This window comes from Pseudomonas sp. NBRC 100443, from assembly GCF_030268185.1.
Classification (GTDB): Bacteria; Pseudomonadota; Gammaproteobacteria; order Pseudomonadales; family Pseudomonadaceae; genus Pseudomonas; species Pseudomonas citronellolis.
Map to the genome: position 1 here is coordinate 112,753 of NZ_BSQE01000003.1, position 54,741 is coordinate 167,493.

Here is a 54,741-nt window from a genome sequence, read left to right on the forward strand (position 1 = left end):
GCCGCCGGCGCCATCCTCATCGGCAAGAGCAACACCCCGGAATTCGGCCTCGGCTCGCAGAGCTACAACCCGCTGTTCGGCGCCACCGGCTGCGCCTACGACCCCAGCCGCACCGCCGGCGGCAGCAGCGGCGGCGCCGCGGCGGCCCTGGCCCTGCAACTGGTGCCGGTGGCCGACGGCAGCGACATGATGGGCTCGCTGCGCAACCCGGCGGCGTTCAACAACATCGTCGGCTTCCGCCCGTCCCAGGGCCGCGTGCCCTTCGACGACGCCGCCGACCTGTTCTTCGACCAGCTCGGCTACGAAGGCCCCATGGGCCGCAGCGTGCGCGACGTGGCCCTGCTGCTGTCGGTGCAGGCCGGCGCCGACGCCCGCGCGCCGCTGTCCATCGCCGAATCCGGCAAGGCCTTCGCCGGCCCGCTGGAGCGCGACTTCAAGGGCGCGCGCCTGGGCTGGCTGGGCGACCTCGGCGGCCACCTGGCCATGGAGCGCGGCGTGCTGGAGCTGTGCCAGCGTTCGTTCGCCGACTTCCAGGCCATCGGCTGCGAGGTCGAATCCTGCGAGCTGGGCTTCTCCGCCGAACGCCTGTGGGACTGCTGGCGCACCCTGCGCCACTGGTTCGTCGCCGGCTCCCTCGGTGCCGCCTACGCCGACCCGGCCAAGCGCGAACTGCTCAAGCCGGAAGCGCACTGGGAAGTGGAGAACGGCCTGCGCCTGTCGGCCATGGACGTGTACCAGGCCACGGTGGCGCGCAGCGACTGGTACCGCGCCATCCAGCGCCTGTTCGAGCGCTACGACTACCTGCTGCTGCCCAGCGCCCAGGTGTTCCCCTTCGACAAGAACCTGCACTGGCCGAAGGAAGTCGCCGGCCGCGCCATGGATACCTACCACCGCTGGATGGAAGTGGTGATCCCCGCCACCCTGTCCGGCTGCCCTGTCGCCAACGTGCCGGTAGGCTTCAATGAACAGGGCCTGCCCATGGGCCTGCAGATCATCGGCCGGCACCAGGCCGACATGGCCGTGCTGCAACTGGCCCATGCCTACGAGCAGGCCACCCAATGGTACCGGCGCTGCCCGCCGCCGCTGCTGGCGCAGTGAGGCGCGCCGCAGAAGGAGGTTCGATGAACGTCAGCTTCTTCCAGGAACTGCTGCAGAGCATCAGCGAACGCGGCCGCCAGCTGCTGGAATCCCGCGAGCCGGCGCCGATCAGCGCCGCCTCGCTGGTGGAGGCCAGCCGCCGGCTGCTCTCCGGCCACGGCGAGGCTTCCGGCGTGGCCCTGGCGCGCCAGGTGCTGTGCGCCTACCGCGACTGCCCGGCGGAGCAGCAGAAAGCCTTCTTCGACAACCTGCTGGACGACTTCGCGCCGCCCCGCGAAGCCCTGGCCGAAGCCTGCCGGCGCTACCTGGAGAACCCCGGCGCCGAGCAGGTCACCGCGCTGTTCGAAGCCTGCGAGCCGCCGCGCCAGGAGCTGTTCCGCCGCCTCAACCAGGCCCCCGGCGGCACCGCCGAGCTGATCGCCATGCGCCGCCGGCTGCTGCAGGAGCTCAAGGAGCGGCCGCAACTGGCCGCGGTGGACCATGACCTGCAGCACCTGCTGGCCTCCTGGTTCAACCGCGGCTTCCTGGTGCTGCGGCGCATCGACTGGTCGACGCCGGCGGCGATCCTGGAAAAGATCATCCGCTACGAGGCGGTGCACGCCATCAAGGACTGGGACGACCTGCGCAGCCGCCTGCAACCGGCCGACCGCCGCTGCTTCGCGTTCTTCCACCCGGCCTTGCCGGAGGAGCCGCTGATCTTCGTCGAGGTGGCGCTGACCCGCCAGATGCCCGCCGCCATCGCGGAAATCCTCGAAGCCCACGGCGAGACCGCCGAAGCCCCGGACACCGCGGTGTTCTACTCCATCAGCAACTGCCAGGAGGGCCTGCGCGGCATCTCCTTCGGCAACTTCCTGATCAAGCAGGTGGTGGAGGAACTGGCCCGCGAAGTGCCGGGCCTCAAGCAGTACGTCACCCTCTCGCCGGTGCCTGGCTTGCGCCGCTGGCTCGACAGCCAGGCCGAGCGCCCCGAGGTCGCCGAATGCCTGAAGGCGCTCAAGCCCGACGCGCCGCCACCGCCGCGCCTGGAGCAGCCGCTGCTGGCGCTGGCCGCCGAATACTTCCTGCAGGCGAAGAACGCCCAGGGTCAGCCGCTGGACCCGGTGGCGCGCTTCCACCTGGGCAACGGCGCCCGCCTGGAACGCCTGAACTGGCGCGGCGACCTCTCCGCCGGCGGCCTGCGCCAGGCCGCCGGGCTGATGGTCAACTACCGCTACGAATTGCGTCAGATCGAGAAAAACCACGAAGCCTACGCCAACCAGGGCACGGTGATCGCCGCCAACGAGGTCAAGCGACATCTCGCCCCACCGGCCAAGCCACGCCGCTAGGAACCGCCATGAACCAGAGCCTTTTCGCCGCCGTCGGCGAGCACCTGCCCGAAGACCTGAACAAACCCTTCCTCCGCACCCCGGACGGTGGCGGCTACAGCTACGCCGGAATGCTGCGCAGCAGCGCGCAGTTCGCCCACGCCCTGGTGGAGCTCGGCGTGCAGCCGGGCGACCGCGTCGCCGTGCAGGTGGACAAGAGCCCCGAGGCGGTCATGCTCTACCTCGGCACCCTGCGCGCCGGCGCGGTCTACCTGCCGCTGAACAGCGGCTACACCAGCGACGAACTGAGCTATTTCCTCGGCGACGCCGAGCCGTCGCTGTTCGTCTGCACCCCGGCCTTCGAGGAGCAGGCCGGGGCGCTGGCGCAGCAATGCGGCGTGGCCCGCGTGGCGAGCCTCGGCCAGCGCTGCGAAGGCAGCCTGATGCCCCATGTGGAAGGCAAGCCGGGGCGCTTCGCGGACGTCGAACGCAGCGCCGACGACCTCGCCGCCATCCTCTACACCTCCGGCACCACCGGGCGTTCCAAGGGAGCCATGATCAGCCACGGCAACCTGGTCTCCAACGCCCGCGCGCTGGTCGAAGCCTGGGCCATCACCGGCGAGGACTGGCTGCTGCACGCGCTGCCGATCTTCCACATCCACGGCCTGTTCGTGGCCATCAACAGCCTGCTGATGGCCGGTGGCTCGCTGCTGTACGTGGACAAGTTCGACGCCGCCGAAGTGCTGCGCCTGCTGCCCCGGGTGAACCTGCTGATGGGGGTGCCGACCTTCTACACTCGCCTGCTCGACCAGCCGGGGCTGACCCGCGAAGCGGTGGCGCACATGCGCCTGTTCGTCTCCGGCTCGGCGCCGCTCACCGCCGAGACGCACAAGGCCTTCCGCGAACGCACCGGGGTGGCGATCCTGGAACGCTACGGCATGACCGAGACCGGCATGAACACCTCCAACCCGCTGAATGGCGAACGCATCGCCGGCACCGTCGGCTTCCCGCTGCCGGGCGTGGAACTGCGCATCACCGATCCGGGCGAGAAAGAGGCGAAGCTGCTGCCGCAGGGCGAGCCGGGGATGATCGAAGTGCGTGGCCCCAACGTGTTCCGCGGCTACTGGCGCATGCCCGAGAAGACTGCCGAGGAACTGCGCGCGGACGGCTTCTTCATGACCGGCGACATCGGCTTCATCGACGACAAGGGCTACGTGCAGATCGTCGGCCGCAGCAAGGACATGATCATCAGCGGCGGCTACAACGTGTACCCGAAGGAGCTGGAACAACTCATCGACACCCTGCCGGGCGTGGCTGAATCGGCGGTGATCGGCGTGCCGCACCGCGACTTCGGCGAAGGCGTGACGGCGGTGGTGGTGGCCAAACCGGGCGAGGCGCCGAGCGAGGCGGACATCCTGGCCGGCCTGGATGGCCACCTGGCGCGCTACAAACAGCCCAAGCGGGTGGTGTTCGTGGACGCGCTGCCGCGCAACGTGATGGGCAAGGTGCAGAAGAACCAGCTGCGCGAGCGCTTCAAGCAGTTGTACGCCTGAACGTAGGGCGGATAACCGTTCGCGGTTATCCGCCGATGATCCCGGCGCGATAACGGCTTTTCGTAGGAGCGAGGGGGACGCCTAGTTCTTGCTCGCGAACAGTGCTCGCCGGTGAGCTCGGTGTATTGGATGGACTCCGCAACCCTCTCCCCAGCCCTCTCCCTGAAGGGAGAGGGGGCTAGTCCGTGCCGAGAGACGTGATGGTTTCAGCCGGAACCTGCCGGGCTAACCGGCTAACTCCAAAACACCCGCCTCTGCCCAACGGTCCCCTCTCCCTTCAGGGAGAGGGGGCTATCCGTGCCGTCGATGGTTTTCGTGCCATCCAGCAACACCGGCGTGGCCGGCGAGCGCCGATATCACACTTCACACCGAACGGTCCCCTCTCCCTTCAGGGAGAGGGTTAGGGAGAGGGAGCGGACTCTCCCCCAAACACCATCACATCAGGCGCGCACCTGCACCACCACCTTCCCAACAGCCCGCCGCTGCCCCAGGTGATCGATCGCTTCCCCAGCCTTCTCCAACGGATAGGTCTGCGAAACCAGCGGCTTCAACTTGCCCTCGGCAAACCACTGGAACAACTGCTGGAAGTTCGCCGCATTGTCCTGCGGCTGGCGCTGGGCGAAGGCGCCCCAGAACACGCCCACCAGCGAGGCGCCCTTGAGCAGCGGCAGGTTGGCCGGCAGCGACGGGATGGTGCCGCTGGCGAAGCCCACCACCAGCAGGCGGCCGTTCCAGGCGATGCTGCGGAAGGCTTCCTCGAACAGCTCGCCGCCCACCGGGTCGTAGATCACGTCCACGCCCTGGCCGCCGGTGATTTCCTTGAGCTTGTCCTTCAGGCTGCCTTCGCTGTAGTTGAGCAGCACGTCGGCGCCGGCGGCCTTGGCCACTTCCAGCTTGGCGTCGCTGCTGGCCGCGGCTATCACTTTAGCGCCCATGGCCTTGCCGATTTCCACCGCCGCCAGGCCGACGCCGCCGGAGGCGCCGAGCACCAGCAGGGTTTCGCCCGGCTGCAGGTTGCCGCGCTGCTTCAGCGCGTGCATCGAGGTTCCGTAGGTCATGCCGAAGGCGGCGGCGGTGGTGAAGTCCATGCCCGCCGGGATCGGCAGCACGTTGTAGGCGCCCACCGCCACCTGCTCGGCGAAGCTGCCCCAGCCGGTCAGGGCGATGACGCGGTCGCCGGGCTTCACGTGGGAAACCTTCTCGCCCACCGCCGCGACCACGCCGGCGGCCTCGCCGCCCGGGGCGAAGGGGAAGGGCGGCTTGAACTGGTACTTGCCCTCGATGATCAGGGTGTCGGGGAAGTTCACTCCGGCGGCGTGGACGTCCAGCAGCACTTCGTTCTTCGCAGGCGTGGGGCTGGCGACTTCTTCCAGCACCAGGGTTTCGGCGGGGCCGAAGGCTTTGCACAGCAAGGCTTTCATCGGAGGTACTCCTTTCGTGTAATGCCCGGCAGTGTAGGAGTGGCGGGGCGGGGGGCAAATCAGTATGGTCCCGGCTTATGCCCGTGCATAACCGCCGGGCTTGGGCCGCGCGCCCGGTATGGCTATGCTTGCCGGCATCGTGCATGGAGAAGTCGCCTTGAAAGCCCTGATCGCCCTGTCGCTGGCCCTGTTCCTCAGCCCCCTGATGGCTTCCGAGGAGGCCAAGCCGGAAGACGCCAACAAACCGCTGTTCGTCGACCTCACCCCGGCCCTGGTGGGCAACTACGGCAGCGGCCCGAAACTGAAGTACTACAAGGCCGACATCGCCCTGAAGGTCACCGGCAAGGAGGCCGAGGAGAAGGTCGAGCACCACGAGCCGCTGATCCGCAACCAGCTGATCATGCTGTTCGCCCAGCAGACCGACGAGAGCCTCGGCAGCGTCGAGGCCAAGGAGAAACTGCGCCAGGAGGCGCTCAAGCAGGTACAGACGGTCCTCAAAGAAGAGGAAGGGAAGCCGCTGGTGGACGATCTGCTGTTCAACAACCTGATCGTGCAGCCCTGACAAGGCACAGGTTTCGCGCGTTTTCGCCCGCTATCCAGGTCTTTTCGGGCGGCTCTGACCTGTATCAAGGCCTTTTCCCCTCCCTTCGCTGAAGATCCCTACAAGATCGCTCTGATGAGCGTTGACCAGGGGGTACGATGAAGGGAAATTCGAAACGCTGGCTGTTCCGCGGCGGCGTGCTCGCGGCCTGCGCCGTGGTCGCCGCGCTGGCCTGGCAGACGCTCAAGCCCAACGGCCTGGGCGAAGGCTTCGCCAGCGGCAACGGGCGCATCGAGGCCACCGAGGTGGACGTGGCCACCAAGCTGCCCGGCCGCGTGGCCGAGATCAAGGTGGACGAGGGCGACTTCGTCAAGACCGGCGAAGTGGTCGCGCGCATGGACACCCAGGTGCTGGAAGCGCAGCTGGCCCAGGCCCAGGCCGAGGTGCGCCGGGCGCAGAACGCCAAGCTCACCGCCGAATCCGTGGTGACCCAGCGCAACAGCGAGAAGAGCACCGCCGAGGCAGTGGTGGCCCAGCGCCAGGCCGAACTCACCGCCGCGCAGAAGCGCTTCACCCGCACCGAACAACTGGTCAGGCGCAACGCCCTGCCGCAACAGCAATTGGACGACGACCGCGCCGTGCTGCAGAGCGCCCAGGCCGCGCTGTCCGCCGCGCGTTCCCAGGTGATCTCGGCCCAGGCCGCCATCGAGGCCGGGCGTTCCCAGGTGATCGAGGCGCAATCGGCCATCGAGGCGGCCACCGCCAGCGTCGCCCGGCTGCAGGCCGACATCGACGACAGCCTGCTGCGCGCCCCCCGCGATGGCCGCGTGCAGTACCGCGTGGCGCAGCCCGGCGAGGTGCTGGCCGCCGGCGGCAAGCTGCTCAACATGGTCGACCTGACCGACGTCTACATGACCTTCTTCCTGCCCTCGGCCCAGGCCGGCCGCGTGGAGCTTGGCCAGGAAGTGCACCTGGTGATAGACGCGGTGCCGCAGTACGTGATCCCGGCCAAGGTCTCCTACGTCGCCAGCGTCGCCCAGTTCACGCCCAAGACCGTGGAAACCGCCAACGAGCGCGAGAAGCTGATGTTCCGCGTCAAGGCGCGCCTGGACCCGGCGCTGCTGGAGAAATACATCACCTACGTGAAGACCGGCGTGCCCGGCATGGCCTACCTGCGCCTGGACCCTGAGGCGCAATGGCCGGACAACCTGCAGATCAAGGTTCCGCAATGAGCGCCCCGCACACCGCGGTGGCCAGCCTGGCCGGCGTGTCGCTGCGCTACGGGCAGACCCGCGCGGTGGACGACGTGACGCTGGACATCCCGGCCAACCGTATGGTCGGCCTGATCGGCCCGGACGGCGTCGGCAAATCCAGCCTGCTGGCGCTGATCGCCGGCGCGCGCAAGCTGCAGGACGGCCAGGTGCACGTGCTCGGCGGCGACATGCGCGACGCCCGCCACCGCCGCGCGGTGTGCCCGCGCATCGCCTACATGCCCCAGGGCCTGGGCAAGAACCTCTACCCGACGCTCTCGGTGTTCGAGAACGTCGACTTCTTCGGCCGCCTGTTCGGCCACGACAAGGCCGAGCGCGAGCGGCGCATCGCCGACCTGCTGCACAGCACCGGCCTTGCGCCCTTCGCCGAGCGCCCGGCGGGCAAGCTCTCCGGCGGAATGAAGCAGAAGCTCGGGCTGTGCTGCGCGCTGATCCACGACCCCGACCTGCTGATCCTCGACGAGCCCACCACCGGCGTCGACCCGCTGTCGCGCAACCAGTTCTGGGAACTGATCGGGCGCATCCGCGCCGGCCGCCAGGGCATGAGCGTGCTGGTGGCCACCGCCTACATGGAGGAGGCCGAGCGCTTCGACACCCTGGTGGCGATGGACGAGGGCAAGGTGCTGGCCACCGGCACCCCGGCCGAGCTGCGCGAGCACACCGGCACGCAAAGCCTGGAAGCGGCCTTCGTCGCGCTGTTGCCCGAGCGCAAGCGCGCCGGCCACCATGAACTGGTGATCCCGCCGCGCCAGCACAGCGAGGGCGCGCCGCAGATCGCCATCGAGGCCGAGGGGCTGACCTGCCGCTTCGGCGACTTCGTCGCGGTGGACCACGTCAGCTTCCGCATCGAGCGCGGGGAAATCTTCGGCTTCCTCGGCTCCAACGGCTGCGGCAAGTCCACCACCATGAAGATGCTCACCGGCCTGCTGCCGGCCAGCGAGGGCAGTTGCGCGCTGTTCGGCCAGCCAGTGAACGCCAAGGACATGGCCACCCGCCGCCGGGTGGGCTACATGTCCCAGGCCTTCTCGCTGTATGCCGAGCTGACGGTGCTGCAGAACCTGGAACTGCACGCCAAGCTGTTCCACCTGCCGAGCGAGCAGATAGGCCCGCGGGTGGAGGAGATGCTCGCGCGCTTCGACCTCGGCAAGGTCCGCGACGAGTTGCCCGACAGCCTGCCGCTGGGCATCCGCCAGCGCCTGTCGCTGGCCGTGGCGGTGATCCACAAGCCGGAAATCCTCATCCTCGACGAGCCCACCTCGGGCGTCGACCCGGTGGCCCGCGACGGCTTCTGGCAGCTGATGGTCGAGCTGTCGCGGCGCGACGGGGTGACCATCTTCATCTCCACCCACTTCATGAACGAGGCCCAGCGCTGCGACCGCATCTCGCTGATGCACGCCGGCAAGGTGCTGGACAGCGACACCCCGCAGGGCCTGATCGACAAGCGCGGCCTGCCGACCCTGGAGGCGACCTTCATCGCCTACCTGGAGGAGGCCGCCGGCAGCGCCGCGCCGCCGCCCGAGCCGCAGGCGCCGGCCAGCACCGTCGACGAACAGGCGCCGCACAAGCCGCAGCGCCAGCGCTTCAGCCCGCTGCGCCTGTTCAGCTATGCGCGGCGCGAATCCATGGAACTGCGCCGCGACCCCATCCGCCTGACCCTGGCGCTGTTGGGCACGGCGCTGCTGATGTTCATCATCGGCTACGGCATCAACATGGACGTCGAGGACCTGTCCTACGCCGTGCTCGACCGCGACCAGACCACCACCAGCCAGGCCTACGCGCTGAACATCGCCGGCTCGCGCTACTTCGTCGAGCACCCGGCGATCCGCGACCCCGACGACCTCGACCGGCGCCTGCGCAGCGGCGAGCTGAGCCTGGCGCTGGAGATCCCGCCGCACTTCGGCCGCGACCTCAAGCGCGGCGACGACCCGGCTATCGGCGTGTGGATCGACGGCGCCATGCCCACCCGCGCCAACACCGTGCAGGGCTACGTGCAGGGCCTGCACGGCAGCTACCTGGCCGAGCTGGCCCGGCAGAGCGGCAACGCCGAGGCCAGCGCGGCGGCCAGCACCGAGGTGCGCTACCGCTACAACCCCGACGTGGAGAGCCTCAAGGCCATGGTCCCGGCGGTGATCCCGCTGCTGCTGATCATGATTCCGGCGATGCTCACCGCCCTGGGCGTGGTGCGCGAGAAGGAACTGGGTTCGATCACCAACCTCTACGTCACTCCGGTGACGCGCTTGGAATTCCTGCTCGGCAAGCAGCTGCCCTACATCGGCATGGGCATGGTCAACTTCGTGCTGATGCTGGCCATGGCGGTGCTGCTGTTCCAGGTGCCGCTCAAGGGCAGCCTGCTGGCGCTGAGCCTAGGCGCGCTGCTGTACGTGATCACCAGCACCGGCCTCGGCCTGCTGCTGTCGACCTTCATGAAGAGCCAGATCGCCGCGGTGTTCGGCACCGCCATCGCCACCATGATCCCGGCCATCCAGTTCGCCGGGCTGATCCACCCGGTGTCTTCGCTTGAGGGCGCGGCGGCGCTGATCGGCAAGCTCTACCCGACCTCGCACTTCCTGATCATCAGCCGCGGCACCTTCTCCAAGGCCCTGGGCCTGAGCGACCTGTGGCTCTACTACCTGCCGCTGCTGGCGGCCATCGGCGTGCTGACGCTGCTCAGCGTGCTCCTGTTGAAGAAGCAGGAGGATTGAGCGATGAAGAAACTGGCGAACATCTTCAACCTGGGCATCAAGGAGTTCCGCAGCCTCGGCCGCGACTACGCGATGCTGATCCTGATCGCCTGGGCCTTCACCCTGGGCGTCTACAGCTCCGCCACCGGCGTGCCGGAAACCCTGCACCACGCGCCCATCGCGGTGGTCGACGAGGACCAGTCGCAGCTCTCCTCGCGCATCGTCAACGCCTTCCAGGCACCGTACTTCCGCACCCCGGAAATGATCGGCCACGCGCAGATGGACCGCGGCATGGACACCGGCCTGTACACCTTCACCCTGGACATCCCGCCGGACTTCCAGCGCGACGTGCTGGCCGGCCGCCAGCCGGCGGTGCAGGTCAACGTCGACGCCACCCAGACCGCCCAGGCCTTCTCCGGCGCCGGCTACATCCAGAACATCGTCGCCACCGAGGTGCGCGAGTTCGTCAGCCGCTACCGCAGCGAGCCGGGCATGCCGGCGGAGCTGGCGGTACGCATGGAGTTCAACCCGAACCTGACCCAGGCCTGGTTCGGCGCGGTGATGGAGGTGATCAACCAGATCACCATGCTGTCGATCATCCTCACCGGCGCGGCGCTGATCCGTGAGCGCGAGCACGGCACCGTCGAGCACCTGCTGGTGATGCCGCTGACCGCCTTCGAGATCATGCTGGCCAAGGTCTGGTCGATGGGCGTGGTGGTGCTGGCGGCGGCCGCGCTGTCGCTGCAGCTGGTGGTGCGCGGCTGGCTGGACGTGCCGATCAGCGGCTCGCTGGCGCTGTTCCTGCTGGGCGCGGCGCTGCACCTGTTCGCCACCACTTCGATGGGCATCTTCCTCGGCACGGTGGCGCGCTCGATGCCGCAGCTGGGGCTGCTGGTGATCCTCACCCTGATGCCGCTGCAGATCCTCTCCGGCGGCACCACGCCGCGCGAGAGCATGCCGGAGCTGGTGCAGAACATCATGCTGTTCGCCCCGACCACGCACTTCGTCAGCCTGGCCCAGGCCATCCTGTTCCGCGGCGCCGGGCTGGCCATCGTCTGGCCGCAACTGCTGGCGATCATTGGTATCGGCGCGGCGTTTTTCTGCGGGGCGTTGTGGCGGTTCCGCAGGACTATTTCGCAGATGGCTTGATGTGGGGGGCTTGCTCGTGAATTGGGGGGCTCGGTGTGTTGGATGGACTCCGCAACCCTCTCCCCAGCCCTCTCCCTGAAGGGAGAGGGGGCTAGTTCGTGCCAAGAAAGGTGATGGTGTCAGCCGGAAACCGCTGGTGCTGCCGGCTGACTCAGGAATACCCAAGCGCTCCGAACGGTCCCCTCTCCCTTCAGGGAGAGGGTTAGGGAGAGGGCGCTCTTCGGGATGAACACCAAGCGGTCACCGGCAAACACCGTTCGCGAGCAAGCTCGCTCCTACGAAAAGCATCTCTGCCCAATTGGGCGCCCACCCGACGACCGGCCTGCGTCCTAGCGTCGCGCCAACCCAAGAATGATCTTCCACTGCTCCTCGCTCACCGGCATAACCGACAAACGGCTGCCGCGCTGCACCAGGGCCAGCTCCTCCAGCCCGGCGGCGGCGCGGATGGTGGCCAGCGGCAGCACTTCCCTGAACGCCTCCACGAAGCTCACGTCCCGCGCGCTCCAGGGGTTCTTCTCGGCGCTGGCCTTGGCGTCGTGGTAGGGGCTCTGCGGGTCCAGCGCCGTGGGATCGGGGTAGGCCTCGCCATCGATGCGGGCGATGCCGGCCACGCCTGGCTGCGGGCAGCTGGAGTGGTAGAAGAAGAACAGGTCGCCGGGCTGCATGCTGCGCACGAAGTTGCGCGCCTGGTAGTTGCGCACGCCGTCCCAGCGCGCCTTGCCCAGGCGCTGCAGGTCATGGATCGACAGTTCGTCGGGTTCGGATTTCATCAGCCAGTGCGGCATGATCCTTGCTCCAGTTTCGCCGTTTTTGTGGGAAGCGACTGACTCCGACGACTGGACCAGGCATGGAATTGCGAGACGCTTTCCATTGTCGGAGAATGCCGCCGTTTTCAGCTTGGCACGCGCCGGACGGACCAAAAACCACCGCCGGCCATCGTTGACAGTTTGCCTGGAAGGGGGAGGCAATCGATGAAGCGTAAGCCCGATCTGTTGTGGGTGCTGGTGATTCTTTTCGGCCTGGGCGTTGTCACCACCGGTTACACCCAGAGCCTGTGGGATCGCCAGGGCGAGGTCCCGGTCCAGGTGACCAAACAGCCCTGATCCACCCCGCCGGGCGCCGCAGGGAACGCGGCGCCTAGGCGAGCGCGCCGTACCAGCCGGCGTCGCTGACGATGCCCTGCAGCGGCACATCCCAGCTGGCCAGGTCCAGCCTGTCCACCTTCTGGCATTCGTGCGCCAGGCCCAAAAGTGTCGGTTTGCGCCAGATTTTGCGCCTGCCCAGGTACGCCAGGGTGCGGTCGTAGAAACCCTTGCCCATCCCCAGGCGCCCACCCCGTTCGTCGAAACCCACCAGCGGCAGCAGCACCAGGTCCAGCGCCCAGGGCTCGCGCTGGCGGCCGCGGTCCGGCAGCGGCTCGGCGATGCCGTAGCGGTTTTTCCGCCAGCGCTCGCCGTTGCCGACGCGCTGGAAGGTCATGTGGGTGTGCGGCCAGCGGCTGAGCACCGGCAGGTAGGTGGCCTTGCCGCGTTTCTGCGCGGCCTCGAGCAGCGGGCGCGGGTCGATCTCGCCGTCGGCGGGCAGGTACAGGGCGATGTGGCGGGCGCGGCGGAACAGCGGGTGTTGCGCCATGCGGCGCTGCAGGTCGCGGGCAGCCTGGCGTTGCTGTTGCGCGCTGAGCTTGCGGCGGGCCTGGCGCAGCAGACGGCGCAGGGCGGCGCGGGAAAGGTCTTGGGCGTGGATCATGGTAGGAGGAAAGCTCCCCGGACATGCCGCTGTCGGGTTAGCCCTTGAACCCGAAAGTTCAAGGTGGCGGTTGCAGTAGGCTTTAAGGCTTTCCGTCGTGCGGACATGCACACCAGCCCAACTGGCAACCTCCGTTGTTGCGATTATCGGCTCAGGGACATCACCGACTGGCCAACACACCAGGGAGCGTGGCCAGTATACCCCAGGGTTTTCTCCGGGGTCAGTCTTCCCGCCCGGGCTGATCGGTGGTAAGAGCGCGGTCCACGCGCTCGAGCAGTTCGCGCACGCGTTCGCGGGTGCTGCTGTGCTCGTTGTCCATGCGCTCCTGCTTGTGCAGCAGGTCGTGGGTGATGTTCAGCGCGGCCATCACGGCGACGCGGTCGGCGCCGATGACCTTCCCGCTCGAGCGGATCTCGCGCATCTTGCTGTCCAGGTAGCGCGCGGCGCTTTCCAGGTTGACGCGCTCCTCGGCGGGGCAGGTGATGCAGTATTCCTTGTCGAGAATCTGCACGTTCAGGGTGTTCGTCTGGCTCATGAGTCCTGCTCCAGGGCTTTCAGGCGCAAAATCATCGCTTCGACCTTGTGGCGCGCCAATTCGTTCTTCTCGATCAGATGAGCGCGCTCTTCGCGCCAACTTTTCTCGTTGGCCCGCAGCAGCCGGTTCTCCGCCTTGAGCTGTTCCAGGCGCTGGAGCAGGAGGTCGAATTTGGCGATCAGCGTTTGCAGGTCGGCGTCTTCCATGGGCTCTCGCTTGGGCAAGGGGATGACCGGAAACTATACAAGGTACGGCACCGCACGGGGTTGCCCGACATGCCGTCGCATGGTCTGAGCGCGCCCGGCGGTGCTAGGATAGCCACTCTCATTCTATGCATAGCGCCTGGTGGCGCCTAGCGTCGATATTCAGGTCCCGCGCATGTCCACAGTAAATTCCGCCTACACCGCTTTCGCCAACCTGCTCGCCGAGGCGGCCCTGCCGATCTCCCCGGCGGAACTGCACGGCCACCTGCTCGGGCGCGTCTGCGCCGGCGCCGGCTTCGATCAGGGCGAGTGGCTGCAGGCCGCCTCCGAACTGCTCGGCGGCGAACTCAGCGAGCGCCTGCAGGCGGCCCTGGGCGGCCTGCTGGGCATGGTCCAGCAGGACCTGAGCGCCGGCGAGATGGCCGTGGTGCTGATGCTGCCCAACGACGACGCCCCGCTGGCCGAGCGCGCCCAGGCCCTGGGCCAGTGGTGCCAGGGTTTCCTCGCCGGTTTCGGCCTGGCGCTGCGCCAGGCCGGCCTGTCCGACGAGGCCGACGAAGTGCTCCAGGACATCGCCGCCATCGCCCAGGTCCAGGGCCAGCTGGAAGAGTCCGAGGACGGCGAGACGGACTACATGGAAGTCCAGGAATACCTGCGGGTCGCCCCGCTGCTGCTGTTCTCCGAATTCGGCAAGGTGCCGGCGCCGGCCGACAAACCCTCCCTGCACTGAGGTAGCTGCATGATCCGTATCGCCAAACCGGAATACGCCCGTCGGCGCAAGGCGCTGATGGCGCAGATGGAGCCCAACAGCATCGCCATCCTGCCCGCGGCGCCGATGTACATCCGCAACCGCGACGTCGAGCACGTCTACCGCCAGGACAGCGACTTCCAGTACCTCACCGGCTTCCCCGAGCCGGAAGCGGTGATGGCGCTGATCCCCGGCCGCGAGCACGGTGAGTACGTACTGTTCTGCCGCGAACGCGACCCCGAGCGTGAGCTGTGGGACGGCCTGCGCGCCGGCCAGGACGGCGCGATCAAGGACTTCGGCGCCGACGACGCCTTCCCCATCGGCGACATCGACGACATCCTCCCAGGCCTGATCGAGGGCCGCGACCGCGTCTACTACGCGCTGGGCGCCAACCCCGAGTTCGACCGCCGGCTGATGGACTGGATCAACGTGATCCGCTCCAAGGCCCGCCAGGGCGCGCAGCCGCCGAACGAGTTCGTCGCCCTCGACCACCTGCTGCACGACCTGCGCCTGTACAAGAGCGCCGGCGAAGTGAAGGTGATGCGCTACGCCGCCGAGGTTTCCTGCGGCGCCCATATCCGCGCCATGCAGGCCTGCCGGCCGGGGCTGTACGAATACCACCTGGAGGCGGAGCTGGAATACGCCTTCCGCCTGGGCGGGGCGAAGATGCCGGCCTACGGCTCGATCGTCGCCACCGGGCGCAACGCCTGCATCCTGCACTACCGGGAGAACGACGCGCAGATCAAGGACGGCGACCTGATCCTGATCGACGCCGGCTGCGAGATCGACTGCTACGCCAGCGACATCACCCGCACCTTCCCGGCCAACGGCGTGTTCAGCCCCGAGCAGAAGGCCATCTACGAGCTGGTGCTGGAAGCCAACATGGCCGCCTTCGACTACATCGCCCCCGGCCGCCACTGGAACGAAGCCCACGAGGCCACCGTGCGCGTCATCACCGCCGGCCTGGTGAAGCTCGGCCTGCTCAAGGGCGACGTCGACGAACTGATCGCCAGCGAAGCCTACAAGGCCTTCTACATGCACCGCGCCGGCCACTGGCTGGGCATGGACGTGCACGATGTCGGCGAATACCGCGTCGGCGGCGAATGGCGCGTGCTCGAGCCGGGCATGTCGATGACCGTCGAGCCGGGCATCTACATCGCCCCGGACAACACCGACGTGCCGAAGAAGTGGCGCGGCATCGGCGTGCGCATCGAGGACGACGTGGTGGTGACCAGGAGCGGCTGCGAAGTGCTGACCAACGGCGTGCCCAAGACCGTCGCCGCGATCGAGGCGCTGATGGCCGAAGCCAAGGCCCAGGCGGCCTGAGATGCAACGCGCGAACCTGGCGATCATCGGCGGCGGCCTGGTCGGCGCCAGCCTGGCGCTGATCCTGCAGGCCGGCGCCCGCGAGCGTGGCTGGCGCATCGTGCTCATCGAGCCGTTCGCCCCCGGCGACGCCTACCAGCCCAGCTATGACGCCCGTTCCTCGGCGCTGTCCTTCGGCAGCCGGCAGATCTACGAACGCCTCGGCCTGTGGCAGCGCATCGCCCAGCGCGGCGAGCCGATCAGCCAGATCCACGTGTCCGACCGCGGGCGCTTCGGCTCCGCGCGCCTGACTGCAATGGAGGAGGGTGTGCCGGCGCTGGGCTACGTGGTGGAGAACGCCTGGCTCGGCCAGTGCCTGTGGCAGGCCCTGGACCACGAAGTGGTGAGCTGGCGCTGCCCGGCCGAAGTGCGCCGTATGCAGGCGCTGGACGACGGCTACCGGCTGACCCTGGACGACGACTCGATCCTGGACTGCGACCTCGCCGTGCTCGCCGACGGCGGCCGCTCCGGCCTGCGCGAGCAGCTGGGCATCGGCGTGCGCGAGGCGCCCTACGGGCAGACCGCGCTGATCGCCAACGTCAGCCCCAGCGAGGAACACCGCGGCCAGGCCTTCGAACGCTTCACCGAACAGGGGCCCATGGCCCTGCTGCCGCTGCCGGACAACCGCTGCGCGCTGGTCTGGACGCGCCCGCCGCGCGATGCCGAGCGCCTGCGCGAGCTGCCCGAGCGGCAGTTCCTCGACGAGTTGCAGGCAGCCTTCGGCTACCGCCTGGGCGGCTTCCGCCAGGTCGGCGCGCGCTACTGCTACCCGCTGATCCTCAGCGAGGCCGAGGAACAGGTGCGCCCGCACCTGGTGGTGCTGGGCAATGCCGCGCACAGCCTGCACCCCATCGCCGGGCAGGGCTTCAACCTGTCGCTGCGCGATGCCCAGGCCCTGGCCGACCAGTTGCTCGGCGCCGACGCCGCGCCCGGCGACTTCGCCGTGCTGCAGCGCTACCTGGAAGGCCAGCGCCTGGACCAGCAGATGACCGTCGGCTTCTCCGACCGCGTCACCCGCCTGTTCTCCAACGCCCAGCCGGTGCTGGCCACCGGGCGCAACCTGGGCCTGCTCGGCCTCGACCTGCTGCCGCCGGCCAAGCGCTGGTTCGCCCGCCAGGCCATGGGCCTGGGCGCGCGGCCGGTCTAGGGAGCGGCGATGTCCTCAGGCAAGATGGCCCGCCGCGCCCGCCTGCTGCGCTTCGGCCTGAACCTCTACCCGCCCTACATCGGCGCCGGCGTGCGGGTGCGCCACATCGCCCCGGACTTCCGCGAGGTGCGGGTGAAGATGGTGCTGTCCTGGTTCAACCGCAACTACGTCGGCACCCAGTTCGGCGGCAGCCTGTACAGCATGACCGACCCCTTCTTCATGCTCATGTTGATGGAGAACCTGGGGCGCGACTACATCGTCTGGGACAAGGCCGCCAACATCGAATTCATCACCCCGGGCAAGGGGCCGGTGTACGCCGAGTTCCGCATCGACCAGCAACTGCTGGACGAAGTCCGGGCGCAGACCGCCGACGGCGGCAAGTACCTGCCCAAGCTGCACGCCGAGGTGCGCGACGGCGAGGGCACGCTGGTCGCGCGGGTGCAGAAGACCCTCTACATCAGGCTCAAGCCGCGCCTGCGCAAGGCCGGCTGACGACATGGAAAAAGGAATGCAGATGCACGCGGATCTGGTGATTGTCGGGGCGGGGATGGTCGGCAGCGCGCTGGCCCTGGCGTTGCAGGGCAGCGGCCTGGAAATCCTGCTGCTCGACGGCTCGCCGCTGAGCGTGAAGCCCTTCGACCGCGCGGCGCGCTTCGAGCCGCGGGTCAGCGCCCTGTCCGAGGCCAGCCGGCGCATTCTCCAGCGCCTGCATGCCTGGGACGGCATAGTCGCGCGGCGCGCCGAGCCCTACCGCGAGATGCACGTGTGGGACGGCTCCGGCACCGGCCAGGTGCACTTCAGCGCGGCCAGCGTGCATGCCGAGGTGCTCGGCCACATCGTCGAGAACCGCGTGGTGCAGGACGCCCTGCTGGAGCGCCTGCACGACACCACCCTCGGCCTGCTGCCCGGCGCGCGCCTGGAGCAGCTGCGCCACTCCGGCAACGACTGGTTGCTGACCCTGGCCGACGGCCGGCAGATCCGCACGCCGCTGGTGGTCGCCGCCGACGGCGCCAACTCCGCCGTGCGCCGCCTGGCCGGCTGCGCCACCCGCGAGTGGGACTACCTGCACCACGCCATCGTCACCAGCGTGCGCTGCGAAAAACCGCACCAGGCCACCGCCTGGCAGCGCTTCACCGACGACGGCCCGCTGGCCTTCCTGCCGCTGTCCCGCGAGGGCGACAGGCACTGGTGCTCGATCGTCTGGTCGACCACCCCGGAGCAGGCCGAACGCCTGATGGCGCTGGACGACGACGGCTTCCGCGAAGCCCTCGGCCGGGCCTTCGAGCATTGCCTGGGCGGCATCGAGCAGGTCGACCCGCGGCTGTGCATCCCGCTGCGCCAGCGCCACGCCAAGCGCTACGTGGAACCGGGCCTGGCGCTGATCGGCGACGCCGCGCACACCATCCACCCGCTGGCCGGGCAGGGCGTCAACCTGGGCTTCCTCGACGCCGCGGTGCTGGCCGAGGTGCTGATGCACGCCCATGCCCGTGGCGAGCGCATCGCCGACGAGCGCGTGCTGAGCCGCTTCGAACGCCGGCGGATGCCGCACAACCTGGCGATGATGGCGGCGATGGAAGGCTTCCAGCGCCTGTTCCAGGCCGACCCGCTGCCGGTGCGCTGGCTGCGCAACGCCGGCCTGCGCCTGGTCGACCGCCACCACGAGGCCAAGGGCGTGTTCGTCCGCCAGGCCCTGGGGCTCTCCGGCGACCTGCCGACGCTGGCGCGGGTCTGAGGCGCCGCGACCCCGTGTCGCGGCGTGGTGAAACACCCGGTCACAAAGGTCGGCTCCGGGGCTAAATGAGGTTCCTTATCATCTGGAACCTCATTCCGTTACCCAGGAGCCGCCAGCATGTCGGTACGCAAAGGCCTTCTCGCTTCCCTCGCCCTCGCCGCACTGGCGGGCACCGCCCAGGCCGCCGACGAGGTGGTGGTCTACTCCTCGCGCATCGACGAGCTGATCAAGCCGGTGTTCGATGCCTACACGAAGAAAACCGGCGTGCAGGTCAGGTTCATCACCGACAAGGAAGCGCCGCTGATGGCGCGGATCAAGGCCGAGGGCGCCAACACCCCGGCCGACCTGCTGCTCACCGTGGACGCCGGCAACCTCTGGCAGGCCGAGAAGATGGGCATCCTGCAGCCGTTCGATTCGCCGACCCTCGACGCCAACATTCCCCCGCAGTACCGCTCCGGCACCGACAGCTGGACCGGCCTGTCGCTGCGCGCGCGGACCATCGCCTACTCCACCCAGCGGGTGAAGCCGGAGGAGCTGAGCACCTACGAGGCCCTGGCCGACAAGCAGTGGGAAGGCCGCCTGTGCCTGCGCACGGCGAAGAAGGTCTACAACCAGTCGCTGACCGCCACCCTGATCGAGACCCACGGCGAGCAGAAGACCGAGCAGATTCTCAAGGGCTGGGTGGGCAACCTGGCCACCGACGTGTTCTCCGACGACACCGCGCTGCTCCAGGCCATCGCCGCCGGCCAGTGCGACGTCGGCATCGTCAACACCTACTACTACGGGCGCCTGCACAAGCAGAAGCCGGACCTGCCGGTGAAGCTGTTCTGGCCGAACCAGGGCGACCGCGGCGTGCACGTCAACCTCTCGGGCATCGGCCTGACCAGGCACGCGCCGCACCCCGAGCAGGCCAAGGCCCTGGTGGAATGGATGACCGGCCCCGACGCCCAGGCGCTGTTCGCCTCGCTGAACCAGGAGTTCCCGGCCAACCCGAAGGTCGCGCCCTCGGAGGAAGTGGCGGCCTGGGGCAGCTTCAAGGCCGACAGCATCCCGGTGGAAGTCGCCGGCAAGCGCCAGGCCGAAGCCATCAAGCTGATGGACCGGGCCGGTTGGAATTGACCAGGAGCCGGAAGCCGGAAGCTGGAGGCTGGAGGCTGGAGGTCGGCGTGGACCTGGCCTCCAGCTTCCGGCTTCTAGCTTCCAGCTAATCACTTATGCGCTGGTACCCCATCAGCTTCTCCATCGCCGCCCTGGTGGCGTTGCCGCTCGTCGTGCTGGCGCTGAGCTGGGGCGAGATCGACACGGAAATCTGGGTGCACCTGTGGGACACCCAGCTGCCGCGCCTGCTGGGCAACAGCCTGGTGCTGGTGCTCGGCGTCGGCATCGGCGTGACCCTGCTGGGCACCAGCCTGGCCTGGCTCACAGCGCTCTGCGAGTTCCCCGGGCGGCGCTGGCTGGACTGGGCGCTGATGCTGCCCTTCGCCATCCCGGCCTACGTGCTGGCGTTCGTCTTCGTCGGCCTGCTGGACTTCGCCGGGCCCTTGCAGACGCTGCTGCGCGAATGGTTCGGCAGCGGCCTGCGGCTGCCCCGGGTGCGTTCCACCGGCGGGGTGATCCTGGTCCTGGTGCTGGTCTTCTACCCCTACGTCTACCTGCTGGCGCGCGGCGCCTTCCTGGCCCAGGGCCGCGGCCTCACCGAGGCGGCGCGGGTGCTCGGGTTGTCGCCCTGGCAGGCCTTCTGGCGCGTGGCCCTGCCCATGGCGCGGCCGGCCATCGGCGCCGGCCTGGCCCTGGCGGTCATGGAGACCCTGGCCGACTTCGGCGCCGTCTCGGTGTTCAACTTCGACACCTTCACCACCGCCATCTACAAGACCTGGTACGGCTTCTACAGCCTGTCCAGCGCCACCCAGCTGGCCAGCCTGCTGCTGCTCGGGGTGTTCCTGGTGGTGCTCGGCGAGCGCCACAGCCGCGGCCGCGTCGTGGCCAGCAGCGAGAAGCCGCGCACCGCGCCGCTGTATCGTCTGCGCGGGTTCAAGGCCTTCGCCGCCAGCGCCTGGTGCGGCCTGGTGTTCGCCTGCGCCTTCGCCATTCCCCTGGCGCAGCTGCTGGCCTGGTGCTGGCAGCGCGGCCGCTTCGACCTCGACGAACGCTACTGGGGCCTGCTCTGGCACAGCCTCGGCCTGGGCGCCACGGCGGCGGCGCTGTGCGTGGCGGTCGGCCTGCTGCTGGCCTTCGCCCGCCGGCAGACGCCGGCGAGGCCGGTGCGCGCCGCAGTGGGCCTGGCCAACCTCGGCTACGCGGTGCCCGGCTCGGTGCTGGCGGTGGCGATCATGCTGGCCTTCAGCTGGCTCGACAACCACTGGGTGATCCCGCTCTCCAGCGCCCTGGGCGGCGCCGGCAAGCCGTTGCTGCTGGGCAGCCTGGGGGCGTTGCTGCTGGCCTACCTGATCCGCTTCCTGGCGGTGGCCGAGGGCCCGCTGGAAAGCACCCTGATGCGCATCCGCCCGTCCTTCGCCGAGGCTTCGCGCAGCCTCGGCGTGGCCGGGCCGGCGCTGTTCGCCCGCGTCTACCTGCCGCTGCTGGCGCCGGGGCTGATGAGCGCCGCGCTGCTGGTGTTCGTCGACGTATTGAAGGAAATGCCGGCTACCCTGCTGATGCGTCCCTTCGGCTGGGACACCCTGGCGGTGCGCGTCTTCGAGATGACCAGCGAGGGCGAATGGGCCCGCGCCGCGCTGCCGGCGCTGAGCCTGGTGCTGGCCGGGCTGCTGCCGGTGGTGCTGCTGATCCGCCGTTCCGCGGCCAGCGCGGCGGGGCGCGACTCGACCGTCGGCCGAGGTGTCCAGGCACCGGCCTAGCGGCTACAATGCGCCGGTTTCGTGCGGGCCGCCCTCGCGCTCCGCATCCGCCATTCCCGGAAGGAGAACACCCATGGGACAGCGCACCCCGCTCTACGACCTGCATGTCGCCCTCGGCGCGAAAATCGTCGATTTCGGCGGTTGGGACATGCCCCTGCACTATGGTTCGCAGGTCGAAGAGCACCACCAGGTCCGCCGTGACTGCGGCGTGTTCGACGTCTCCCACATGACCGTGGTCGACGTCACCGGCCCGCAGTCCAGGGAATACCTGCAACGCCTGCTCGCCAACGACGTCGAGCGCCTGCAGGTGCCCGGCAAGGCGCTGTACAGCGCCATGCTCAACGAGCGCGGCGGGGTGGTCGACGACCTCATCGTCTACCTGGGCGTGTACGGCTACCGCGTGGTGGTCAACGCCGCCACCCGCGAGAAGGACCTGGCCTGGATGCAGGCCCACACCGAGGGCTTCGAGGTCCAGTTGCAGGCGCGCCCGGATCTGGCCATGCTGGCCGTCCAGGGCCCCAACGCGCGGGACAAGACCGCCGATCTGGTGAGCCCCTCCCGCGCCACCCTGATCCGCGAACTCAAGCCGTTCCAGGGCAAGGCCGACGGCGACTGGTTCATCGCCCGCACCGGCTATACCGGCGAGGACGGCCTGGAGATCATGCTGCCCGCCGCCGAGGCGCCGGGCTTCCTCAACGAACTGGTCGGCGCCGGCATTTCCCCCGCCGGCCTGGGCGCGCGCGACACCCTGCGCCTGGAAGCCGGGATGAACCTCTACGGCCAGGACATGGACGAAGAGATTTCGCCCCTGGCCGCCAACATGGGCTGGACCATCGCCTGGGAACCGGCCGGGCGCGATTTCATCGGCCGCCAGGCCCTGGAAGCCCAGCGCGCCGCCGGCGACCAGCCGAAGCTGGTCGGCCTGGTGCTGGAGGAGCGCGGCGTGCTGCGTGCCCACCAGGTGGTGCGGGTGGCCGGCATCGGCGAGGGCGAGATCACCAGTGGCAGCTTCTCCCCGACCCTCGGCAAGTCCATCGCCCTGGCCCGCCTGCCGGCGGCCACCGGCGACCGCGCCGAGGTGGAAATCCGTGGCAAGTGGTACCCGGTGCGCGTCGTTCAGCCGAATTTCGTGCGTCATGGCAAGGCCCTGATCTAAATTGCATAGGCGACCCGTCGTCGCCGCTGCCCCGTCCCCGAGGAAAACAAGATGAGCAACATTCCCGCCGACCTGCGTTACGCCGCCAGCCACGAGTGGGCGCGCCTGGAAGCCGACGGTACCGTCACCGTGGGCATCTCCGACCATGCCCAGGAAGCCCTGGGCGACGTGGTCTTCGTCGAGCTGCCGGAACTCGGCAAGCAACTCAATGCTGGCCAGGAAGCCGGCGTGGTGGAATCGGTCAAGGCCGCCTCCGACATCTACGCCCCGGTCGGTGGCGAGGTGATCGCCATCAACGAGGTCCTGGCCGACACCCCCGAGGAAGTCAACAACGACCCCTACGGCTCCTGGTTCTTCAAGCTCAAGCCGAGCAACCCGGCCGAGCTGGACAAGCTGCTCGACGCCGCCGGCTACCAGGCCGCCTGCGACGCGGACGCCTGATCGCCGCGCCGAACCCCCAAGGCCCCGCTCAGTCGGGGCCTTGTTCTTCCCGCCTGGCCTATCCTGTCTTGATCGTGCATTCCCGATCGAGGTCCAGGCCATGTCGAAAAGCCCTTCGCTGTCCCAGCTGAACCAGCCCGATGCCTTCCTGCGCCGCCATCTCGGCCCCGACGAGGCGGAGCGACGGACGATGCTCGAGGCCTTGGGCGTCGCCAGCCTCGACGACCTGATCGTACAGACGGTGCCGCCGGCCATCCGCCTGAACCGCCCGCTGGAGCTGCCGCCGGCGCTGGACGAGCAGGGCGCCCTGGAGAAGCTCAGGGGCTATGCGCAGCAGAACCAGCTGTGGACCAGCCTGATCGGCACCGGCTACTACGGTACCGTCACGCCCACGGTGATCCTCCGCAACGTGCTGGAGAACCCCGGCTGGTACACCGCCTACACCCCCTACCAGCCGGAGATCGCCCAGGGCCGCCTGGAGGCGCTGCTGAACTTCCAGCAGCTGACCATCGACCTCACCGGCCTGGACCTGGCCAGTGCCTCGCTGCTCGACGAGGCCACCGCCGCCGCCGAGGCCATGGCCCTGGCCAAGCGCGTGGCCAAGGCCAAGAGCAACCTGTTCTTCGTCGACGTGAACTGCCACCCGCAGACCATTTCCGTGGTGCGCACCCGCGCCCAGGCCTTCGGCTTCGACCTGGTGGTGGACGAGCTGGACACGTTGGGCCAGCACACCGTGTTCGGCGCGCTGCTGCAGTACCCGGACAGCCGCGGCGAGGTCCGCGACCTGCGCCCGCTGATCGACGCGCTGCACGCCCGGCAGGCCATCGCCTGCGTCGCCGCCGACCTGCTCAGCCTGCTGCTGCTGACGCCGCCGGGCGAACTGGGCGCCGACGTGGTGCTTGGCAGCGCCCAGCGCTTCGGCGTGCCCATGGGCTACGGCGGGCCCCACGCGGCCTTCTTCGCCACCCGCGACGAATTCAAGCGGGCCATGCCCGGGCGGATCATCGGCGTGTCCCGCGATGCCCGCGGCAACACCGCGCTGCGCATGGCGCTGCAGACCCGCGAGCAGCACATCCGCCGCGAGAAGGCCAACTCCAACGTCTGCACCTCGCAGGTGTTGCTGGCCAACATCGCCAGCCTCTACGCCGTCTACCACGGCCCCGAGGGCCTCAAGCGCATCGCCCGGCGGGTGCACCGGCTCACCGCCATCCTCGCCGCCGGGCTGTTCGCCAAGGGCCTCAAGCGCGTCAATGCGCACTTCTTCGACACCCTGACCCTGGAAGTGGGCGCGCAGCAGGCGGCCATCCTCGAACGCGCCCGCGCGGCGCGCTACAACCTGCGCATCGTCGGCGAGGACCGCCTGGGCGTCAGCCTGGACGAAACCTGCAGTGGCGAGACCGTCGCCACGCTTTTCGACATCTTCCTCGGCGCCGGCCACGGCCTGAGCATCGCCGTGCTGGATGCCGGCGACCTCTCCGACGGCATCCCCGGCACCCTGCAGCGCAGTAGCGGCTACCTGGGCCACCCGGTGTTCAACCGCCACCACAGCGAAACCGAGATGCTGCGCTACCTGCGCCAGCTCGAAGGCAAGGACCTGGCGCTGAACCAGGCGATGATCCCGCTGGGCTCCTGCACCATGAAGCTCAACGCCACCAGCGAGATGATCCCCATCACCTGGCCGGAATTCGCCAACCTGCACCCCTTCGTGCCGCGCGAGCAGGCCGAGGGCTACCGGCTGATGATCGACGAGCTGGAGAGCTGGCTGCGCGCCATCACCGGCTTCGACGCCATCTGCATGCAGCCCAACTCCGGGGCCCAGGGCGAGTACGCCGGGCTGCTGGCGATCCGCAAGTACCACGAGAGCCGCGGCGAGGGGCACCGCAACGTCTGCCTGATCCCGTCCTCGGCCCACGGCACCAACCCGGCCTCGGCGATCATGGCGAGCATGCGCGTGGTGATAGTCGAGTGCGACAAGGGCGGCAACGTCGACCTGGAAGACCTCAAGCTCAAGGCCGCCGAGGCCGGCGCCCAGCTGGCCTGCCTGATGATCACCTACCCCTCGACCCACGGCGTATACGAGGAGGGCATCCGCGAGATCTGCGAGGTTATCCACAGCCACGGCGGCCAGGTCTACATGGACGGCGCCAACCTCAACGCCCAGGTCGGCCTGGCGCGGCCGGCGGACATCGGCGCCGACGTGTCGCACATGAACCTGCACAAGACCTTCTGCATCCCCCACGGCGGCGGCGGCCCGGGCATGGGCCCGATCGGCGTGAAGAAACACCTGGCGCCGTTCGTCGCCAACCACCCGGTGATCCGCATCGAAGGCCCCAACCCGCTGAACGACGCGGTCAGCGCCGCGCCCTGGGGCAGCGCCAGCATCCTGCCGATCAGCTGGATGTACATCGCCATGATGGGCCCGCAGCTGGCCGACGCCACCGAGGTGGCCATCCTCAGCGCCAACTACCTGGCCCAGCGCCTGGACGGCGCCTTCCCGGTGCTCTACCGCGGGCGCAACGAGCGCGTGGCCCACGAATGCATCCTCGACCTGCGCCCGCTCAAGGCGCAGACCGGGATCAGCGAGGAGGACGTGGCCAAGCGCCTGATGGACTACGGCTTCCACGCCCCGACCATGTCCTTCCCGGTGCCCGGCACGCTGATGGTGGAGCCCACCGAGAGCGAGTCGCTGCACGAGCTGGACCGCTTCGTCGAGGCCATGCTGAGCATCCGCGCGGAAATCGCCAAGGTCGAGACCGGCGAATGGCCGGCCGAGGACAACCCGCTCAAGCGCGCCCCGCACACCCTGGCCGACGTCACCGGCCCCTGGGAGCGGCCCTACGGCATCGCCGAAGCGGTGACCCCCAGCGAGCACACCCGCGCCTTCAAGTACTGGCCGGCGGTGAACCGGGTGGACAACGTGTTCGGCGACCGCAACCTGTTCTGCGCCTGCGTGCCGGTGGACGAGTACCGGGAGTGAGAAAATCCGCGCCTACGAAATACCGAGCCCCCTGTAGGCGGGCCCTGCCCGCGATTCGCGCGCAGGGCGCGCTCCTACAAGGGCACGGTATGGAGGCAAACCGTAGGATGGTGTTGAGCGCAGCGATACCCATCGCCACGGTCGCATGGGTATCGCAAGCTCGATCCATCCTACGGTCTGGATGAGATCCTACGAAATGCCGAGCACACTGCGGGCCCTGCCCGCGATTCGCGCGCAGGGCGCACTCCTACAAGGGCGCGGTGTGGAGGCAACCGTAGGATGGCGTTGAGCGCAGCGATACCCATCGCCACGGCCGCATGGGTTTCGCAGGCTCGATCCATCCTATGGTCTGGATGAGATCCTACGAAATGCCGAGCACACTGTAGGAGCGGGCCCTGCCCGCGATTCGCGCGCAGGGCGCGCTCCTACAAGGGTGCGGTGTGGAGGCAACCGTAGGATGGCGTTGAGCGCAGCGATACCCATCGCCACGGCAGCATGGGTATCGCAGGCTCAACCCATCCTACGAAGCGCCGTCACTGCGCCACGCCGTCCTGGCTCATCAGGATGGCATTGGCCAGCTCCATGTCGCTGCGTTGCTGCAGCTCCGGATGATCGCTGCGCAGGCGTTGCAGCGCGGCTTCCAGGTACGGGCCGCGGATGGCGCCGTCGCTGGCCACGTAGCTGCCGGCGTCGTCGCGGGCGGCGAGGATCAGCTTGTGGTCGTGCTTGAAGGTCAGGTAGGTCGAGGCGGTGGTGGCCCCGGAGGAGATGATGTCGCGCCAGAAGCCGTCGGCCATGGCCGGGGCCAGGGGCAGCAGGGTGAAGACAGCGAGGATGCCGGTCAGTTTGAACATGCGCATGGGAGTTTCTCCTCCGTAGGTCCGCATACCTTTCTGAGCGCTCGGCGCTACCAGGGGTTCCGGTTATCTGGATGACCGGTTCGCGGTTGCGTTGGTCCCATCTTGGGACTGGCATGTGCCGATGAAAATCATCGCCATCGGCAACCTGCGCGATTTCTGGCTGGCCCATCCGGACGCGGAGCAACCACTCAAGGCCTGGATCGATGAAGCCAAGGCCGCGACCTGGAGTCAGCTGGGCGACATCAAGGCCAGGTATGCCAGCGCGAGCATCCTCAAGAGCCGCCGGGTGGTGTTCAACATCAAGGGCAACGACTATCGACTGATCGTCGCGGTTGCCTACCGGTTCGGCGCGCTCTACATCAAGTTCATCGGCACGCACGCGCAGTACGATGCCGTCGACGCGAATACCGTCGAGATGGAGTGAGAGAGCATGCACATCCGACCTATCCATACGCACGAGGACTACAAGGCCAGCCTCAAGGAACTGTCCGCCTACTTCGACGACGAGCCGGAGCCCGGCACCCCCGAGGGGGATCGTTTCGAAGTGCTGTTGACGCTGGTCGAGGCCTACGAGGCCAAGCACTACCCGGTCGAGGCGCCGCACCCCATCGAGGCCATCAAGTTCCGCATGGAGCAGGGCGGCCTGACCGTCAAGGACCTGGTGCCCTCGATTGGCCAGCCCAACCGCGTCTATGAGGTGCTGTCCGGCAAGCGCAGCCTGACGCTGCCGATGATCCGCAAGCTGCACCGCAACCTGGGGATTCCCGCCGAGAGTCTGATCGCCGAGTACGCCTGAGGCGAGCGCATCGAAAAGCCCGCTGCCCCGTGAAGGGCTGCGGGCTTTTGCGTGTCCGGGGAGTGCCGTTCAGCGTTCGCCGGCCAGCAATGCACTGGCCAACTCCATATCGCTGCGCTGCTGCAACTGCGGATAATCGCTGCGCAGCCGCTGCAGCTCGGCTTCCAGCCAGGGGCCGCGGATGGCGCCGGCGCTGGCGACGAAGCTGCCGGCGTCCTCGGCCAGCGGGCCGACCAGTTTGTGGTCGTCGCGGCTGGTGAGGTAGCTGGAGGCGGTGGTGGCGCCGGTGGACAGCACGCCGCGCCAGAAGCCGGCGTCTTCGGCCTGGGCGGCGGCGAAGGGGAGGGTGGACAGGGCGACGGCCAGGGCCGCTCCGGGGATACGCATGGGTGCTCCTTGGGTGACTGCGTTCGCGTCCCCTCAGAGTGCGTGCCCGCCGGCGAGTTCCGGAGCGCCTGGTGGAATCAGGCGCTTCCGGGCGGCGCTGTCATTCTCCCTTCAGCGCCGGGTCGTCGGGGTTCTGCTGTTCCAGCTCGGCCAGTTGCATCTGCACCTTCTCCAACTGGCCGATCTCGCGCAGGTAGGCGATCAGCGCCAGGCGCGCGTCGCGGTTGGCCGGGTGGCGTTGCAGCAGTTGCTCCAACTGGCGGCAGGCGGCGTCGGCCTGGCCGCTGTCGTGCAGGCCGATGGCCAGGATGTAGCGGAACTGGGCGCTGTCCGGGGCCAGGCGCACCGCTTCCTGCAGCTCCTTGAGCGCCGCCTCGCGCTGGCCCTGGCGGATCAGCGCCAGGCCCAGGGCATGGTGCAGCAGGCCGGACTGCGGGTGGCGCTTGAGCGCGCCGTCCAGCAGCTGGCGGGCTTCGTCGGGGCGCTGGCGGGCTTCCAGCCACTGGTAGAGGCTGACCAGCGCCGGCAGGAAGTCGGGGTCGCGCACCAGGGCCGCGCGCAGCGCCGGTTCCACTTCGGCGTCGCGGCCGGTGACCTGGTAGAGCATGGCGCGGTTGAGGTTGGACTCGGCGCGCTCGGCCAGGCTCAGCTGGACCTCCTCGTATTCCTTCAGGCCCTTGGCCAGCGGCGCCTGCAACCCGGCGCGCACCTCCGGCGGCAGTTGCGCCAGTTGCCAGGTGGCGGAGAGGCGCACGGCGCGCAGCGGGTCGTCCAGCAGCGGGGCCAGCAGCAGTGCCTGGCGCGGTGGGTTGGCCAGGGCGGCGACCGCGCCTATGGCGGCGTTGCGCACCAGCGGGTCGTTGTCCTTCAGGCCCTGGGCGGCCAGTTCCAGGGAGCGCGGGCTGGGATAGGCGGGCAGTTCGGCGAGCAGGGTGGCGCGGCGGATCGCCGGCAGGTCGCTGCTGGCCAGCAGCAGGTGCAGCGCCCGCGAGGCGCCGGGCTGGCCGTTGCGGGCCTTCCACAGGGTGTCGTCGTAGCGCGGCACGGCGCCGGCCGGCTTGGCGTCGCTGGCGTACCACAGGCGGAACTGCTCGCTGACCTTGGAGGCGCTGTCGCGGTGGCAGCCCATGCAGGCGTCCGGCGCGCCTATCTTCTGCGCGTGCTGCGGGTCGGGAATGCTGAAGCTGTGGTCATGCCGGTAGTGGTTGACCATGTAGTACTTGCCCGGCATGTGGCAGGACGTGCACTGCGCGCCAGGCGTGCCGCTCTGGTGGTGGTGATGTTCGGGCGAGTCGTAGTTCTTCGCCAGCAGGCCCTTGCCGTCGATGCCCGGGCGCACCGGCTTGCCGGCCGGGTTGTGGCACTGCAGGCAAAGGCCGTTGCCGGCGATCTTCACCTGGCCGCTGTGGGGGTTGTGGCAGTCGGTGCACTTCACGCCCTTCTCGAACATCTTGCTCTGGGTGAAGGAGCCCCACTCGAAGACCTCGTCCTTGATCTTGCCGTCGATCTGGTACAGCTCGCGGGTCAGCAGGCTCGGCAGGTAGTCGTCCATGAACCGGTGGCGGTGCTGGAAGCCGTCGCCCAGGGGCGCGCGGCGGGCGTGGCAGCGCGCGCAGTTCTCCACCAGCTCGCTTGCGGTGGTGCTGGCGCCCAGCGGCTTGTCGAAGCCGCGGCTGGCGTCGCCGTTGGGTTTTTGCGCCCATTCCAGGTGGCGCGAGGCCGGGCCGTGGCAGGCCTGGCAGCCGACGCCCAGGCTCTGCCAGTGGCTGGCGAAGGCGTTCTTGTCGGCGTCGAAGTTGCGCTTGAACTCGGTGGTGTGGCACTCGATGCACATGAAGTTGGCGTTCTGCGTCGGGCGCGTCCAGTGCAGCTCGTCCTTGAAGTCGATGCGCTGCCCGGGGTTGAGTTCGAACCAGCGCTGCTTCTGGGTATCCCAGGCGACGCCGAGGGCCTGCAGGCGGCCGCCGGGGTATTCCAGCAGGTACTGCTGCAGCGGCGCCACGCCGAAGGTGTAGGCCACCTTGAAGTCCGCCGGCTTGCCGTCGGCGCCCGGGGTATTCACCCAGAATTCCTCGCCCTTGCGGAAGAAGCGGGTGCTTTCGGCCTCGCCCTTGAACCTGGCGTCGGCGAAGTCGCCCAGCACGTTGGCTTCGTTGGCCACCTGCATCGCCTTGTGGTGATGCGAGCCCTGCCAGTCCTGGAATTGGCCCTGGTGGCATACCTGGCATTGCTGCTCGTCGACGAAGCCGGCCTTCGGCGCCTCGGCCACCACGGGTTTCGCCGGGGGCGCGGGCGGGCTCGCGACCGGCAGCGACGGGGCGCTGTGCTCGACGTACCACCAGGCGCCCGCGCTGGCCAGCAACAGCACGGCCACCAGCGCGGCAGCCAGGCGCCGCGCCAGGCGGGGGGAGGAGGTGGGGCGGGCCGGTGCGGCCCCTTTGCGGTCTTTCTTATGGGCAGGCTTCTGCATGCGACGTCCGTTGTTCGGGCAGCCATGTATCACGGTGGCAGCAGCTTCAGTGACTGCCGGGGGTATGTCAAACCCGGTTCCGCCGCAGTGGCGGCGGCCCCTCGAAAGGATGAGGCGCGTTCAGGGCTGGCGGATGGCGGCGACCCGGGCGCTGTCCACCTTCACCGCCGGGTTGCCGAACTGCGCCGTGAGGTAGTTGACCAGGGTGGCGATCTGCTGGTCGTCGAGCGCGCCGGCGAAGCCGGGCATGAACACCTGCTGCCCGGCGCTTTCGCGGTGCACGCCGGTGAGCACGACCTGCACCAGGTTGTCCGGCTGCTGCGCGCCCACCGTGGTGTTGTGGCTGAGCATGGGGTAGTAGGCGTCCTGCGTGCCCTGGCCGTTCCAGCCGTGGCAACTGGCGCAGTTGCCGAGGAACAGCCGGGCGCCGTCGTCGCGGCTCCGGGCATCGAAGTCCTCGCCGCGCAGCGTCACCACGTCGTCGGCGGGGCCGCCCCAGGCGAAGCGCGGCTTGCGCTCGCCGTCGCCGACCGCCCTGACGCTGCGCAGGTAGCCGGCGATGGCCTGCAGGTCGTCGGGCCGCAGGTACTGGAAGCTGTGCTCCACGGCCTCGGCCATGGGCCCGGCGGCCTGGGCCTTGCCGGGCAGGCGGCCGCTGCGCAGGTACTGCACCAGTTCGGCGTCGCTCCAGCCGCCGATGCCGGCGTGGGTGTCGCTGGTGATGTTGTAGGCGTACCAGCCGCCCAGGGCGGCGCCGGCGAGGTAGCCGCTGCCCTTCTCGTCCAGGGCCTTCTCCTGGAAGGCCAGGCCGCGCGGGGTATGGCAGGTGCCGCAGTGGGCCAGGCCCTGCACCAGGTAGGCGCCGCGGTTCCAGGCCGCGCTCTGTTTCGGGTTGGGCTGGAAGGGCCGGTCGTCATGGAACAGCGCGTTCCAGATGGCCAGCGGCCAGCGCATGTTCAGCGGCCAGGGGATGTCGCTGTCGCGGTTGGCCTGGGCCACGGCCTCGACGCCGCCGCGCAGGAAATAGGCGTATAGGGCCTGCATGTCCGCGTCGCCGATCTTGGCGTAGGCGGTGTAGGGCATCGCCGGGTAGAGGTGCAGGCCGCCCCTGGCCACGCCTTCGCGCAGGGCGCGGGCGAAGTCTTCGTAGCTGTAGCTGCCGATGCCGGTGCGTGGATCGGGGGTGATATTGCTGGAGTAGACCGCGCCCAGCGGGGTGGTCAGCGCCAGGCCGCCGGCGAAGGGCTGGCCGCCGGGCGCGGTGTGGCAGGCGGCGCAGTCGCCGGCGCGGGCCAGGTATTCGCCGCGCTGCAGCAGCTCGGCCGGCGCCGGGTCCAGGGCCGGGGCGGCCTGGGCCAGGCAGGGCAGCAGGAGGAGGGCGGCCAGCAGACGGGTGGACATGCTCAGGCCTCCCCTTTCAGGCGCTCGGCCAGGCGCAGGGCGAGGGCGGCGAGGCTCAGGGTGCAGTTCACCGAGCCCACCGTGGGCATCACCGCGCTGCCGGCGATGAACAGGTTGGGATGGTCGTGGCTGCGGCAGTCGCGGTCCACCACCGAGTCGCCGGGGTCGTCGCCCATCAGCGTGGTGCCGGCGATGTGGTTGTTGTTGGCGAAGCTGTCCTCGAACTGCACCTCGCTGCCGCCGAGCAGCCTGGCGGCATGGGCGTAGACCTCGCGGGTGTGCGTCGCGCTGCGGCGCACGTAGTCGTCCATGGCGTAGGTGAATTCCGGCTTGGGGATGCCCAGGGCGTCGCGCTCGCTGGCGCTGGGCACGATGCGGTTCTGCGGGCGCGGGAGGATTTCGTGGAAGCTGTCGAAACGCACGAAGCGCGCGGCGCGGTCGCGGATCTGCGCTTCCAGCTCGCGGCCGAGCAGCAGCGGGCCCTGGCGGATCAGCTCGGCGGCCACCTGGTCGACCCGCGAGAGGTTGGACAGGTGGATTTTCTTCGCCGCGTACTGGCTGCGGAAGGCGCCGTCGCGGAAGCCGACCATCGAGGTCATCTCCTGCGGCCCGCGCCCGGGCCAGAGCTTCTCGCTGGCGTAGAAGCGCACCGCGGTGCCGGGGTGGTCCATGAGGTTGCGGCCAACCATGCCGGAGGCGTTGCCGACCTCGGACATCAGCATCAGCTTGGGCGTCTCCACGCCATTGGCAGCGAGCACGAAGACCTTGCCTTCGACTCGCGTCTCCTCGCCCTGCGGGTCCTTGCAGAGGGCGGCGACTATGCGTCCGCCATCGCCCTTCTCCAGCTTGAACACCACGCTGTTGTCCAGCAGCCGGGCGCCGGCGGCCTCGGCCTTCTCGACGTGGACGATGCCGTTGTACATGGCGCCGACCGGGCAGATCGGCATGCAGTTGTTGTTGCCGCAGCAGGTCGGCCGGCCGTCGAAGGGGCGGCTGTTGCGCGCCACCGGCTCGGTGACCACGTGGTAGCCGTTGGCGTTGAGCACGTCCTTCACCCGCTGCTCGTTCCACGACAGCGGCAGCGGCGCCATGGGGTAGGCCTGGCTGCGCGGCGAACCCAGCTCCTCGTCGGCCGGGCCCCAGACGCCGAGGGCCTCTTCGGCGCGCTGGTACCAGGGCTCCAGCTCCGCGTACTCGAACGGCCAGTCGCGGCCGACGCCGTACAGGCTCTGGAGCTTGAAGTCGCTGGGCAGGAAGCGCCAGGCCGAGGCCGCCCAGTGCCAGGTGGTGCCGCCGACCACCCGCAGGTACTGCACGTCGTAGGGGTGTTCGCCCTTCTGCACCAGGTAGTGGTTGTCCGGGTGGTACTGCGGGTGCGGCGCGTGGGCCATGGACGGGTAGGGCGCCTGGTTGTCGGACTTGTCGGCCTGGTTGCGGAAGCGCTCGACGATCTCCCAGCGCGACAGCCGCGGGCCGGCCTCGAGGATCAGCACGTCCTTGCCGGCCAGGGCCAACTGGTGGGCGACCAGGGCGCCGGCGACGCCGGAGCCGACCACCACGTAGTCGGCGCTTTGCGTGTCGGCCATGCTCAGGCCCCCCGCTCGACCGGTTGCGCGGCCCAGAAGCCCGGCTGGTTGCTGCAGTAGCTGCGCGGCAGCAGCACGTCGTCCACCGCGCGGAACATCAGCGCGCTTTCATAGGCGACCACGCTGGGGTGGTCGTCCTCGCCCACGTAGCCCAGGTACCAGGCGGCGAGCATCTGCCGCGCCAGCCACTGCTGGCGCTCGCTCCAGCGCTGTGGGCCGTCGCCCAGGCGCGCCTGCAGCTCGCCCAGGCTCTGGGCGAGGGCGGTGTCGCGCTGCGCCAGGGCCAGGTACAGGCGCTGGCCGATGCGTGGGTCGAGGTTGCTGCGCCCGGTCAGGCGCTGCGACAGCGTCATGAAGATCGCCAGTTCCGCCTCGGCCTGGGGCGTCAGCGCGGCCCAGGCCAGGGCCGCCGGGCCCAGCAGCAGGCCGCCGGCCACGGCGCCGCCGCAGGCCATGGCCAGCAGGCGCCGGCGGGACAGGGAAAAGCGTGGCTGGTCTGGCATGCGGACCTCTCGTTCAGCAGGCAGCGGCGGCCCGGGGCCGCGGCGGGATCACGGTGTGCGGGCCGGGTCGTGCCCGGCCTTCTGGCTTATCGTCGGCGCGCTCCAACCAAGGGTGGCGATACGCGGGCCTGCCCCTTAGTATTGCGGCATCTCGCGATTCTGCAGGGCGAAAGTGCCCGCGCCGAACCTTCGGCGTGCCTCGCGGACCTCTCTACGACACGGGTTTTCCATGAAACAGTACCTCGACCTGATGCGCCACGTGCGCGAGCACGGCACCTTCAAGAGCGACCGTACCGGCACCGGCACCTACAGCGTATTCGGCTATCAGATGCGCTTCGACCTGGGCGAAGGCTTCCCCCTGGTGACCACCAAGAAGTGCCACCTGAAATCGATCGTCCACGAGCTGCTGTGGTTCCTCAAAGGTTCGACCAACATCGGCTACCTGAAGGAAAACGGCGTCTCCATCTGGGACGAATGGGCCGACGAGAACGGCGACCTCGGCCCGGTCTACGGCTACCAGTGGCGCTCCTGGCCGGCGCCGGACGGCCGCCACATCGACCAGATCGCCAATCTGATGGACATGCTCAAGCGCAATCCGGACTCGCGCCGCCTGATCGTCTCGGCCTGGAACCCCGCGCTGATCGACGAGATGGCCCTGCCGCCGTGCCACGCGCTGTTCCAGTTCTACGTCGCCGACGGCAAGCTCAGCTGCCAGCTGTACCAGCGCTCGGCGGACATCTTCCTCGGCGTGCCCTTCAACATCGCCAGCTACGCCCTGCTGACGCTGATGGTGGCCCAGGTCGCCGGCCTGCAGCCGGGCGACTTCATCTGGACCGGCGGCGACTGCCACCTGTACGCCAACCACCTGGAGCAGGCCGACCTGCAGCTGAGCCGCGAGCCGCTGCCGCTGCCGACCATGAAGCTCAACCCCGAGGTGAAGGACCTGTTCGACTTCCGCTTCGAGGACTTCGAGCTGGTCGGCTACGAATCCCACCCGCACATCAAGGCGCCTGTCGCCGTCTGACCGCCCGCCTCTTCGTCCCCGCCCACATGGCGGGGGCCTTCCTCCCGTTCCGCCCTTGCCCAGGAGCGGACTCCGTCCGCGATTCGCGCGCAGGGCGCGCTCCTACATGGGAATGGCGTGGGGGCGTAGCGTAGGATCTTATCCGCGAACCGCGCCGGGACGTCCGGCTATCGCGGACAAGGTCTGCTCCTACGGTTCCAGGAAGCACGGCTTTTCGTAGGATGGCGTTGAGCGAAGCGATACCCATCAGCGCAACTGCATGGGTTTCGCAAGCTCAACCCATCCTACGAAAAGCACCTCGACGCAGACAGTTGCTCCTACGTTGTTTTCAATTGCGCCAAGGTGCTGGGCTCTTCGTAAATACTGCCCGCCGCTGCGCTATCCATTCGATTGGTAGTGCTTCATTTCGCATAGCGATACAAGGTTCCGCCTGATCGTGGCGGCTTGCTATGCTGCCCCGATCGCCCGTCGCTGTCCGGACGGCCCCACTGCGCTTGCGCCGCGCCATGCCCTTGCGCCGAACAACGATAACGACGGGGAAATGTCATGCAGCCTTTCAGCTTCGCCACCACCGCGCAGATCCTTTGCGAGAGCGGTTCCGCCGCCCGCCTCGGCGCGCTTTGCCGGGAGCGCGGCGCCGACCGCGTGCTCATCGTCAGCGACCCCGGCATCACCCGCCTGGGCCTGCTCGACGGGGTGTTGCCGGGCTTCGCCGCCGCCGGGGTGGCGGTGCAGGTGTTCGACCAGGTGCTGGCCGACCCGCCGGAGGCGGTGGTCCTGCAGGCCGCCATGCAGGCGCTGGAGATGGGCGCGCAACTGGTGGTCGGCTTCGGCGGCGGCAGTTCCATGGACGTGGCCAAGCTGGTCGCCCTGCTGGCCCACCCGCAGGCCAGCCAGGCCCTGCCGGAGCTGTTCGGCGTGGGAAATGCCCGCGGCCCGCGGCTGCCGCTGATCCAGGTGCCGACCACCGCCGGCACCGGTTCGGAAGTCACCCCCATCGCCATCGTCACCACCGGCGCCACCACCAAGAGCGGCGTGGTCAGCCCGCACCTGCTGCCGGACCTGGCCCTGCTCGATGCCGACCTGACCCTCGGCCTGCCGCCGGCGGTGACCGCGGCTACCGGCATCGACGCCATGGTCCACGCCATCGAGGCCTACACCAGCAAGCTGAAGAAGAACCCGCTGTCCGATCTGCTGGCCCGCGAGGCCCTGCGCCTGCTGGCGCGGAACCTCGATGCGGTGGTGCACGACGGCGCCAACCGCGAGGCGCGCCAGGCCATGCTGCTGGGCGCCTGCCTGGCCGGCCAGGCCTTCGCCAACGCGCCGGTGGCGGCGGTGCACGCCCTGGCCTACCCGCTGGGCGGGCATTTCCACATTCCCCACGGCCTGTCCAACGCGCTGGTGCTGCCGGAGGTGATGCGCTTCAATGCGCCGGCCGCTGCCGCGCTGTACGCGGAACTGGCGCCGCTGTTGCTCGGCGAGCGCCTGCGCCCCGGCGACCGCGACGGCCTGGTCGGGCAGTTCATCGACGAGCTGGCGGACCTCAGCCCACGCTGCGGCCTGCCTTCGCGCCTGCGCGACGCCGGGGTGCCGGAGCACATGCTGCGGCTGTTGGCCAGCGACGCCATGCAGCAGCAGCGCCTGCTGGTCAACAACCCGCGCGAGGTCGACGAGGCCGATGCCCTGGCGATCTACCGCGCCGCCTACTGAGGACGACATGAGCGAACACCCCAGCCGCGCCGACTACCGGCACTTCCAGCCGATCACCACGCGCTGGCACGACAACGACATCTACGGCCACGTGAACAACGTGACCTACTACGGCTTCTTCGATACCGCGGTGAACACCTACCTGATCGAGCAGGGCGGACTGGACATCCACGACGGCGAGGTGGTCGGCTTCGTGGTCAGCTCCAGCTGCGACTACTTCGCCCCCGTGGCCTTCCCCGAGCGCATCGAGGTCGGCCTGCGCGTCGGCAAGCTGGGCAACAGCTCGGTGCAGTACGAACTGGCGGTGTTCCGCCAGGGCGAGGACCTGGCCTGCGCCGCCGGGCGCTTCGTGCACGTCTTCGTCGAACGCGCGGGCAACCGGCCGGTGGCGATCCCCGCCGGCCTGCGCGAGGCGATGCAGGCGTTGCTGGCAGGCTGAGCCCGGTTGAGCGCGCCCTACACCCGGCCCAGCCTTGGCGTAGGGCGAATAACCGTTCGCGGTTATCCGCCGTTACACCGAGCTCATGCCGGTGTCGCGGTCGAGCTTGGAGCGCCCGGAAGAGGTGCTCCGTGACCGAACCCGAAGCGCGGCTGGGATCGAGGTCAAACGGCGGATAACGCCGTAGGCGTTATGCGCCCTACACCCGGCCCAGCCTTGGCGTAGGGCGAATAACCGTTCGCGGTTATCCGCCGTTACACCGAGCTCATGCCCGGTGTCGCGGTCGAGCTTGGAGCGCCCGGAAGAGGTGCTCCGTATCCGAACCCGAAGCGCAGCTGGGATCAAGGTCAAACGGCGGATAACGCCGTAGGCGTTATGCGCCCTACATCCGGCCCACCCTCGGCGTAGGGCGAATAACCGTTCGCGGTTATCCGCCGTTTCACCCATCTCATGCCCGGCTTCGCGGTCGAGCCCGTAGCGCCCGGAAGAGGTGCTCCGTGACCGAACCCGAAGCGCGGCTGGGAACGAGGTCAAACGGCGGATAACGCCGCAGGCGTTATGCGCCCTACACCCAACCTCCAATCCGCCGTTTCACCTACGGCCAGGGGTTCCAGCCACCATGAAAAACGCCGTTTCCTCTCAGGGAGGAAACGGCGTTTTGCATGGTCTGTGCGACTGAAGGCTCAGTCGCGGTGTTTGTGCCGGCGCTTGTGCTTATGCTTGTGGCCGCTGTCGTGATGATCCTTGTCATCGGCCAGCGAGCTGCCCACCGCGCCGCCGGCCGCGCCGCCCAGGCCGGCGCCGATGGCTGCGCCGGTGGAGCCGCCGACCTTGTTGCCCAGCACCGAGCCGCCGGCCGCGCCCAGGCCGCCGCCGATGGCGGCCTCGGTCTTCTTGCCGTCCTTGGCGCTCATGGCGCCGCCGGCCGCACCGCCGACGCCGGCGCCGATGGCCGCGCCGGTGCTGCCGCCCAGGGCGCCGCCGACGACGTTGCCCAGGGCGCCGCCCAGGCCGCTACCGACCGCCGCGTTGGTGTTGTCGCCGGCCAGGGCGTACTGGCTGGCGACCAGGCCAAGGGCCAGGGCCGAGAGAGTCTTGCGCATGTTCGAACCTTTCAGGAGGGAAGGGGGTGGAAGCATTGTTCCGAACGCAAAACAGCCGGACAAGGGTGTCCGGCTGAGCTGCGGGGTTTATCGCGGGGCGCCTGCCCTGGGTCAATCCCAGTGCTTGTGGTGGCGATGGTGCTTGTACCAGCCGCGATGACGGCCACGGTCGTGCCAGTGGTGGCGGTCGTCGTAGCGGGCGCGGCGGTAGCCGCGGTAGTCGTCGTCATCGTCGTGGCGGTTGCTGTCGGCATAGTGGTTGCCCAGGGCGCCACCGCCGCCGCCGCCCAGGGCCGCGCCGATCAGGCCGCCGGTGCTGCCGCCGATCTTGTTGCCGATGACCTGGCCGCCGGCTGCGCCGAGGCCGCCGCCGATGGCCGCTTCGGTCTTGTTGCCGCGGCGGGCGCCGACCGCGCCGCCGGCCGCGCCACCGACACCGGCGCCAATGGCTGCGCCGGTGCTGCCGCCGACCGCCTGGCCGACGACGGTACCCAATACCCCGCCCAGGGCGCCACCGACGCCGGCACGGGTGTCGCCGTCCGCGAAGGCGGAACCACCGACCAGCGCAAGAGACAACAGGAGCATCGAGGAGTACTTCATAGAGAGGTTCTCTGTGTGGATGTTGGCGCCGATGCTGCTGTTGTACGAAGGCGCTTACAAGCCTCTGCCGACGAGTGACGCGACTTTCATCAAAAAACGCAAGTATATGATTTAAGAACAGAACTTTTTCTATTTCGGGCTGTCAGAATGACATTCCGAGGGTACGGAATTCGCGTGTTTTTCTCACAAAATGCTGTTGCAATGATGGCATTTCACGCGATGGGGAAAAAGGCGAAAGCCGATTCCGTAGACCAGCCTCGGCTCTTTCCCGTCGAATTTTCCGGATGAATGACTCGGGCGTACAACCGTGCGGGGTCGCACGCCCGAGACCGTCAGAAGATGCGGCCGTCGTCCCGGGCGTTTTCCAGGCGCACCGCGACGAACTTCGAGGTGGGGGTGAAGCTGCCTTCGCCGTGGCTTTCCAGCGGCACCAGCGGGTTGGTCTCCGGGTAATAGGCCGCCGCCTGGCCCGCGGGGATGTCGAACGCCAGCAGGGTGAAGCCACTGACCCGCCGTTCCACGCCGTCGTCCCACAGCGAAACCATGTCCACCTTCTGCCCGGGCTCGAAGCCCAGCCGGCGGATGTCCGCCTCGTTGGCGAAGACCACCTCGCGCTGGCCGCGCACGCCGCGGTAGCGGTCGTCCAGGCCGTAGATGGTGGTGTTGTACTGGTCGTGGGAGCGCAGCGTCTGGAGGATCAGGTGCGGGCGCTCGCCGGTACGCCGCACCTGCTCCGGCAGCAGGTCCTCAGGCAGCGGCGCGGCGCTGAAGTTGGCCAGGCCGCTGGCGGTGTTCCAGCGCCGCTCCCGGGCCGCGTTGCCCAGGTAGAAGCCGCCCGGGTGCTTGACCCGCTGGTTGAAGCCGGCGAAGCCGGGGATGGTGTCGGCGATCAGCTCGCGGATGCGGTCGTAGTCGGCGATCAGCGCGTCCCAGTCCACCGGGTGGTTGCCCAGGGTGGCCTTGGCCATGCCGGCGATGATCGCCGGTTCCGAGCGCATCTGCGTCGACAGCGGCTCCAGCTGGCCGTAGGAGGCGTGGAGCATGCTGAAGGAATCTTCCACGGTCACCGCCTGCGGGCCGCCGGCCTGGCGGTCGACGTCGGTGCGGCCGAGGCAGGGCAGGATCAGTGCGTCTTCGCCGCAGGTCAGATGGCTGCGGTTGAGCTTGGTGCTGATGTGCACGGTCAGCGCGCAGCTCGCCAGGGCGCGGTGGGTGCGCGGGCTGTCCGGCGTGGCCTGGGCGAAGTTGCCGCCCAGGCCGATGAACACCCGCGCCTTGCCTTCGAGCATGGCGTTGATGGCTTCCACGGTGTTGTGGCCGTTGTGCCGCGGCACCTGGAAGGCGAAGCGTTTCTCCAGGGCATCGAGCAGCGCCGCCGGCGGCCGGTCGTTGATGCCCATGGTGCGGTCGCCCTGCACGTTGCTGTGGCCACGCACCGGGCACAGGCCGGCGCCGGGCCGGCCGATGTTGCCGCGCAGCAGCTGCAGGTTGACCACTTCCTGGAGGGTCGGCACCGAATGGCGGTGCTGCGTCAGGCCCATGGCCCAGCACATGATCACGCGCTCGGCGCGGCGGTACATGGTCGCCGCCGTCTCGATCTCGGCCAGGCTCAGGCCCGACTGACGCTCGATGGCGTCCCAGGCAGTGGCGTCCAGCTCGGCCAGGTAGGCCTCGACGCCATGGGTGTGTTCGGCGATGAAGGCGTGATCGAACACCGCCGGCTCGCCCTTGGCCTGGGCCTCGCGCTCCCACTGCAGGAGGAATTTGGCCATGCCGCGCACGGCGGCCATGTCGCCGCCCAGAGCGGGGCGGAAGAACGCGGTGTTCAGCGGCTCGGAGCCGTTGGTCAGCATCTCCAGGGCGTGCTGCGGGTGCTGGAAGCGCTCCAGGCCGCGCTCCTTGAGCGGGTTGAAGGCCACCACCTGGGCGCCGCGCTTCACCGCCTCGCGCAGCGGTTCGAGCATGCGCGGGTGGTTGGTGCCGGGGTTCTGGCCGAACACGAAGATGGCGTCGGCGTGCTCGAAGTCGTCGAAGGTGACGGTGCCCTTGCCGACCCCGATGCTTTGCCCCAGGGCCACGCCGCTGGCCTCGTGGCACATGTTCGAGCAGTCCGGGAAGTTGTTGGTGCCGAAGGCGCGGACGAACAGCTGGTAGAGGAAGGCCGCCTCGTTGCTGGCCCGGCCGGAGGTGTAGAACTCGGCCTGGTCGGGGCTTTCCAGGCTGTTCAGGTGCTTGGCCACCAGGGCGAAGGCCTCGTCCCAGCTCACCGGGACGTAGCGGTCGCTGGCGCGGTCGTAGCGCATCGGCTCGGTCAGCCGGCCCTGGTACTCCAGCCAGTAGTCGCTCTGCTCGCGCAGCGCGCTGACGCTGTGGCGGGCGAAGAAGGCGGCGTCCACGCGGCGCTTGGTGGCTTCCCAGTTCACCGCCTTGGCGCCGTTCTCGCAGAACTTCACCCGGCCGTCCTCGGGGGAGTCGCCCCAGGCGCAGCCGGGGCAGTCGAAGCCGCCGTTCTGGTTGGTCTTGAGCAGCGCGCGCAGGTTCTTCAGCGGCTGCTTGCTGTCCAGCCAGAAGCGCGTGACGCTGATCAGCGCGCCCCAGCCGGCTGCCGGGCCCTTGTAGGGTTGGTAACGGGGGTTGATCGGTTGCAGGCTCATCGGGATGTCGGGTGTCGGTGGGAGGCCGGCGCCGGGCTGTAGACCCGCGGCGCGTTGTGGTGGGGGAGGTGGACCAGGTTCAGCCGGTGCCCGCGCGCCCACTCGACGGTGAGCGCGCTGGGCGCGGACAGGCTGACCAGGGTGGCGATGCCGGCGCGCACGGCCTTTTGGATCAGCTCCAGGCTGCAGCGGCTGGTGACCACCGCGAAGCCCTCGCGGCAGTCCAGGCGTTGCTGCTTGAGCGCGCCTATCAGTTTGTCCAGGGCGTTGTGCCGGCCGATGTCCTCGCGGCACAGGACGATGCTGCCGGTGCCGTCGACATACAGCGCCGCGTGCAGCGCGCCGCTGCGCTGCGCCAGGCTCTGCGCCTGGTCGATGCGCTGGCGCAGGCCCTGCAGATGGGCCGCAGGCGGCAGCGGCGCCGGCTCCAGCGGGCGCAGTTCGGGCAGTGCCTGCTCCAGCGCTTCCACGCCGCACAGGCCGCAACCGCTGGTGCCGGCCAGGCGCCGACGCAGGCGCTTGAGCGCCCAGAAGGCGCGGTTGGTGATCTGCACGTCGACGCTGACGGCGTCGGCGAGGCGCTTCAGGCGGATGTCATAGATGTCGTCGATGGACTCGACCAGGCCGGCGCTCAGGCTGAAGCCGCGGACGAAATCCTCGAGGTCGCCGGGCGAGGCCATCATCACGGCCTGGCTCAGGCCGTTGTAGGCGATGGCCAGGGCCACTTCCTCGGCCAGCACGGCGCTGCCGGAAGCGGGCCCGCTGCCCAGTTCGGCATAGGCGTAGGCGCCCTCGGCTGCGGCATCCGCAGGCACCGGGCGATCTGGCTGGCAAGGCATGGGGTGGGCACTGTATTCGAATAATGGCCCCAGCCTAAGCCTGGGGGCCGAGGGTGTCTAATCGGCAGCGCCTATGCCGTGATCGATGACATCTATCACCAAGCTGGGCGGGGCGTTCCGTCGGGTGCCGCCGGCTTTCGGACGACTCCTATCGTTGTCTCCCCGGGTGGCGTCTAGACTTCCTGGCGGCGCGGGCGGCCTGGAGCCGGCCGCTGGAACCGTAACCGCAAGGAGAAAGGACATGGGCATTCTGTCATTCGTTAAGGAAGCCGGCGAGAAGCTGCTGGGCGGCCTGCTGGGCGACAAGGCGCAGGCCGCCGAGTCGCTGAAGGAGCACGTGGCCAAGGTCGGCCTGGGCAACCCGAACATCCAGGTCAGCGTCGAGGGCGACAAGGTGATCGTCAGCGGCGAGGCGGCCAGCCAGGAAGAGAAGGAGAAGATTCTCCTGGCCCTGGGCAACGTCGAAGGCGTGGCCGGCGTCGAGGACAGCATCAGCGTGCCCCAGGCGGCGCCGGCGGCGCGCTTCGTGACGGTGAAGAAGGGCGACACCCTGAGCGCCATCGCCAAGGCCGAGTACGGCAACGCCAACGCCTACATGAAGATTTTCGAGGCCAACAAGCCGATGCTCAGCCACCCGGACAAGATCTACCCGGGGCAGGTGCTGCGGATTCCGGAGTAAGGCGGGCAGGCGGGGGATCGATACCCTGTAACGGCGCTCTTCGTAGGATGGGTTGAGCGAAGCGAAACCCATGCGGCGGTGGTGATGGGTATCGCTTCGCTCTACACCATCCTACGACGGTGTTCTTCCTACAGGCCCTCGATCAATGCGCGGTAATCCTCCACCGCCGCGAACTCCGCCGTGTCCTTCGCCCCCTGGCGGCTGTCCGGCTGGCGTACCGCCAGCAGGTGGGCCACGCCGAAGGCGCGGGCGCTGCGCAGGATCGGCAGGCTGTCGTCGATAAACAGGCTGCGCGCCGGCTCGAAGCCGAAGTCGGCGTGCAGGGCCTGCCAGAACTGCCGGTCTTCCTTGGGGAAGCCGTAGTCGTGGGAGCTGATCAGGCGGTCGAACCAGGGCGCCAGCTCCACCCGCTCCAGCTTCAGCGACAGCGAATCGCGGTGCGCGTTGGTGATCAGCGCCACGCGCTTGCCGGCGCCGCGCAGGGCGGCGAGGAAGGTGTCGGCGTCCGGGCGCAGGGCGATCAGGTGCGCCACCTCGCGCTTGAGGTCGCGGACCGGCAGCTTCAGTTCGCGGCTCCAGAAGTCCAGGCAATACCAGTTGAGCTGCCCGGCGTTGTCGCGGAACAGCGGCAGCAGCTCGGCGTCGGCCTGCTCGCGGTCGATGCCGTGGTGCTCGGCGTAGCGCTGCGGCAGGTGCTCGAGCCAGAAATGGTTGTCGAAGTGCAGGTCGAGAAGGGTGCCGTCCATGTCCAGCAAGACGCTGTCGATCCCGGCCCAGTCCAGGAGTGGCATGTTCTGCCCTGTCGCGAAGTGCCGTCCTGTCGCCATCGAGGCGCAAGGATCGGCACGGATTATCGGAAAAGGCGGGTATCATAGCCCACCCGGACCCGCCCCAGGAGTCGTCCCATGCGTCAGAAACCCGAGGTGCTCGCCCGCGAGATCGTCGCCAAGAGCCGCCTGTTCGCAGTCGAAGAGCTGCAGTTGCGCTTCGCCAACGGCGTCGAGCGGACCTACGAGCGCCTGGTGGGCAAAGGCCAGGGTTATGGCGCGGTGATGGTGGTGGCGCTGCTGGACGCCGAGCACGCCGTGCTGGTGGAGGAGTACTGCGCCGGCGTCGACGAATACCAGCTGTCGCTGCCCAAGGGCCTGGTGGAGCCGGGCGAGGACGTGCTGGCCGCGGCCAACCGCGAGCTGAAGGAAGAAGCCGGCTACGGCGCCGGGCAGCTGGAGTACATCACCGAGCTGTCGCTGTCGCCGGGCTACATGAGCCAGCGCATCCAGGTGGTGCTGGCCCGCGACCTCTACGCCGAAAGCCTGCCGGGCGACGAACCCGAGCCGCTGCGGGTGGACCGCATCAACCTGCGCGAGCTGTCCAGCCTGGCGCAGAACGCCGCCTTCAGCGAAGGCCGCGCCCTGGCCGCGCTCTACCTGGTGCGCGACATCCTGATCCAGCGTGGGGAGCTGCAGCTCTGATGCAAGACCTGATTCCATCCGTCGTGGCGCTGGCGCAGCGCGCCGGCGAAGTCATACTGCCGTTCTGGCGCAGCGAACTGAAAGTGGACGAGAAGGCCGACGCCTCGCCGGTGACCGCCGCCGACCTGGCCGCCCACCGCGTGCTGGAAGAAGGCCTGCGGGCGCTGGCGCCGGAGGTGCCGGTGCTGTCCGAGGAGGATTGCGCCATCGCCCTGGCCGAGCGCAGCCAGTGGTCGCGCTGGTGGCTGGTCGATCCGCTGGACGGCACCAAGGAGTTCATCGCCGGCAGCGAGGAATTCACCGTCAACGTCGCCCTCATCGAGCACGGCAAGGTGCTGTTCGGCGTGGTCGGCATTCCGGCCACCGGCCGCTGCTACTACGGCGGCGCCGGCCTGGGCGCCTGGCGCCGGGATGCGAGCGGCGCGGTCGAACCGATCAGCGTGCGCACTGCGCCCGCCGAAGCCTTTACCGTGGTGGCCAGCAAGCGCCACTCCAGCCCGGCCCAGGAACGCCTGCTGGCCGGCCTGGGCGAGCGCTTCGGCGACCTGGAGCTGGCCAATATCGGCAGCTCGCTGAAATTCTGCCTGCTGGCCGAAGGCTCGGCCGACTGCTACCCGCGCCTGGCGCCCACCTCGCAGTGGGACACCGCGGCGGCCCAGGGCGTGCTGGAAGGCGCCGGCGGCGAAGTGCTGGACCTGCGCGGCGAAGCCTTCACCTACGAGGCCCGCGAGGATTACCTGAACGGCTCCTTCCTGGCCCTGCCGAAGGCGGCGGCCTGGCGCGACGAGCTGATCCAGCTGGCCCGCGCGCTGGATTGATTTCCCGCGCCCTGCGCACTAAATCGCTTCCCGTAGGAGCGGACCTTGTCCGCGATAGCCGGATACACCGGCGTGGTTCGCGGATAAGATCCGCTCCTACGCCACGCCTCCGCGCCATTCCCATGTAGGAGCGCGCCCTGCGCGCGAAATCGCGGGCAGGGCCCGCTCCTACAGTTCAACATGAGGCATGGTGCTTCCCGCAGGACCTTGTCCGCGATAGCCGGACACACCGGCGCGATTCGCGGATAAGATCCGCTCCTACGGGGCTGCAAGGGAAACACCCGTAGGATGGTGTTGAGCGAAGCGATACCCATCAGCGCAACCGCATGGGTTTCGCAGGCTCAACCCATCCTACGAAGAGCATCTCGGCGCAGCCGGCAAGACAGTTGCCCCTGGCAAGCGAAGCGGTTCGCGAGCAAGCTTGCGCCTACAGACAGATCATCATCGCCGTGACTTTCCATGCCTGAATTACCCGAAGTCGAAACCACCCGCCGGGGCATCGCGCCCTACCTCGAAGGCCAGCGCGTCAGCCGCGTGGTGGTCCGCGACCGGCGTCTGCGCTGGCCGGTGCCCGAGGACCTGGACGTGCGCCTGTCCGGGCAGCGCATCCTGCAGGTCGCGCGGCGCGCCAAGTACCTGCTGCTGGAGGCCGAGGCGGGCACGCTGATCAGCCACCTGGGCATGTCCGGCAGCCTGCGCCTGGTGGAGTGCGGCCTGGCGCCGGCCAAGCACGAGCACGTGGACATCGAGCTGGAGTCGGGCCTGGCGCTGCGCTACACCGACCCGCGGCGCTTCGGCGCGCTGCTCTGGAGCCAGGCGCCGCTGGAGCACGAGCTGCTGCGCCACCTGGGCCCGGAACCGCTCACCGACGCCTTCGAGGGCGAGCGCCTTTACCAGCTGTCCCGCGGCCGCAGCATGGCGGTCAAGCCGTTCATCATGGACAACGCCGTGGTGGTCGGGGTGGGCAACATCTACGCCACCGAGGCGCTGTTCGCCGCCGGCATCGACCCGCGCCGCGAGGCCGGGAGCATTTCGCGGGCGCGCTACCTGAAGCTCGCCGAGGAGATCAAGCGCATCCTGGCCATCGCCATCGAGCGCGGCGGCACCACCCTGCGCGACTTCGTCGGCGGCGACGGCCAGCCCGGCTATTTCCAGCAGGAGCTGTTCGTCTACGGCCGCGGCGGGGAGTTCTGCAAGGTTTGCGGCAGTACCCTGCGCGAGGTGCGCCTGGGCCAGCGCGCCAGCGTCTACTGTCCGCGCTGCCAACGCTGAGCGGGCGCTTTTCCGCTATTGCTATTGGGTGGTTCGCGAGCAAGAACTAGGCGTCCCCCTCGCTCCTACGAAGAGCGGCCGCCTGGAGCGAGCTTGCTCGCGAACCCTGCCCTGCACCCATAACAACAAGAAGGTCCATCGATGTCCGGCAACTACCTGCCCCGCAACCCTTTCGCCGAATGGCTCGGCCACGGCATGCTCAAGGCCGCCGGCTGGCGCATCGAAGGCGCCTTGCCGCCTCTCGACAAGTTCGTGGTGATAGGCGCGCACCACACGTCCAACTGGGATTTCATGCTGTTCCTGGCGGCCAAGTTCGTGCTGCGCCTGAACGCCCGCTGGTTCGCCAAGCACACCCTGTTCCGTTGGCCGTTCGGCGGCCTGCTGCGGCGCTGGGGCGGCATCCCGATCCAGCGCCACCTCAAGCTGAACACCGTGGAGCAGGCGGTGCAGGCCTTCCGCGACAGCCGCGAGATGATCCTGATCATCTCCCCCGAGGGCACGCGCAAGAAGGTCGAGCGCTGGAAGATGGGCTTCTACCACATCGCCCGCGGCGCCGGCGTGCCGGTGGTGCTGGCGGCGCTGGACTATGGCAACCGCTGCATCGTCATCGGCGAGCCGTTCTGGCCGAGCGGCGACGAGGCCGCCGACCTGCAGCGGATGCTGGCCTTCTACCGCCCCTTCGTGCCGAGGAAGCCGGAGCACGCCTTCCTTGGCGGTTGATGGCCATCACGCTGACAAGCCCTGTCGCGCTGATATAGTTAATGGCAGTCTGCCTGCCAACCCAGCATAAAAAGGATTTACGCCATGAACCTGTTCCGCGCCCTGGCCGTCGTTCTGGCCCTGACCCTCGGTCTGTCGGCCGTTACCGCCCAGGCCTCCGACGCGATCAGCAACACCTCCAGCGGGGACCCGATCTACAGCACCGATTCGCCGCCGTTCTACAAGATGCTCGGCGACCTGATCATCGCCCGCCCGCTGCTGCTGGGCGCCACCGTGATCGGCACCGCGGCCTTCGTCGTCAGCCTGCCGTTCACCGCCCTGGGCGGCAACGTCAAGGAAGCCGGCCAGGCGCTGGTGGTGGACCCGGGCAAGGCCACCTTCGTGCGCTGCCTGGGCTGCACCGAAAGCGGCTACAAGCAGGATTGACCCTGCGCGCTGGTACGCCGGCGCGCCCTTGCCGAGGGGGCCATGGCCCGTAGCGAACTGAAGAAGCACCTGCGCCCGCTGCTCCTGCTGCTGGCGGCGGGCGGGCTCGGCTACGCCTTCTGGTCCAGCGCCGGGCTGCTGCAGCTGGGCGCGGGCCTGGCGCTGTTCCTGTTCGGCATGCAGTGCCTGGAAGAGGGCCTGCGCGACCTGGCCGGCAGCCAGCTGGAGCTGTGGCTCGAACGCAGTACCTCGACGCCGTCCAAGAGCCTGCTGTTCGGCCTGTGCGGCACCTTCGTGCTGCAGTCCAGCACCCTGGTCTCGCTGCTCACCATCGCCTTCATCAGCACCGGGCTGATCCAGCTGGCCAGCGGCATCGCCATCCTCTTCGGCGCCAACCTCGGTGCTACCAGCGGCATCTGGCTGCTGGCCCTGGCCGGGCAGAACCTCAGCCTGAGCCCGCTGGCCCTGCCGCTGCTGGTGTTCGGCGTGCTGGCCAGCTTCAACGGGCCCAAGAGCAAGGCCGCCGGGCGCATCCTCATGGGCATCGCCTTCATCTTCCTGGGCATCGACCAGATCAAGGAAGGCTTCTCCAGCTTCGGCGACGCCATGGACATGACCGGCCTGCAGGCCGAAGGCGTGCTGGGGGCCCTGCTGTTCGTCGGCATCGGCACCCTGGTCACCGTGGTGCTGCAGTCCAGCCACGCCACCCTGATGCTGACCCTCGCCGCGCTGGCCGGCGGCCAGCTGGAGCTGGGCCAGAGCCTGGCCATCGCCATCGGCTCGAACGTCGGCAGCAGCGTGACCACCGCTTTCGTCGGCTCCCTGGGCGGCAACCGCAACGGCCAGCGCCTGGCCCTGGCCCACGTGCTGTTCAACGTAGTCAGCGGAGTGATCGCCTTCATACTGCTGGCGCCGCTGACCTGGCTGGTACGCTGGCTGACCGCCCAGGTCGGCCTGGGCGACAATCTGCTGATCCAGCTGGCGGCCTTCCACACCCTGTTCAACGGCATGGGCGTGCTGCTGTTCTGGCCGTTGCAGACGCGCCTGGCGCAGTGGCTGATCCGCTGGCTGCCGGATGTCGAGGAGCCTTCGGTGCTGATCACCGACCTGGCCCCGGCGACCGCGGTGCAACTGCCGGAGCGCACCCATGCGCGCTACCTCAGCGAGCGCGCCCTGGATTCGGCGGACGCCGCCGCCAGCGCGGTGACCCAGGAGCTGCAGCACCTCGGGCGCCTGAGCATCGAGGTGATCTGCCACGCGCTCTACCTGCCGGTGGACCTGCTCAACCAGCCGAAGGTGGACGAGGCCGCCCTGCACGCCGGGCCGGAGCGCTTCGCCATGGACGCCCAGGCGCTCTACCAGCAGCACATCAAGGGCGTGTACGGCGACCTGTTGAGCTTCATGGGGCGCCTGGAAACGCCGCTGGACGAGGCGCACCAGCATTTCTGGATGGCCTGCCAGGTGGCGGCGCTGCAACTGGTGGACGCGGTTAAGGACGCCAAGCACCTGCAGAAGAACCTGGGGAGGGCGCTGCAGGGCGAGCCTTCGGTTGCGCGGGAATGCTATCTGGAGCTGCGTCGCCACCTGCTGGGCGCGTTGCGCGAGGTGCGCGCCATCGGCGCCCTCGACCCCCGCCAGCTGCCGGAAGGCGCCTGGGCCGCGCGCCTGGCGCTGTTCGACGAGCAGGCCGCGGAATTCGACGGCGCCTTCCGCAACCGCCTGTTCGCCGCGGTGCGCCGCCACGAGCTGGACGGCGCCCAGACCAGCTCGCTGATGAACGACCTGGGCTACGCCAGCCGCATCGTGCAGAGCCTGCGCAACGTGCTGCAGCTGCGCGCCGAGCAGGGCCTGGACGGCGCCTTGCCCGAGCGCGACGCCGACGGGGCGCCCTCGCTACTGGTGCCCTGACTCAGTAGTGCACCGTGGTCCCGGCGGCCAGGCCTATGCCGCGCGGGTCGCTGGCGGCATCCACGTTCCCGGTCTTCTTGCGCCACAGCAGCACCTGCTGGTTGCCGTAGGACGGGGCGACTTCCTTGAGGCTGTAGCCACGGCCGTTCAGCTCGGCTTTCTGCGCCTCGGTGAATGTGCGCGGCTCGTGCTCCAGCGCGTCGGGCAGGTACTGGTTGTGGTAGCGCGGCGCGCCCACCCAGCTCTGCACCGAGCGGCCGTCCAGGTACTGCAGCATGGCCAGCAGCACCATGCTGGGGATGCGGCTGCCGCCCGGGGTGCCGAAGGCCGCCAGTTCCTCGGGGCTTTCGATGAAGCTCGGGCTCATGCTCGACAGCGGACGCTTGCCGGGGGCGATGGCGTTGGCCGCGCTGCCGGCCAGGCCGTAGGCGTTGCTGCCCTGGATGTCGGCGGCGAAGTCGTCCATTTCGTCGTTGAGCAGCACGCCGGTGCCGGGCGGGGTGAAGGTGGAGCCGAACGGCAGGTTGACCGAAAGGGTGGCTGCCACCGCATTGCCCTGTTCGTCGATCACCACGAAGTGCGTGGTGTGATCGCCTTCGCGCCAGCTCGGCGCCGGCGGCAGGGACGCGCTGGGCGTGGCGCGGCGCGGGTCGATGCCGGCGGCCAGGCGCTTGAGGTAGTCGGGGGCGAGCAGTTGCTGCACCGGGTTGGCGATGCGGTCCGGGTCGCCGAGCATGCTGCGGTCGTGGTAGGCGCGGCGCAGGACCTCGGCCACGTAGTGCACGCGCTGGATGGGCTCGGCCTTCTGCCAGGGCAGCTGGGCCAGCATGCCCAGACTCTGGGCGATGGCCACGCCGCCGGCCGAGGGCGGCGGCGCGCTGACCAGCTCGCGGCCGTCGCCCAGCGGGTAGCGCAGCGGCTGGCGCTCCACCACCTGGTAGCTGCGCAGGTCTTCCAGGCTCCAGACGCCGCCGGCGGCGCGCACGCCCTGCACCAGTTTCTCCGCCGTCTCGCCTTCGTAGAAGCCGCTGCGGCCGTAGCGCGCCAGGCGCGACAGGGTGTTGGCCAGGTCCGGCTGGCGCAGCAGGTCCCATTCCTCGGGCAGGTTGCCCTGCTGCAGGAAGATGCGCGAGGTCTCGCGGTCCTTGCGCATGGCTTCCAGGCGGCCGGCGGCGCGGGTGATGTAGATGCGGTCGACGGAAACGCCGTCGGTGGCCAGGCGGATCGCCGGCACCAGGTTGTCGGCCAGCGGCTTGCGGCCGAAGCGGCTGGTGAGCTCCACCAGGGCCGCGGGCAGGCCGGGGATGGCGGCGGCCAGCGGGCCGTTCAGCGACAGTTCCGGCTGCACCTTGCCGTTGCGCACGTACATCTGCGCGCTGGCGGCCAGCGGCGCGCGCTCGCGGGCGTCGATGAAGCGGTAGCTGGGCGTCGGCCCGGCCTGGCGCAGCAGGAAGAAGCCGCCACCGCCCAGGCCCGAGCTGTAGGGTTCGGCCACCGCCAGGGCGGCGGCGATGGCCACCGCGGCGTCGAAGGCGTTGCCGCCGCCGGCGAGGGTTTCCAGGCCGGCCACGGTGGCCGCCGGGTGGGCGCTGGCCACGGTGGCCTGGGCGACCGGCTGGCTGGCGGCATGGACGCTGGCGGCGCCGAGCAACAGCAGGCCGCAGGCGAGGGCGAGGGAACGGAAACTGTGGTTCAGCAGGGACATGGCATCTCACGAATCGTCGGGTGGCCCCGGACTGGCATCCGGGAAAAACCACGGGAGCGAATTGGGAGGATAGACAATCCCGCCGCGTCGCGGTTGCCGAATGCCCTGTGGGATTTCGGCGATCCGCCTGTCAAGCCCGCGAGGTCAGGCCTTGCCGGTGATCTTGAGGTACTTCTGCATCAGCTCGTCCTTGCTCTCGACATGGGCGTCGTCGAGGGGGATGCAGTCCACCGGGCAGACCTGCTGGCACTGCGGTTCGTCGTAGTGGCCGACGCACTCGGTGCACAGGTTGGGGTCGATCACGTAGATCTCCTCGCCCTGGGAGATGGCGCCGTTCGGGCACTCGGGTTCGCAGACGTCGCAGTTGATGCAATCGTCGGTGATTTTCAGGGACATCGAAAAACTCCGGCCTTGGCCCATGGCCAGGCTGTCAGCAACAGGAATGCTGCAATTTTGCCGCATTGGCGTGCGCGTTGCACGCCGGCCGGATCAATTGCCGCCTTCCCTGGCGGCGCCCGGTCAGCGCTTGAAGCGCTCGGCCAGGGCGCTGGACACCGCGGGATGGACGAACTTGGTGATGTCGCCACCCAGGGCGGCGATCTCGCGCACCAGGGTCGAGGAGATGTACGAGTACTTCTCCGACGGGGTGAGGAACATGCTCTCCACGTCCGGGGCGAGCTGGCGGTTCATGTTGGCCAGCTGGAATTCGTATTCGAAGTCCGACACCGCGCGCAGGCCGCGCAGCAGGATATTGGCGTTCTGTTCCTTGACGAAGTGCGCGAGCAGGGTGGAGAAGCCGACGACTTCGACGTTGGGCAGGTGCGAGGTGACCTGGCGCGCCAGCTCGACCCGTTGTTCCAGGGGGAACAGGGGGTTCTTCTTGGGGCTGGCGGCGACGGCGATGATCACCTGGTCGAACAGCCGCGAGGCCCGTTCGACCAGATCGGCATGGCCTTTGGTGATGGGGTCGAAGGTACCCGGGTACAGCACTCGGTTCATCGCAGCGTCCTGGTGGTTCAAGGGGCAGGCGTGGGCATTGGCGGGGCTGGATGGTAACGCAGCAGCCCGGATGGGCCAAGCGACCTTGGTAGTGCCCGCCGGCGCGGACTACCGGATTTTCCCCGGAGGAAATCGCCGGCCGGCGCGCAAGGCCCGTGGCAGAGCCTTCGCGCCGGGATCGGGGCTCAGGCCTTGCCCAGGCGCTCGGCGAGGCCGCTGGCCAGCTGCGCGGTCAGGCCGTAGACCGACAGCTGCGGGTTGGCGCCGATGCTGGTGGGGAACAGCGAGCCGTCGTGGATCGACAGGTTCTCCAACTGGTGGTGGCGGCCGAGGCTGTCGCACACCGATTGCCGCGGGTCCTCGCCCATGGCGCAGCCGCCCATCACGTGGGCGCTGCCCAGGCGGGTGCGGTACAGCTCAAGGCTCAGGCCGTCGATCAGCGCGCGGGCTTCGGCGGGCGTCTTCACGTAGCCGGCGTCGGCGTGCAGCGGCAGCACTGTCTTGGCGCCGGCGGCGAACTGCACCTCGGCCATGGTGTGGAAGGCGCGACGGATGCCGTCCCAGGTGTAGTCGGTCATGCGGTAGTCGAGCACCGGGGTGTCGTCGCCGCGCAGGCTCACCGTGCCCACTGCGCTATCCGGGTGGAAGCCGTCGCGCATCAGGGCGAGGATCATGTTGGTGTGCGGCAACTGCTCCATGCGCAGGGCGTTGTCGATGCCGAAGCGGCCGAGCAGGGTGGCCGCCAGGGCCGGCTGCAGCGGCGGCACTTCCAGCTTGTAGGACATGTGCCCGGCGGTGCCGTCGTCCCACTGGAAGTGGTCGGAGTAGATCGACTGCGGCGCGCCGTAGAAGGGGTTGACCACCTCGTCGAACTGCGCGGCGCTGAAGTTCACCACGTGCAGGAAGGTGCGCTGGCCGACGCGGCCGTTCGGGTCCGGCGCCTTGGAGCGCAGCAGCACCGCCGGGCTGTTGATGCCGCCGCCGGCGAGCACGTAGTGGCGCGCCTTGACGGTGATCTTGCGGCCGCTGGGCGCCACGCAGCGCGCGTCCATGGCCAGGCATTCCAGGCCGCTGACCTTGCCGCCGTCGTGCAACAGGCGATTGGCGCGGGCCAGGAACAGCAGCTCGCCGCCCTTGTCCAGGCTGGCCGGGATGGTGGTGACCAGCATCGACTGCTTGGCGTTGGTCGGGCAGCCCATGCCGCAGTAGCCGAGGTTCCAGCAGCCGCGCACGTTGCGCGGGATGACCTTCCAGTGGTAGCCGAGCTTCTCGCAGCCGCGGCGGATCACGTCGTTGTTGAAGTTCGGCGGCATGATCCAGGGCGCCACGCCCAGGCGTTCTTCCATCTTCGCGAACCAGGGGGCCATTTCCGCCGGGCTGTGGCCCTTCACGCCGTGTTCCTTGGCCCAGTGCTCCAGGGTGGCGTCGGGGGTGCGGAAGCTGGAGGTCCAGTTGACCAGGGTGGTGCCGCCCACGGCGCGGCCCTGGAGGATGGTGATGGCGCCGTCCTTGCTCATCCGCCCGATGCCTTCCTGGTACAGGCTGGAGTAGGCCTCCGGCTCCTGCATCTTGAAGTCGGAGCTGGTCTTGAGCGGGCCTTCCTCCACCAGCAGCACCTTGTAGCCGGCGCCGCTGAGGATTTCCGCGGTGGTGCCGCCACCGGCGCCGGAGCCGATGACGACCACGTCGGCTTCCAGGGTCAGGTCGTTGTCCAGGCGCGAGCCATCGTGGACTTTCCAGCCGCGGGCCAGGCCCTCGGCGAACAGATCGGGTACGGGCATCAGGGGTACTCTCGGGAATTCTTGTTATGGGAGTGGCGGGGCTCAGACCTTCGGCGGCCCGGGGTAGCCGCAGTGCGCCCAGGATTCCGGGCGCCCGTACCAGGCCATCATCACCAGTTGCAGCAGCGAGCTGTGGCCCATCTTCAGCAGGCCGATGGAGCTGTTCTGCCAGCGTTCCAGGAAATGCTTCACGTCGTCCGCGCCGGCCTTCTCCCAGCTGCCCCAGATGCCGGTGAGCGGGCCGCGGGTGACCGGCAGGGCCAGCACGTCGAACAGTTGCACGGTGAGCTTGAGCATTTCCGGCGAGAGGTGGTCGAGGGTGTGGTCGAGGCCGGCGAGGCTGGCCTGCACCGCCTCGGCCATGCGCTCGGCCGGCACGGCGCCGGCCAGCATCACCGGGATCAGGGCGCGCAGGAAGGGTAGGTCGGACTCGCGGATGACCTTCATGCCGCTGGCCGGGGTGCTGGCCGAGCAGCCGCTGAGGGTGGCGGTGACGCCGGCGGTGGCCAGGAAGGCGCCGCCGAGCAGGCCGATCTTGAGCACGCCGCGCCGGGAAAGTCCCGGCGCGCTCAGGGAGGTGTCTGTCATTGTTGTTGTTTCACCTGGGTGGAATACGCGGTTTCAGCGGACGAACAGCTTGTAGACCAGTTTCTGCAGCGCCTTGCC

52 protein-coding genes and 1 other RNA gene (2 of these 53 cut by a window edge) are annotated in these 54,741 nt (G+C 68.9%); 30 read left to right on the forward strand and 23 right to left on the reverse strand.

The window, feature by feature from the left end:
- The 3 genes in view from QSJ95_RS04710 to QSJ95_RS04720 are tightly spaced (at most 23 nt apart) and all read left to right on the forward strand, a layout consistent with a single transcriptional unit that may run on beyond the window.
- A protein-coding gene (locus QSJ95_RS04710) for an amidase (protein ID WP_285640459.1) crosses the window boundary here: on the forward strand, positions 1-1,098 show its 3' portion. 360 nt of this gene lie to the left of the window's left edge; only the last 1,098 of its 1,458 coding nucleotides appear in the window; its start codon lies off the left edge, out of view; the stop codon is at positions 1,096-1,098.
- Positions 1,099-1,121: 23 nt separating this feature from the next.
- Positions 1,122-2,423 carry a malonyl-CoA decarboxylase gene (locus QSJ95_RS04715; protein ID WP_285640461.1) on the forward strand — a complete coding sequence of 434 codons (1,302 nt, stop codon included), beginning with the start codon at positions 1,122-1,124 and terminating at the stop codon, positions 2,421-2,423.
- Between the two features lie 8 nt (positions 2,424-2,431).
- Positions 2,432-3,955: a malonate--CoA ligase gene (locus QSJ95_RS04720; protein ID WP_285640463.1), complete on the forward strand. Its 1,524-nt coding sequence runs from the start codon at positions 2,432-2,434 to the stop codon at positions 3,953-3,955.
- A 440-nt stretch (positions 3,956-4,395) separates the two neighbouring features.
- Here QSJ95_RS04720 and QSJ95_RS04725 read toward each other — a convergent pair whose 3' ends face one another.
- A complete protein-coding gene (locus QSJ95_RS04725) occupies positions 4,396-5,376 on the reverse strand; it encodes an NADPH:quinone oxidoreductase family protein (RefSeq protein ID WP_285640465.1) in 981 nt (326 codons plus the stop codon).
- Positions 5,377-5,533: 157 nt separating this feature from the next.
- Between QSJ95_RS04725 and QSJ95_RS04730 the strand changes: the two genes are divergently transcribed.
- The 4 genes from QSJ95_RS04730 to QSJ95_RS04745 all read left to right on the forward strand — a co-directional run bounded on the left by QSJ95_RS04730 (position 5,534) and on the right by QSJ95_RS04745 (position 11,018).
- Positions 5,534-5,938, forward strand: a complete 405-nt coding sequence (locus QSJ95_RS04730; RefSeq protein WP_009615084.1) for a flagellar basal body-associated protein FliL — start codon at positions 5,534-5,536, stop codon at positions 5,936-5,938.
- Between the two features lie 137 nt (positions 5,939-6,075).
- Positions 6,076-7,149, forward strand: a complete 1,074-nt coding sequence (locus tag QSJ95_RS04735; protein ID WP_009615086.1) for an HlyD family secretion protein — start codon at positions 6,076-6,078, stop codon at positions 7,147-7,149.
- On the forward strand, positions 7,146-9,890 hold the full coding sequence (gene rbbA, locus QSJ95_RS04740) for a ribosome-associated ATPase/putative transporter RbbA (protein ID WP_285640470.1): 2,745 nt from the start codon (positions 7,146-7,148) through the stop codon (positions 9,888-9,890). The genes QSJ95_RS04735 and rbbA overlap by 4 nt, the downstream gene beginning before the upstream one ends.
- Before the next feature lie 3 nt (positions 9,891-9,893).
- A complete protein-coding gene (locus QSJ95_RS04745) occupies positions 9,894-11,018 on the forward strand; it encodes an ABC transporter permease (protein ID WP_285640472.1) in 1,125 nt (374 codons plus the stop codon).
- 329 nt (positions 11,019-11,347) lie between these two features.
- Here QSJ95_RS04745 and QSJ95_RS04750 read toward each other — a convergent pair whose 3' ends face one another.
- On the reverse strand, positions 11,348-11,803 hold the full coding sequence (locus QSJ95_RS04750) for an EVE domain-containing protein (RefSeq protein ID WP_285640474.1): 456 nt from the start codon (positions 11,801-11,803) through the stop codon (positions 11,348-11,350).
- 186 nt (positions 11,804-11,989) lie between these two features.
- Here QSJ95_RS04750 and QSJ95_RS04755 point away from each other — a divergent pair, with 186 nt between their 5' ends.
- Positions 11,990-12,121 (forward strand): hypothetical protein, encoded by a 132-nt coding sequence (locus QSJ95_RS04755; RefSeq protein WP_009615095.1) that lies wholly within the window; start codon positions 11,990-11,992, stop codon positions 12,119-12,121.
- A 34-nt stretch (positions 12,122-12,155) separates the two neighbouring features.
- Here QSJ95_RS04755 and QSJ95_RS04760 read toward each other — a convergent pair whose 3' ends face one another.
- The 4 genes from QSJ95_RS04760 to QSJ95_RS04775 form a co-directional block, all read right to left on the reverse strand.
- Positions 12,156-12,764 (reverse strand): 5-formyltetrahydrofolate cyclo-ligase, encoded by a 609-nt coding sequence (locus tag QSJ95_RS04760; RefSeq protein WP_043316421.1) that lies wholly within the window; start codon positions 12,762-12,764, stop codon positions 12,156-12,158.
- 10 nt (positions 12,765-12,774) lie between these two features.
- Positions 12,775-12,953, reverse strand: a non-coding RNA gene (gene ssrS / locus QSJ95_RS04765) — 6S RNA.
- Positions 12,954-12,984: 31 nt separating this feature from the next.
- Complete coding sequence (locus tag QSJ95_RS04770; protein WP_009615099.1) at positions 12,985-13,299, reverse strand: cell division protein ZapA; 315 nt, start codon at positions 13,297-13,299, stop codon at positions 12,985-12,987.
- On the reverse strand, positions 13,296-13,505 hold the full coding sequence (locus QSJ95_RS04775) for a TIGR02449 family protein (protein WP_009615100.1): 210 nt from the start codon (positions 13,503-13,505) through the stop codon (positions 13,296-13,298). The genes QSJ95_RS04770 and QSJ95_RS04775 overlap by 4 nt, the downstream gene beginning before the upstream one ends.
- Positions 13,506-13,677: 172 nt before the next feature.
- Here QSJ95_RS04775 and QSJ95_RS04780 point away from each other — a divergent pair, with 172 nt between their 5' ends.
- The 10 genes from QSJ95_RS04780 (at position 13,678) to gcvP (ending at position 25,923) form a co-directional block, all read left to right on the forward strand.
- Complete coding sequence (locus QSJ95_RS04780) at positions 13,678-14,232, forward strand: UPF0149 family protein (protein ID WP_043269606.1); 555 nt, start codon at positions 13,678-13,680, stop codon at positions 14,230-14,232.
- A 9-nt stretch (positions 14,233-14,241) separates the two neighbouring features.
- Positions 14,242-15,576: a Xaa-Pro aminopeptidase gene (gene pepP, locus QSJ95_RS04785; RefSeq protein WP_285640482.1), complete on the forward strand. Its 1,335-nt coding sequence runs from the start codon at positions 14,242-14,244 to the stop codon at positions 15,574-15,576.
- A gap of 1 nt (position 15,577) precedes the next feature.
- On the forward strand, positions 15,578-16,762 hold the full coding sequence (gene ubiH / locus QSJ95_RS04790) for a 2-octaprenyl-6-methoxyphenyl hydroxylase (RefSeq protein ID WP_043316425.1): 1,185 nt from the start codon (positions 15,578-15,580) through the stop codon (positions 16,760-16,762).
- A gap of 9 nt (positions 16,763-16,771) precedes the next feature.
- Positions 16,772-17,254, forward strand: coding sequence for a DUF4442 domain-containing protein (locus QSJ95_RS04795; RefSeq protein ID WP_043269601.1), 483 nt, complete (start codon positions 16,772-16,774; stop codon positions 17,252-17,254).
- A gap of 22 nt (positions 17,255-17,276) precedes the next feature.
- Positions 17,277-18,494, forward strand: a complete 1,218-nt coding sequence (locus QSJ95_RS04800; RefSeq protein WP_285640485.1) for a 2-octaprenyl-3-methyl-6-methoxy-1,4-benzoquinol hydroxylase — start codon at positions 17,277-17,279, stop codon at positions 18,492-18,494.
- 117 nt (positions 18,495-18,611) lie between these two features.
- Positions 18,612-19,613: a Fe(3+) ABC transporter substrate-binding protein gene (locus QSJ95_RS04805; protein ID WP_285640487.1), complete on the forward strand. Its 1,002-nt coding sequence runs from the start codon at positions 18,612-18,614 to the stop codon at positions 19,611-19,613.
- 95 nt (positions 19,614-19,708) lie between these two features.
- On the forward strand, positions 19,709-21,349 hold the full coding sequence (locus QSJ95_RS04810; RefSeq protein WP_285640489.1) for an ABC transporter permease: 1,641 nt from the start codon (positions 19,709-19,711) through the stop codon (positions 21,347-21,349).
- A 73-nt stretch (positions 21,350-21,422) separates the two neighbouring features.
- A complete protein-coding gene (gene gcvT / locus QSJ95_RS04815) occupies positions 21,423-22,505 on the forward strand; it encodes a glycine cleavage system aminomethyltransferase GcvT (protein ID WP_009615117.1) in 1,083 nt (360 codons plus the stop codon).
- Positions 22,506-22,556: 51 nt separating this feature from the next.
- Complete coding sequence (gene gcvH, locus QSJ95_RS04820; protein WP_009615120.1) at positions 22,557-22,946, forward strand: glycine cleavage system protein GcvH; 390 nt, start codon at positions 22,557-22,559, stop codon at positions 22,944-22,946.
- Between the two features lie 100 nt (positions 22,947-23,046).
- Entirely contained in the window at positions 23,047-25,923 is a 2,877-nt protein-coding gene (gcvP, locus tag QSJ95_RS04825) for an aminomethyl-transferring glycine dehydrogenase (protein WP_285640493.1), read from the forward strand.
- 533 nt (positions 25,924-26,456) lie between these two features.
- Here the strand turns inward: gcvP and QSJ95_RS04830 are convergent.
- Entirely contained in the window at positions 26,457-26,783 is a 327-nt protein-coding gene (locus QSJ95_RS04830) for a DUF2388 domain-containing protein (protein WP_009615124.1), read from the reverse strand.
- Between the two features lie 121 nt (positions 26,784-26,904).
- Here QSJ95_RS04830 and QSJ95_RS04835 point away from each other — a divergent pair, with 121 nt between their 5' ends.
- Together QSJ95_RS04835 and QSJ95_RS04840 are read left to right on the forward strand one after the other, a co-directional pair.
- Positions 26,905-27,207, forward strand: a complete 303-nt coding sequence (locus QSJ95_RS04835) for a type II toxin-antitoxin system HigB family toxin (RefSeq protein ID WP_285640495.1) — start codon at positions 26,905-26,907, stop codon at positions 27,205-27,207.
- A gap of 6 nt (positions 27,208-27,213) precedes the next feature.
- Positions 27,214-27,579: a helix-turn-helix domain-containing protein gene (locus tag QSJ95_RS04840; RefSeq protein WP_009615128.1), complete on the forward strand. Its 366-nt coding sequence runs from the start codon at positions 27,214-27,216 to the stop codon at positions 27,577-27,579.
- A 69-nt stretch (positions 27,580-27,648) separates the two neighbouring features.
- Here the strand turns inward: QSJ95_RS04840 and QSJ95_RS04845 are convergent, their stop codons facing one another.
- The 5 genes from QSJ95_RS04845 to QSJ95_RS04865 form a co-directional block, all read right to left on the reverse strand.
- A complete protein-coding gene (locus QSJ95_RS04845) occupies positions 27,649-27,966 on the reverse strand; it encodes a DUF2388 domain-containing protein (protein ID WP_043314009.1) in 318 nt (105 codons plus the stop codon).
- Between the two features lie 100 nt (positions 27,967-28,066).
- Positions 28,067-30,436, reverse strand: a complete 2,370-nt coding sequence (locus tag QSJ95_RS04850) for a tetratricopeptide repeat protein (protein ID WP_285640500.1) — start codon at positions 30,434-30,436, stop codon at positions 28,067-28,069.
- 120 nt (positions 30,437-30,556) lie between these two features.
- Positions 30,557-31,837, reverse strand: coding sequence for a cytochrome c (locus QSJ95_RS04855; protein WP_285640502.1), 1,281 nt, complete (start codon positions 31,835-31,837; stop codon positions 30,557-30,559).
- 2 nt (positions 31,838-31,839) lie between these two features.
- The gene (locus QSJ95_RS04860; protein WP_285640504.1) at positions 31,840-33,423 is read right to left on the reverse strand and encodes a GMC family oxidoreductase; all 1,584 of its coding nucleotides are present in this window, start codon (positions 33,421-33,423) and stop codon (positions 31,840-31,842) included.
- Between the two features lie 2 nt (positions 33,424-33,425).
- A complete protein-coding gene (locus tag QSJ95_RS04865; RefSeq protein WP_009615138.1) occupies positions 33,426-33,926 on the reverse strand; it encodes a sugar dehydrogenase complex small subunit in 501 nt (166 codons plus the stop codon).
- A gap of 229 nt (positions 33,927-34,155) precedes the next feature.
- On the opposite strand from QSJ95_RS04865, the gene QSJ95_RS04870 reads away from it, so the two are divergent.
- The 3 genes from QSJ95_RS04870 to QSJ95_RS04880 all read left to right on the forward strand — a co-directional run bounded on the left by QSJ95_RS04870 (position 34,156) and on the right by QSJ95_RS04880 (position 37,099).
- Entirely contained in the window at positions 34,156-34,950 is a 795-nt protein-coding gene (locus QSJ95_RS04870) for a thymidylate synthase (RefSeq protein ID WP_285640508.1), read from the forward strand.
- A gap of 546 nt (positions 34,951-35,496) precedes the next feature.
- On the forward strand, positions 35,497-36,660 hold the full coding sequence (locus QSJ95_RS04875; protein ID WP_269961771.1) for an iron-containing alcohol dehydrogenase: 1,164 nt from the start codon (positions 35,497-35,499) through the stop codon (positions 36,658-36,660).
- 7 nt (positions 36,661-36,667) lie between these two features.
- Positions 36,668-37,099: an acyl-CoA thioesterase gene (locus QSJ95_RS04880; protein ID WP_058072656.1), complete on the forward strand. Its 432-nt coding sequence runs from the start codon at positions 36,668-36,670 to the stop codon at positions 37,097-37,099.
- A 683-nt stretch (positions 37,100-37,782) separates the two neighbouring features.
- Here QSJ95_RS04880 and QSJ95_RS04885 read toward each other — a convergent pair.
- From QSJ95_RS04885 to fdhD, 4 genes are all read right to left on the reverse strand, one after another.
- Entirely contained in the window at positions 37,783-38,202 is a 420-nt protein-coding gene (locus tag QSJ95_RS04885) for a glycine zipper domain-containing protein (protein ID WP_009615147.1), read from the reverse strand.
- Between the two features lie 111 nt (positions 38,203-38,313).
- Positions 38,314-38,802 carry a YMGG-like glycine zipper-containing protein gene (locus tag QSJ95_RS04890; RefSeq protein ID WP_043269566.1) on the reverse strand — a complete coding sequence of 163 codons (489 nt, stop codon included), beginning with the start codon at positions 38,800-38,802 and terminating at the stop codon, positions 38,314-38,316.
- Between the two features lie 332 nt (positions 38,803-39,134).
- The gene (locus tag QSJ95_RS04895) at positions 39,135-41,456 is read right to left on the reverse strand and encodes an FdhF/YdeP family oxidoreductase (RefSeq protein WP_285640514.1); all 2,322 of its coding nucleotides are present in this window, start codon (positions 41,454-41,456) and stop codon (positions 39,135-39,137) included.
- On the reverse strand, positions 41,453-42,295 hold the full coding sequence (fdhD, locus tag QSJ95_RS04900) for a formate dehydrogenase accessory sulfurtransferase FdhD (RefSeq protein ID WP_064581734.1): 843 nt from the start codon (positions 42,293-42,295) through the stop codon (positions 41,453-41,455). The genes QSJ95_RS04895 and fdhD overlap by 4 nt, the downstream gene beginning before the upstream one ends.
- Positions 42,296-42,536: 241 nt before the next feature.
- Between fdhD and lysM the strand changes: the two genes are divergently transcribed.
- The gene (lysM, locus tag QSJ95_RS04905; RefSeq protein WP_009615155.1) at positions 42,537-42,974 is read left to right on the forward strand and encodes a peptidoglycan-binding protein LysM; all 438 of its coding nucleotides are present in this window, start codon (positions 42,537-42,539) and stop codon (positions 42,972-42,974) included.
- A gap of 128 nt (positions 42,975-43,102) precedes the next feature.
- Here lysM and yrfG read toward each other — a convergent pair whose 3' ends face one another.
- Complete coding sequence (gene yrfG / locus QSJ95_RS04910) at positions 43,103-43,765, reverse strand: GMP/IMP nucleotidase (protein ID WP_285640517.1); 663 nt, start codon at positions 43,763-43,765, stop codon at positions 43,103-43,105.
- A 114-nt stretch (positions 43,766-43,879) separates the two neighbouring features.
- Here yrfG and nudE point away from each other — a divergent pair, with 114 nt between their 5' ends.
- The 6 genes from nudE (at position 43,880) to QSJ95_RS04940 (ending at position 49,590) form a co-directional block, all read left to right on the forward strand.
- Positions 43,880-44,446 carry an ADP compounds hydrolase NudE gene (gene nudE / locus QSJ95_RS04915; protein ID WP_009615159.1) on the forward strand — a complete coding sequence of 189 codons (567 nt, stop codon included), beginning with the start codon at positions 43,880-43,882 and terminating at the stop codon, positions 44,444-44,446.
- Entirely contained in the window at positions 44,446-45,264 is an 819-nt protein-coding gene (cysQ, locus tag QSJ95_RS04920; protein ID WP_009615161.1) for a 3'(2'),5'-bisphosphate nucleotidase CysQ, read from the forward strand. The genes nudE and cysQ overlap by 1 nt, the downstream gene beginning before the upstream one ends.
- 459 nt (positions 45,265-45,723) lie before the next feature.
- Positions 45,724-46,536 carry a bifunctional DNA-formamidopyrimidine glycosylase/DNA-(apurinic or apyrimidinic site) lyase gene (gene mutM / locus QSJ95_RS04925; RefSeq protein ID WP_285640522.1) on the forward strand — a complete coding sequence of 271 codons (813 nt, stop codon included), beginning with the start codon at positions 45,724-45,726 and terminating at the stop codon, positions 46,534-46,536.
- A gap of 141 nt (positions 46,537-46,677) precedes the next feature.
- A complete protein-coding gene (locus QSJ95_RS04930; protein ID WP_285640524.1) occupies positions 46,678-47,256 on the forward strand; it encodes a lysophospholipid acyltransferase family protein in 579 nt (192 codons plus the stop codon).
- Positions 47,257-47,340: 84 nt separating this feature from the next.
- Positions 47,341-47,682, forward strand: a complete 342-nt coding sequence (locus QSJ95_RS04935; RefSeq protein ID WP_285640526.1) for a multidrug transporter — start codon at positions 47,341-47,343, stop codon at positions 47,680-47,682.
- Positions 47,683-47,724: 42 nt separating this feature from the next.
- Positions 47,725-49,590, forward strand: coding sequence for a Na/Pi cotransporter family protein (locus tag QSJ95_RS04940; RefSeq protein WP_058072661.1), 1,866 nt, complete (start codon positions 47,725-47,727; stop codon positions 49,588-49,590).
- Between the two features lies 1 nt (position 49,591).
- Here QSJ95_RS04940 and ggt read toward each other — a convergent pair whose 3' ends face one another.
- The 6 genes from ggt to QSJ95_RS04970 form a co-directional block, all read right to left on the reverse strand.
- Positions 49,592-51,295, reverse strand: coding sequence for a gamma-glutamyltransferase (ggt, locus tag QSJ95_RS04945; RefSeq protein WP_285640528.1), 1,704 nt, complete (start codon positions 51,293-51,295; stop codon positions 49,592-49,594).
- Positions 51,296-51,439: 144 nt separating this feature from the next.
- A complete protein-coding gene (locus QSJ95_RS04950; protein ID WP_009615176.1) occupies positions 51,440-51,691 on the reverse strand; it encodes a YfhL family 4Fe-4S dicluster ferredoxin in 252 nt (83 codons plus the stop codon).
- Positions 51,692-51,814: 123 nt separating this feature from the next.
- Complete coding sequence (gene coaD, locus QSJ95_RS04955; RefSeq protein WP_009615178.1) at positions 51,815-52,294, reverse strand: pantetheine-phosphate adenylyltransferase; 480 nt, start codon at positions 52,292-52,294, stop codon at positions 51,815-51,817.
- A 185-nt stretch (positions 52,295-52,479) separates the two neighbouring features.
- Entirely contained in the window at positions 52,480-54,075 is a 1,596-nt protein-coding gene (locus QSJ95_RS04960) for a GMC family oxidoreductase (RefSeq protein ID WP_285640534.1), read from the reverse strand.
- Between the two features lie 42 nt (positions 54,076-54,117).
- Positions 54,118-54,663: a hypothetical protein gene (locus QSJ95_RS04965; RefSeq protein ID WP_058072664.1), complete on the reverse strand. Its 546-nt coding sequence runs from the start codon at positions 54,661-54,663 to the stop codon at positions 54,118-54,120.
- A 33-nt stretch (positions 54,664-54,696) separates the two neighbouring features.
- A protein-coding gene (locus QSJ95_RS04970; protein ID WP_285640537.1) for a coniferyl aldehyde dehydrogenase crosses the window boundary here: on the reverse strand, positions 54,697-54,741 show its 3' portion. 1,386 nt of this gene lie beyond the right edge of the window; only the last 45 of its 1,431 coding nucleotides appear in the window; the start codon falls outside the window, past its right edge; the stop codon is at positions 54,697-54,699.

Excerpts from the sequence above, each read along its gene's own strand:
- QSJ95_RS04715 (WP_285640461.1), top strand. The coding sequence starts at position 1,122 with ATGAACGTCAGCTTCTTCCAGGAACTGCTGCAGAGCATCAGCGAACGC.
- QSJ95_RS04720 (WP_285640463.1), top strand. The coding sequence starts at position 2,432 with ATGAACCAGAGCCTTTTCGCCGCCGTCGGCGAGCACCTGCCCGAAGAC.
- QSJ95_RS04725 (WP_285640465.1), bottom strand. The coding sequence starts at position 5,376 with ATGAAAGCCTTGCTGTGCAAAGCCTTCGGCCCCGCCGAAACCCTGGTG.
- QSJ95_RS04735 (WP_009615086.1), top strand. The coding sequence starts at position 6,076 with ATGAAGGGAAATTCGAAACGCTGGCTGTTCCGCGGCGGCGTGCTCGCG.
- rbbA (WP_285640470.1), top strand. The coding sequence starts at position 7,146 with ATGAGCGCCCCGCACACCGCGGTGGCCAGCCTGGCCGGCGTGTCGCTG.
- QSJ95_RS04745 (WP_285640472.1), top strand. The coding sequence starts at position 9,894 with ATGAAGAAACTGGCGAACATCTTCAACCTGGGCATCAAGGAGTTCCGC.
- QSJ95_RS04750 (WP_285640474.1), bottom strand. The coding sequence starts at position 11,803 with ATGCCGCACTGGCTGATGAAATCCGAACCCGACGAACTGTCGATCCAT.
- QSJ95_RS04755 (WP_009615095.1), top strand. The coding sequence starts at position 11,990 with ATGAAGCGTAAGCCCGATCTGTTGTGGGTGCTGGTGATTCTTTTCGGC.
- QSJ95_RS04760 (WP_043316421.1), bottom strand. The coding sequence starts at position 12,764 with ATGATCCACGCCCAAGACCTTTCCCGCGCCGCCCTGCGCCGTCTGCTG.
- QSJ95_RS04770 (WP_009615099.1), bottom strand. The coding sequence starts at position 13,299 with ATGAGCCAGACGAACACCCTGAACGTGCAGATTCTCGACAAGGAATAC.
- QSJ95_RS04775 (WP_009615100.1), bottom strand. The coding sequence starts at position 13,505 with ATGGAAGACGCCGACCTGCAAACGCTGATCGCCAAATTCGACCTCCTG.
- QSJ95_RS04780 (WP_043269606.1), top strand. The coding sequence starts at position 13,678 with ATGTCCACAGTAAATTCCGCCTACACCGCTTTCGCCAACCTGCTCGCC.
- pepP (WP_285640482.1), top strand. The coding sequence starts at position 14,242 with ATGATCCGTATCGCCAAACCGGAATACGCCCGTCGGCGCAAGGCGCTG.
- ubiH (WP_043316425.1), top strand. The coding sequence starts at position 15,578 with ATGCAACGCGCGAACCTGGCGATCATCGGCGGCGGCCTGGTCGGCGCC.
- QSJ95_RS04795 (WP_043269601.1), top strand. The coding sequence starts at position 16,772 with ATGTCCTCAGGCAAGATGGCCCGCCGCGCCCGCCTGCTGCGCTTCGGC.
- QSJ95_RS04800 (WP_285640485.1), top strand. The coding sequence starts at position 17,277 with ATGCACGCGGATCTGGTGATTGTCGGGGCGGGGATGGTCGGCAGCGCG.
- QSJ95_RS04805 (WP_285640487.1), top strand. The coding sequence starts at position 18,612 with ATGTCGGTACGCAAAGGCCTTCTCGCTTCCCTCGCCCTCGCCGCACTG.
- QSJ95_RS04810 (WP_285640489.1), top strand. The coding sequence starts at position 19,709 with ATGCGCTGGTACCCCATCAGCTTCTCCATCGCCGCCCTGGTGGCGTTG.
- gcvT (WP_009615117.1), top strand. The coding sequence starts at position 21,423 with ATGGGACAGCGCACCCCGCTCTACGACCTGCATGTCGCCCTCGGCGCG.
- gcvH (WP_009615120.1), top strand. The coding sequence starts at position 22,557 with ATGAGCAACATTCCCGCCGACCTGCGTTACGCCGCCAGCCACGAGTGG.
- gcvP (WP_285640493.1), top strand. The coding sequence starts at position 23,047 with ATGTCGAAAAGCCCTTCGCTGTCCCAGCTGAACCAGCCCGATGCCTTC.
- QSJ95_RS04830 (WP_009615124.1), bottom strand. The coding sequence starts at position 26,783 with ATGCGCATGTTCAAACTGACCGGCATCCTCGCTGTCTTCACCCTGCTG.
- QSJ95_RS04835 (WP_285640495.1), top strand. The coding sequence starts at position 26,905 with ATGAAAATCATCGCCATCGGCAACCTGCGCGATTTCTGGCTGGCCCAT.
- QSJ95_RS04840 (WP_009615128.1), top strand. The coding sequence starts at position 27,214 with ATGCACATCCGACCTATCCATACGCACGAGGACTACAAGGCCAGCCTC.
- QSJ95_RS04845 (WP_043314009.1), bottom strand. The coding sequence starts at position 27,966 with ATGCGTATCCCCGGAGCGGCCCTGGCCGTCGCCCTGTCCACCCTCCCC.
- QSJ95_RS04850 (WP_285640500.1), bottom strand. The coding sequence starts at position 30,436 with ATGCAGAAGCCTGCCCATAAGAAAGACCGCAAAGGGGCCGCACCGGCC.
- QSJ95_RS04855 (WP_285640502.1), bottom strand. The coding sequence starts at position 31,837 with ATGTCCACCCGTCTGCTGGCCGCCCTCCTCCTGCTGCCCTGCCTGGCC.
- QSJ95_RS04860 (WP_285640504.1), bottom strand. The coding sequence starts at position 33,423 with ATGGCCGACACGCAAAGCGCCGACTACGTGGTGGTCGGCTCCGGCGTC.
- QSJ95_RS04865 (WP_009615138.1), bottom strand. The coding sequence starts at position 33,926 with ATGCCAGACCAGCCACGCTTTTCCCTGTCCCGCCGGCGCCTGCTGGCC.
- QSJ95_RS04870 (WP_285640508.1), top strand. The coding sequence starts at position 34,156 with ATGAAACAGTACCTCGACCTGATGCGCCACGTGCGCGAGCACGGCACC.
- QSJ95_RS04875 (WP_269961771.1), top strand. The coding sequence starts at position 35,497 with ATGCAGCCTTTCAGCTTCGCCACCACCGCGCAGATCCTTTGCGAGAGC.
- QSJ95_RS04880 (WP_058072656.1), top strand. The coding sequence starts at position 36,668 with ATGAGCGAACACCCCAGCCGCGCCGACTACCGGCACTTCCAGCCGATC.
- QSJ95_RS04885 (WP_009615147.1), bottom strand. The coding sequence starts at position 38,202 with ATGCGCAAGACTCTCTCGGCCCTGGCCCTTGGCCTGGTCGCCAGCCAG.
- QSJ95_RS04890 (WP_043269566.1), bottom strand. The coding sequence starts at position 38,802 with ATGAAGTACTCCTCGATGCTCCTGTTGTCTCTTGCGCTGGTCGGTGGT.
- QSJ95_RS04895 (WP_285640514.1), bottom strand. The coding sequence starts at position 41,456 with ATGAGCCTGCAACCGATCAACCCCCGTTACCAACCCTACAAGGGCCCG.
- fdhD (WP_064581734.1), bottom strand. The coding sequence starts at position 42,295 with ATGCCTTGCCAGCCAGATCGCCCGGTGCCTGCGGATGCCGCAGCCGAG.
- lysM (WP_009615155.1), top strand. The coding sequence starts at position 42,537 with ATGGGCATTCTGTCATTCGTTAAGGAAGCCGGCGAGAAGCTGCTGGGC.
- yrfG (WP_285640517.1), bottom strand. The coding sequence starts at position 43,765 with ATGCCACTCCTGGACTGGGCCGGGATCGACAGCGTCTTGCTGGACATG.
- nudE (WP_009615159.1), top strand. The coding sequence starts at position 43,880 with ATGCGTCAGAAACCCGAGGTGCTCGCCCGCGAGATCGTCGCCAAGAGC.
- cysQ (WP_009615161.1), top strand. The coding sequence starts at position 44,446 with ATGCAAGACCTGATTCCATCCGTCGTGGCGCTGGCGCAGCGCGCCGGC.
- mutM (WP_285640522.1), top strand. The coding sequence starts at position 45,724 with ATGCCTGAATTACCCGAAGTCGAAACCACCCGCCGGGGCATCGCGCCC.
- QSJ95_RS04930 (WP_285640524.1), top strand. The coding sequence starts at position 46,678 with ATGTCCGGCAACTACCTGCCCCGCAACCCTTTCGCCGAATGGCTCGGC.
- QSJ95_RS04935 (WP_285640526.1), top strand. The coding sequence starts at position 47,341 with ATGAACCTGTTCCGCGCCCTGGCCGTCGTTCTGGCCCTGACCCTCGGT.
- QSJ95_RS04940 (WP_058072661.1), top strand. The coding sequence starts at position 47,725 with ATGGCCCGTAGCGAACTGAAGAAGCACCTGCGCCCGCTGCTCCTGCTG.
- ggt (WP_285640528.1), bottom strand. The coding sequence starts at position 51,295 with ATGTCCCTGCTGAACCACAGTTTCCGTTCCCTCGCCCTCGCCTGCGGC.
- QSJ95_RS04950 (WP_009615176.1), bottom strand. The coding sequence starts at position 51,691 with ATGTCCCTGAAAATCACCGACGATTGCATCAACTGCGACGTCTGCGAA.
- coaD (WP_009615178.1), bottom strand. The coding sequence starts at position 52,294 with ATGAACCGAGTGCTGTACCCGGGTACCTTCGACCCCATCACCAAAGGC.
- QSJ95_RS04960 (WP_285640534.1), bottom strand. The coding sequence starts at position 54,075 with ATGCCCGTACCCGATCTGTTCGCCGAGGGCCTGGCCCGCGGCTGGAAA.
- QSJ95_RS04965 (WP_058072664.1), bottom strand. The coding sequence starts at position 54,663 with ATGACAGACACCTCCCTGAGCGCGCCGGGACTTTCCCGGCGCGGCGTG.